Source organism: Micromonospora sp. NPDC005806, from assembly GCF_042871425.1.
Taxonomy (GTDB): Bacteria; Actinomycetota; Actinomycetes; order Mycobacteriales; family Micromonosporaceae; genus Micromonospora.
Genome location: NZ_JBIAIL010000014.1, coordinates 53,819 through 110,629, shown reverse-complemented (window position 1 = coordinate 110,629; position 56,811 = coordinate 53,819). Strand labels below are relative to the sequence as shown.

Sequence of the window (56,811 nt, the reverse complement as noted above, 5' to 3'; positions counted from 1 at the left end):
GTCGGTGGTGAAGCGGTGTCCCGGGCCGAGCAGTTTCATCGCCGCCGTCGAGGTGAGCAGCTTGGTGTTCGAGGCAGGGATCAGCCGCCGGTCCCCGTTGCGGTCGTAGAGGGTCTGCCCGGTGGCGGTGTCGACGACGACCACGCCCGCCTGCGCCCCGGCCAGCCGGGAGTCGGCGAGGACCGCGTCGATCGTCGCGTGCAGCCGTGTCTGCGCGGGGGTGGGAGCTTCGGCCGTGGCGGTGGGGGCGCCGGCGGTGGCCGCGGTGGCGACCAGCGCCAGCACCGCGAGCGCCCGGGGAAAGAGACGACGATGCATGCGTCGATGCTGCCATGGAGCTTTCTTCCAGAGAAGACTCCATGACGAAAACTATTTCCGAAGCATCCCTGGTTACCCCGGATCAGATGCGGGAAACCGCAGGTCATCCGTTCGGGACTGGGTTCGTCGGCTCCGGTGTCGACTGACTCGGCTCTATTTGACGGATGCCCGGCCACGGGGCACCGTTGGCCGTGAGGGCGTGCTACCTGCCCTGGTTTGCACGGCGAATCCCGATTCGCCTTCCTGGGTGCGTACCCGGCCGCGTGCGCCGCGTCGACCCACCGCGATCCCGAACCAGCCACGAGGAGTTCCGCCATGCTGACCATGACCGACAACGCCGTCCTGGTGATCCGCGACCTCGCCACGCAGCAGGACGTCGGCGACGCCGGCGGGCTGCGCATCGCCGCCGACACCCAGGCCGGCTCGCTCTCCATCGAGCTGGTCCCGCAGCCCGCTCAGGGCGACCAGGTGGTCGACAACGAGGGCGCCCGGATCTTCCTCGACGCCGACGCTGCCGAACTGCTCAACGACACCTCCGTCGACGCGGTCGTCGACGACGAGGGGATCGTCCAGTTCGGCTTCACCGAGAAGGAGTGACTCAGCCGGCGCGGCGGGACTCCCCGCCACGCTGCGGTCGGCCGGCGCGCCGTTCGGACCCGTCCTGACCGGCGCGCCACGGCCCGCCGCGCTGCTCCCGCTCGGGTGGGCGCAGCGCGGTCAGCACGTGCGCCAGGTGGTGCGACGTGCTCCAGGCGATCCAGTTCGCCGGTGAGCCGGCGCCGGCGGCGCGCCGCGCCCGGCGCAGGATCTCGTGGTCGCCCCAGGAGAAGCCGGCTCCGGGGGCCGGCCACCATGGCGCCGACACCAGCGTCCGGCACAGATCGGCGAAACGCTCGTCGCCCCGGCCGCCGCGGCGCGACCAGCGGTAGATCCACCATGCCCCGTCCGTGGTGTACCGCAGCGTGGGCAGCCGATCGCCCGGCGGGTCCGCGCCGGGCGCGGCGGAGTCGACGCCGTAGTCGCCGTAGTCCACGTCGAGGTCGGCCAGGCGTTGCCAGAGCTGCCAGTCGAAGCGGTCGAGGCGGGCCGGCTCGTCGGTGGGCACGCGGGCCAGCGTCGGCGGCATTCCGCCGGCCGCCACGGTGACCGAACGCCAGGCGTGCCGCCGGGCCCAGTCGACCAGCCGCCGGACCCGGGGCTCGGCCAGCCGGACGTCGGCCGGGCAGCACACGTCCCCCGCGTCGATGAGCAGGTCGCACTGCTCGGGCACCAGGTGGGTGAGCCGCCACACCCGCTCGACCGCGCCGGTCGTCGCGTCCGGGCCGGCCCGGTCCTGACTGGTCCGCAGCCGCACCACCGCCCGTCGGGCGTACGCCCGCGCGGCCACCCCGTGCGCCACCAGCCGCCGGTTGCTCTCCGCGAGCCCGATCACCGGCACCAGCGGTACGCCCCAGCGGGCCGGCTCGCTCTCCGGAGTCTCCGCCAGGGCCGAGACATCCACGGCAGGAAGCAGCCCGGCCGGCAGCCGACGGAGCAGGTCCACGGTGCACGCGTCGACAGTGTGGACGTCGATGACCGGAGCGAGCAGCGGAGCGGTGGCGCCGTCGAGATGGGCCAGTGCCTCCAGCTCACCCCGGCGACCGACCAGCACAGGGCGGTAGACCGGCTCGGCTGCCCGACCCCCGAGGGCGGGCACCATACTTCAATGTAGCCGCAGCTTCACGTTCTGCACACGTCCGGCGGCCGGAACACCGCGTACGCCGGCCCCTGCCTATGCTTGCCCACCATGGCCGCCCCCGACGCCACCACGCAGCCCGTCCGGATCGAATACACCGTCACCGCCCACGACCTGCTCGACGGGCTGACCGAAGCGCACCGGGTGGTCCGGCGTCCGTGGTACCTGCGCCGCCCCTTCCTGTACGCGCTCGGTGTCGTCATCGGCGTCGGGATCGCGGCCGCTGGTGACCCGCCCTCGTCCGACTCCTGGCTGGCGCTCGTCGGCCTCGCCGCCGTCGTCCTGGTGGCCGTCGGCGTGGCCCACCTGCTGCTCCGCCTGATGAATCCGGTCAAGCTCACCTACCGCTGGTCGGCCCGCCAACTCGTCCGCGGCAACCCCATGCTGGCGCAACCCCTGTCCGCGGCGGTTGGCGACGACGGCATCCAGCTCGCCTCGGCGACGGGCGAGTCCGCCGTGCGCTGGACGCAGTACCCGTTCCACAGCGAGACGCCGAAGTCCTTCGTGTTGCTCGCCTCCAACCGGATCGGGGCCACCGTGCTGGTGCTGCCCAAGCGGGCGATGGGGGAGAGCGACGTGGCGGGGCTGCAGGCGCTGCTCGCCGCGCACACCCGGCGGCTCGGCTGACCAAGGCGCGGGAGGACTGGTGGTGACCGGCGACAACCAGGCGCCCGGCCGGAGCTGCACCGCGCAGCCGACGGCACCGGGCCCGGACGGATCCGCCCGGGCCCGGCGCTGACCGGCCACTCAGTCGTCGCTGCCGTGGCGGTCGCCGTGGTCGTCGTACCGGTCGTGGTCGTCGGCCCGCTTCCGTTCGACCTCGACCACCGTGCCGTCGCCCCGGTCGACCTTGACCTCGTAGGTGACGCCGGCACGGGCGACCTTGACGCTCCACACCGGACGCGCGTGTTCGGTCTCGGCCTCGATCTCCACGATCCGGCCGCCGCCGGTGCGGGCGAGCGGGTCCGTCGCCTGACCTGCGCGGGGCGGCGGTCGAGGCGGGCCTGTGGCAGCACCGCGCGGTGCGTCCCCACCGCCTGCTCGCCGCGCTCGCGGGCCTGCTCGCCGTCGCCCACCTGGTCGGGCGGGCGTACGACTCGCCGCTCCTGCCCGCTGCGGACGCCCTGGCCTGGTTCGCCGCCGCCGGGTACGCCCTGACCGCCCCCGCCCCGACCCCGCGCACCCGGTACGGGCTGACCCTCGCCGCAGTCGCCCTCGGCGTGGTGGCGTTGCCCGCCGGCGGGGAGCCGCAGTTCGGCTGGACGGCGGCGGGCCAACCGGCGCCGGACCCCGGTGACCTGCTCCGAAGCTGGTCCGGGCTGTTGGTGGCCGGGATCGGCCTCGCGGTCGCCGTGCTCGCCCTGCCGAAGCGGGCGGTGGACCGTCGCCGCACGGCCGTGGCCGTCGCGCTGGCCGGGCTCGTCGTGCTGGCCGGCGCGCTCGCCCTGGCCCACGGCGGCACCCGGGCGCTGCCGGCGTACGCGCTGCCGACCGGCCTGGCCGCGGTGGTCCTGCACCGGTCCGGGGCGGTGCCCGTGGTGCTCGGCCTGGTCCTGGCGGGGGTCGCCGCGCTCGACCCGTCGACGGTTTGGCTGTGGCTGTCGGGCCCGCCCGAGCCGGAGCCGGGGTTGGCCTTCCTGAGCGTGGGGGTGCGCTACGCGGCCCCCGCCGAGCGCGGCAGTCTCGAGATGGACGTGCTGTGGGGTGTCGCCGCGGTGCTGGTGCTGGCCGGGTGCCGGTGGGCGGAAGGGGTGCCCAGACGAGCGCACGGCGCCGCCCGACCTGGGTCGTAACGTCGCCGCGCTCGGCCGTCTCCCACCATCGCAGCCGTACGGCGGTACGACAGCGGGGACTTGGCTCGACCGGCCCGGCCTGCACCGGTCTTGGGGCAGCAGATGCCCGTCCGGAGGGGATCCAAACCCGGGGCGGGTGGCGAATTCCACCATCTGCGAGAGTCCCGGCGTGACCCGAGGTCGCACCGGGTATGTGCGCGCCATGGAGCATTTCACGATCGCGACGGTCGCCGAGAGGAGCCCGGACTTCCGCCGGGTGCTCTGGACCGGGCGGCACACCCAGTTGGTGATCATGACGATCCCGCCGGGCGGGGAGATCGGCGAGGAGGTCCACGAGGACATCGACCAGATCCTCACCTTCGTCAGCGGCACCGGTGAGGCCCGGGTGGCCGGTGAGAAGAAGGAGGTCGTCTCCGGCGACCTGGTGGTGGTACCGGCGGGCACGAAGCACAACTTCGTCAACACCGGCCCCAACCCGCTGGTCCTCTACACCGTCTACGGGCCGCCGGACCACGCGGACGGGGCCGTGCACCGGACCAAGGAGGAGGCCGACGCGGCGGAGGCGGCCGGTCAGGACGAGCCGCCCACCGCCTGAGCGGCGCGGTCTGAACGCGACGGGTCCGGGTACCCGGGGCCGGTGCACCAGCCGCCGATCTCCGACTACGGATTTCTCTCCGACTGCCGCTCCGGTGCCCTGGTCGGGCGGGACGGGTCGGTTGACTGGTGGTGCCCGGACCGGTTCGACGCCCCGTCGGTCTTCGCCCGCCTGCTCGACCCGGCCGGCGGGCACTGGCGGATCGCCCCCCTCGCCGAGAGCCGGGTGGAGCGGGCGTACCGGCCGGACACGCTGGTGCTGCGGACCGTCCACCACACCCCGGAGGGGAGCGTCGCGGTCACCGACGCGCTCGCCGCCGAGCTGGGCGCCCGGGGCCACGAGCTGGGGGTGAACTCGCCCGCCGTCCTGGTGCGGGTGGTCGAGGGGCTCTCCGGGCGGGTCCGGATGCGGCTCGACTTCGCCCCGCGACCCGAGTACGCGCTGCTCACCCCGTACCTGCACGGGCAACCGGAGGGCGCGGTGCTGGCCACCGCCGGGCCGGTGGCGCTGGTGCTGCGTGGGACCGGCCAGGCGCTCCACCCCGACCGGGACCGGGTCGCGCACGACTTCGAGGTCGCCGCCGGCCAGACGGTCGCCTTCGACCTCGCGTACGCCGCGGTTTACGGAGACCCGCCGGCCCGGCTGGACCCGCTCGTCGCGTTGGCCGAGACGGTGCAGGCGTGGGAGGCGTACCGGAAGATCCACCGCTACCCCGGCTGCTATCCGACGCAGGTCCGCAACAGCGCGACGGTGCTGACCGGCCTGACGTACGCCCGCAGCGGCGCGGTGGCCGCGGCCCTGACCACCTCCCTGCCCGAGCAGATCGGCGGCGACCGCAACTACGACTACCGCTACTCCTGGCTGCGCGACTTCTCGATGACCCTGCGCGCCCTCTGGGTGGCGGCCTGCCCGGACGAGGCGTCCCGCCTGTTCGCCTGGGCGGCCCGGTCCATCGGGCGGATCGGCGACCAGCCGGTGCCGGTGCTGTTCGGGCTGGAGGGGGAGCGCGACCTCTCCGAGCACCACTGCGACCACCTGCGCGGGTACGCCGACAGCCGGCCGGTGCGGATCGGCAACGACGCCTGGCGGCAGCGGCAGCTCGACCTGCCCGGCGAGGTGATCGACGCGGTCTGGCGGCTGCACGACTACCTCGGCGAGACCTTCGAGGAGGAGCTGCGGGAAATGGTGGTCGGGCTGGCCGAACAGGTCGCGTCGACCTGGCACCTACCCGACCGCGGCATGTGGGAGACCCGGGACGCCGAGCAGCACTACCTGTCCTCCAAGGTGATCTGCTGGCTGGCCCTGGACAAGGCGGTGGCGCTGGCGCCGCGCCTCGGGGAGCGGGCCGACCCGCGCCGCTGGGCGGCCATCCGCGACGAGGTCCGCTCGACCGTCCTGCGCGAGGGATGGCACGACCGGATCGGCGCGTACACCGGCGCGTTCGGCTCGGCGGAGCTGGACGCCTCCGCGCTGTTCCTGCCGGTGGTGGGCTTCCTGCCCGCCACCGACCCGCGGATGCGGTCCACCATCGAGGTGGTCGAGCGCGAGCTGGGCACCGACGACGGCCTGGTGCGGCGCTGGAGCACCGACCCGGCGGGCTTCGTGCTCTGCTCGTTCTGGCTGGTGGAGTGCCTGGTCATGGCGGGGGAGGCGGACCGGGCCCGGGTGCTGTTCGAGAGGGTCCTCGGGCACGCCAACGACCTGGGCCTGTTCGCCGAGCAGATCGACCTGGACAGTGGCGCGCAGCTCGGCAACATGCCGCAGGCGCTGTCGCACATCGGCCTGATCAACGCGGCCTGGCGGATGACCGACCCGACCACGGACTGAGCGGCAGAGCCCTCGGGGACCGCGTCACACCGTCGGAACGTCGGAGACGTCCACCGTCTCCGGGTACTTGAGGCCCGCGCCGGTGTTCAGCACCACCACCCGTTCGCCGGCCCGGATCCACCCCCCGGCGCGCAGCTGCCGGGCGGCGGTCAGGCAGGCCGCCCCCTCCGGGCAGAGCAGCAACCCCTCCCGGGCGGCGAAGTCCCGCAGGTCGGTCAGGATCTCCGCGTCGTCGACCGCGATCGCTGTGCCGCCGCTCTCCCGCAGCGCGGTCAGGATCAACTCATCGCCGAGCGGGGCCGGCACGGTGATCCCGAACGCCACGGTGTGCGCGTCCGGCCACGGGGTGACCCGCGACTCCCCGGCGCCGAACGCCCGCACGACCGGGGCGCAGCCGGTGGACTGCACCGCCACCAGCCTCGGCAGCCGGTCCTCCACCCAGCCCAGCTCGCGCAGCTCGTGCAGGGCCTTGTGGATGCCGATCAGCCCGACCCCACCGCCGGTCGGATAGATGATCACGTCGGGCACCTGCCAGCCGAGCTGCTCGACGATCTCGTACCCCATGGTCTTCTTGCCTTCCAGGCGGTACGGCTCGCGCAGCGTGCCGGCGTCGAAGATCCGCCCGCCCGACTCGGCGACCAGCCGGGCCACCCAGCGGCCGGCGTCGCTGATCAATCCGTCCACCAGCCGCAGGTCGGCCCCGGCCGCCACGCACTCGCGCCGGCAGATGGTCGGCGCGTCGAGCGGCATGGCGATGGTCGCGCCCATCCCGGCCCGGGCCGCGTACGTCGCCCAGGCCGCCCCGGCGTTGCCGTTGGTCGGCATGGCGATCCGCTCGACGCCCAGCTCCCGGGCCCGGCTCACCCCTACGGCCGCGCCCCGGGCCTTGAACGACCCGGTCGGGGTCAGGCCCTCGTCCTTCACGATCAGGTCGGGGATCCCGATCTCGTGCCCGTACGCGGGGGCGCGCAGCAGCGGCGTCCAGCCCTCGCCCAGCGTGGTCACGAAGCGGGGATCGGCCACCGGCAGCAGCTCCCGGTAGCGCCACAGGTCGGCCGGGCGAAGGCCGAACTGCTCGGGGGCCACCGACGCGGCCACCGCGGCCAGGTCGTAGCGGGCCAGCAGCGGCGAGCCGCACTCGCAGAGGTTCTGCAGCTTGTCCGCCGAATGCTCCCGGCCGCAGCGCGGGCATTCCAGGTGCGTCAGGTGCACGATGTTCCTCAGCTCGTGTCGATGCTCAACCAGTGCCGGCTGCGCCGACCCGGCTCGTACGGGGAGTCGAGGCGCTTGGCCACCACTCCCGGGAGCCCCTGTTCACGGGCGGTCCGCAGGGCGTCCGCGCCGACGCCCGGGAACCACGGCGGAGTCTGCCAGTGCGTGCCGCTCAGCGCCAGACTGTCGAGCAGTTCCCGGCGCTGCGCGTACGGCACGTCGAGGCTGATCACGCCCTCCAGCCAGAGCAGGTCCACGGCGAGGAACTGGCCGTCCCGCTTGGTGGGCGGCTTGACCCGCCCGGCGGAGTCGATCCGGACCAGCACCCCGTCCAGCACCGTCTCGGTGGGGGCCAGCTCCTCGGCCATCGCGCGCAGCCACGGGTACGCCCCGGTGATCTCCTCGTCCGACTCGTCGAGCAGCCGCAGCCGGCCGCCCGAGACGTACGCCATCGCCCGTACCCCGTCCCAGCGCAGCTCGTACCCCCAGGCGGCCTCGTCCTTCGGCAGTCGCTCGCCGGGCGTCGGGTGCATCGGGCGGACCAGCTCCGGCATCGGCGTCCAACCCCCCGGGGCGGGGTCGGTGCGGCGGACCATCCAGTTCCGGCCCCGGCCGCCGGTGGCGAAGAGCACGTACCGGCCCTTGGTCCGCTTCCCGTCGAGCACCACGATCACCTCGTCGTCGCGCCACTTCTCCGCGCGGTAGGTCCCGGTGTCGTGGACGGTCATCTTCCCGCCGCCGTACTCGCCGGCCGGGATCTCGCCGTGGAAGGTGAGGTACTCCATCGGGTGGTCCTCGGTGTGCACGGCGAGGTGGTTGCGCCCGGGGTCGCGGGGCAGGCCACGCGGCACCGCCCACGAGGCCAGCACGCCGTCGTGCTCCAGCCGCAGGTCCCAGTGCAGGCTGCGGGCGTGGTGCTGCTGGATGACGAAGCGGGGCTTGCGCCGGCTGGTCCGCTTGCGCTCCGGGGCCCGCTCCGGCACCGGCTCGGGGGTACGCGCCGCGTCCCGCTTCCGCCGGTACTCCTCCAGCCGGTCAGCCACCCCCGCATTCTCCGGTACGCCCCGACCGATCGCCCGGTTCCCGACACTTCTGTCCGTTTCGCCGTACTCCGGCGAGTCGTCGGCATGGGTACCCCGATCACGGGTAGAAGCGTTGGTATGGACCTCGACCAGCCCACCGTCCTGCTTCCCGGCGAAGTCCGGATGCCGCTGCTCGGCTTCGGCACCTGGCAGGCCACCGGCGGGGCCGGGTACGACGCCGTGCTCGCCGCCCTGGACGCCGGCTACCGCCACATCGACACCGCCACGATGTACGGCAATGAGAAGGAGGTCGGCCGGGCGGTCGACGAGAGCGGCCTGCGGCGCGAGGACCTCTTCATCACCACGAAGCTGCCACCCGAACGGGTGGGCCGGGAGCGGGAGACCATCGAGGCGAGCCTGGCCGCCCTGGACACCGACTACGTCGACCTCTGGCTGATCCACTGGCCACCGTCGTCGCCGGCCGACAGCCTCCCGGTCTGGCGGGAACTGCTCGCTGCCCGTGACGAGAACATGACCCGGGCCGTCGGGGTGAGCAACTACTCGATCGACCAGATCGACGAGCTGATCCAGGCGACCGAGGAGACCCCGGCGGTCAACCAGATCCGCTGGGGTCCCGCCCTGTACGACCGGCAGGTGCACGCCGCCCACCGGGACCGGGGTGTGGTGCTGGAGGGATACAGCCCGTTCAAGACCACCGACCTGTCGCATCCGGTGCTGGCCCGGATCGCCCAGGCGCACGACGTCTCCCCGGCGCAGGTGGTGCTCCGCTGGCACATCGACCACGAGATCGTGGCGATTCCCAAGTCGGTCACCCCGGACCGGATCCGGGCCAACGCCGACGTCTTCGGCTTCTCGCTCACCGCCGAGGAGATGCGCGACATCGACGCCCTGGGCAGCTGAGGTGACCTGGACCGCGTCCGGTGAGCCGGTCCGCGAGGTCTGGACCGACGAGCACGGCGTGCAGCACGTGACCAGGCGGGTCGAGGCGGCGGTGTCCGGCACCGGCTTCGGCCTGACGTCCGGCGGTGAGTCGAGCTTCGGCCAGGTGGCCCGAACCCGGACGGTCGACGCGGCCTGATCCCGCCGGCGAACGGCAACGAGGGAGACCCTTACGGCGGGTCGGGCGCTGCCCGACCCGCCGTTCGGCGTCCCCCGGCCGGTGCGGGACTCCGGCCTGTGGGATCGGCTCGGCACACCGAGGGACTGCCGCGCCAGGGCCGATGGGGTCTACCGTGCGCCGATTGCGGCGAGTAACGTCTTGCCTCCAACGCGTTCCGAACCCCTCCGGAGGCGTACACCACGATGGGTGGCTCCCCCCTGCGCATCCTCGTCGTCGGCGCGGGCATCGCCGGTCTTGCCGTGGCCCGGGCGCTGCGCCTGGCGGGGTTCCGGCCCGACGTCACCGAGAAGCTGCCCCCCGACGAGCGCGCCGACATCGGCCTCTACCTCCCGGGCAACGCCGCGCGCGCGCTGCGCCGGCTCGACCTGGACGGCCCGTTGCGCCCGCTCGGCGAGGTCATCCACCGGCAGCGCTTCCTCGACGCGGCCGGCGCACCGCTCTGCGAGGTCGACCTCGACGCGCTCTGGGCCGGGGTGGGCGAATGCCGGGCGCTGCCCCGCGCCGAACTGCACCGGGTGCTGCTCACCGGGGCCGGCGGCGCCGTCCGGCACGGCGCCGAGGTCAGCACCGTCGAACCGCTGTCCGGCGGCGTCGCCGTCGGCTTCACCGACGGCACCTGCGCGGAGTACGACCTGGTCATCGGCGCCGACGGGCCGCGCTCCGGGGTGCGTACCCTGGCCGCGCTCGGCGGGCCGCCCCGCCCCGCCGGCCAGGTGGTCTACCGGACCGTGGTCCGGGACGGACCCCCGGTCGCCGACTGGACGGCGCTGCTCGGCCAGCGCGCCGCCTTCCTGGTCGTGCCGATCGGCGCCGGGCGGCTGCACTGCTACGCCGACGAGGCCGGCACCGAAGTCCCGGCCGACCCGCTCGCCCGGCTGCACGAGCTGTTCGGCGGCTACGGCGGCCCGGTCCCCGAGGTGCTGGCCGCGCTGGAGCACGTGCACGCCGAGATCACCGAGGAGGTCGAGCTGGGGCGCTGGTTCCACGGCCGGGTGCTGCTCGTCGGAGACGCGGCGCACGCCACCGCGCCGACCCTCTCCCAGGGCGCCGCGATGGCGCTGGAGGACGCCGTGGTGCTCGCCGAGTCGCTCAAGGCCGCCAACAGCGTGGACGCCGCGCTGATCGCGTACGAGAGCCGTCGTCGACCGCGTACCCGCTGGGTGCGGGACCGGACCCGGGACCGCAACCGGACCCGCGACGTGCCGCCGGCGCTGCGCGACCCGCTGCTGCGCGGACGCGGCGGACGGATCTTCCAGGAGCACTACCGGTTGCTGGTCGGCCCGCTCTGAGCACCCGGCGGAGGGCGGAAGATCGTAGCCGCCCACCCCACGCGGCACCCCCACCTGCCGGGGACTATCCTCCTTGCGGATGACGGCTGCGCAGATAATCAGCGCGTGCCGAGCGGGACAACCGAGAACCGGAGGCCACTCGTGACCACCGTCGCACCCAAGCCGGTCGTGACCCGGCCCTGGCCGGTCCGCGAGCCGGTCAAGGGGTCGGCCATCGCGCGGCTGCTGCGCACCACGGACGCGAAGCAGATCGGGATCATGTACATGGTCACCGCGTTCGCGTTCTTCATGATCGGCGGCCTGATGGCCCTGATCATGCGCGCCGAGCTGGCGCAGCCGGGGCTGCAGTTCCTGTCGCCCGAGCAGTACAACCAGCTCTTCACCATGCACGGCACGATCATGCTGCTGTTCTTCGCGACGCCGATCGTGTTCGCCTTCGCGAACTACGTGGTGCCGCTGCAGATCGGCGCGCCGGACGTGTCGTTCCCCCGACTGAACGCCTTCGCCTACTGGCTGTACCTGTTCGGCGGAACGATGGCCGTGGCGGGCTTCGTCAGTCCCGGTGGTGCCGCCGACTTCGGCTGGACGGCGTACACCCCGCTGAGCACGGCCGAGCACTCGCCGGGCGTCGGCGCGAACATGTGGGTGGTCGGCCTGGCCATCTCCGGTCTGGGCACCATCCTCGGCGCGGTCAACCTGATCACCACGATCCTGACCCTGCGCGCCCCCGGCATGACCATGTTCCGGATGCCGATCTTCACCTGGAACATGCTGGTCACCAGCCTGCTGGCGATCCTGGTCTTCCCGCTGCTGGCCGCCGCACTCTTCGCGCTCGCCGCGGACCGCTTGATCGGCGCCCACGTGTACGACCCGGCGACCGGTGGGCCGATGCTTTGGCAGCACCTGTTCTGGTTCTTCGGGCACCCCGAGGTCTACATCGTGGCGCTGCCGTTCTTCGGCATCATCAGCGAGATCATCCCGGTCTTCTCCCGGAAGCCGATCTTCGGTTACAAGGGCCTCGTCGCCGCGACCATCTCCATCGCCGCCCTGTCGATGAGCGTCTGGGCGCACCACATGTTCGCCACCGGCCAGGTGCTGCTGCCGTTCTTCAGCTTCCTCAGCTACCTGATCGCCGTGCCGACCGGTATGAAGTTCTTCAACTGGATCGGCACCATGTGGCGCGGCCAGATCACCTTCGAGACGCCGATGCTCTGGGCGGTCGGCTTCCTGGTGACCTTCCTCTTCGGTGGTCTGACCGGTGTGATCCTGGCCAGCCCGCCGCTCGACTTCCACATCACCGACTCGTACTTCGTGGTGGCGCACTTCCACTACGTGCTCTTCGGCACGATCGTGTTCGCCGTGTTCGCCGGCATCTACTTCTGGTTCCCGAAGATGTTCGGCCGGATGCTCGACGAGCGGCTCGGCAAGATCCACTTCTGGCTGACCATGATCGGCTTCCACACCACCTTCCTGGTGCAGCACTGGCTCGGCGCCGAGGGCATGCCCCGCCGGTACGCCGACTACCTGCCCAGCGACGGCTTCACCTTCCTGAACACGGTTTCCACGATCGGCGCGTTCATCACCGGTATCTCGACCCTGCCGTTCATCTGGAACTGCTGGAAGTCGTACAAGGCCGGTCCGGTGGTCGAGGTCGACGACCCGTGGGGTCACGGCAACTCGCTGGAGTGGGCCACCAGCAGCCCGCCGCCGCTGCGGAACTTCGACCGGATGCCGCGGATCCGCTCCGAGCGGCCGGCGTTCGACCTCAAGTTCCCGGAGCTGGCCGCCGGCCAGACCCTGGCCGGCCCGCCGGAGGGTGGCGCCAGGCCGCTCACCAGCGAGGCCAACGGTGGCGCCAGCTACCAGGAGGACACCGCCGGCAACCTCGACCGGCGCTGACGCCGGACGGACCCACGACGGGCGCCGCACCCACCCGGGTGCGGCGCCCGTCGCCATTTCCAGCTGACCCCACCCCGGGACCCCACCCCGGGACCGCTTCCCGGGACCCCACCCCGGGACCCCACCCCGGGACCGCTCCCGCGGCGCGGCAACTTCGGGGAAGTTGCTGCGTCAGCCGGTGTGGAGGCAGCAACTTCCCCGAAGTTGTGGATCCCCAGCCGATCCCTGGGGGCGCGGGATCAGAGAGTGGCGGGGGCCAGTTCGGGGTCCGGGGTGGGGGCGGCCGGCTGGCGGCGGTGGCGGAGCTCGACGGGGAGCACCGCCAGGGCCACCAGCACGCCGATCGCGCCGGTTACCGCGAATCCCCAGAGCGGGGCCGACGCGTCGATCACCGCGCCGGCGAGCGGCGCGCCGAGGGCGATACCGACGGTGACGGCGGAGCCGTGCAGGCCCATCGCCTCACCGCGGACGCTGGCCGGGGCGAGTCGGCTCACCGCGTCCGAGGTCGAGGCGATGGTGGGCGCGCAGAGCGCGCCGGCCGGCACGAGCGCCAGGCAGAGCAGCCACCAGTGCGCCCCGCCCAGCCCGACCGGGATCGTGGTGAGGCTGAGCGTCGCCATCAGCACCAGCGGGGACAGGGAGCGGGTGACCGCCCCGTACGCGAAGCCACCCACCAGCGAGGCCACCGCCCAGGCGGTCAGCACGGCGCCGGTCCAGCCGACCTCACCGCCGGCCCGCAGCACGGCGACCACCGCCACGTCGGTGCCGCCGAGCACCAAGGTGGCGGCCAGGCTCACCGCCAGCACGGCGAGCAGCCGGGGCGTGAGCCACTCCCGGCGGGGCACCTTCCGGTGCGGGCCGACCGGCTCGTCGGCGCTGCGGGTGGGCGGGTCGAGCAGCCAGAACCCGATCCCGGAGGCGACGATCCCGCCCCCGACCGCCCACATGGTGAAGCGCGGGGAGACGGTGGTCGCCAGGGCCACGGCCAGCGCCGGGCCGACCATGAACGACAGCTCGACCGACATCGAGTCGAGCGCGTACGCCGGGCGGCGTCGCTCGGCCGGCACCAGCGCGGCCACCGACTGGCGGACCACCGAGAAGACCGGCAGGGCGAGCAGCCCCGCCAGGAACGCCGCCGGCAGCAGCACCGGGTACGACAGGGTCGGCGCGCTGGCCCAGAAGACGCCCTCGGCGAGCGTGGTGAGCAGCAGCACCGGGCGCAGCCCACGCCGGTCGACCAGCCGGCCGAGCAGCGGGGAGCTGAGCGCGGCGCCGACGGTCGACGCGGCGCCGACCAGGCCGGCGGCGCCGTAGCCCCGGCCGAGGTCCAGCACGACGTGGAAGGTGAGCACCACCCCGGTCGCGGTCAGCGGTATGCGGGCCAGCACCGACACCAGCAGCAGCGACCGGAGACCGGGCAGGGCGAGCGCCTCCCGGTAAGGCTTCAAGTTCACGACGGTCCGTACCTCCGGCCGACATCCTCGACCGGGGGTCCGACAGCCGCAACCAATTACCTGGTCAAGCGGTCCTGATCACAGCCTCGCCCACCATGGCGACCCGGGCACCGTCCATCGCCCGCAGCGCCACGTCCAGCGTCTCCGGTGCCACCGCGGCGGTGTGGTCGAGCAGCACGGTGGTGACGAAGCCCTCCTTGGCGGCGTCCAGGGCGGTGGCCCGGACGCAGTGGTCGGTGGCGATCCCGACCACGTCGACCCGGTCGACGTCGTGCCGGCGCAGCCAGTCGGCCAGGCACTCGCCGTCGTCCGCGTGTCCCTCGAAACCGGAGTACGCGGCCGCGTACTCGCCCTTGTGGAAGATCGCCTCCACCCGCCCGGTCTCCAGGTCGGGGTGGAACTCGGACCCGGGAGTGCCCACCACGCAGTGCCGCGGCCAGCATTCGACGTAGTCCGGCGGATCGCCGAAGTGCGCGCCCGGGTCGATGTGGTAATCCTTCGTCGCCACCACGTGGTCCCAGCGGTCCGGCTCGGCGGCGAGCAGCCGGGAGATGCCGGCCGCCACGCCGGCCCCGCCGGACACGGCCAGGGAGCCGCCCTCGCAGAAGTCGTTCTGCACGTCCACGATGATCAGCGCGTTGCCCATGCCGGGGGTCCCTTCTCAGGTCGCGGGTACGACGGTCACCGGGATGGCCGGGTCGCCGCCGGAGAGCTTCAGGCCCTCCCAGGGGATGGAGATCAGGCACTGCCGCAGGTGCTCCCGCGACTCGTCGAGGGTGGGCAGCGGCACCGGCTCCCCCTCGACGACGAAGGAGTGCTGGAGCAACCGGTCGTTGGGCTGCCGGTCCGGCACGCCTTGCGGCACGATGACCTCCTCGGTGGCGGTGCCGGTCGGCTTGTGCCGGCGTACGGCCACCTTCCGGCCGCCGATGGTCGCCTTGTGCTCCGAGCGCTTGACCACCGGCCGCCCCTCGACCTCGACCAGCTTGTAGACCAGCCCGGCGGTGGGTGCGCCGGAGCCGGTCACCACGGCGGTGCCGGCGCCGTACATGTCGACGGGCTCGGCGGCGAGCGCGGCGATGGCGTACTCGTCGAGGTCGCCGGAGACGATGATCTTCGTCTCGGTGGCGCCGAGCGAGTCGAGCAGCTCCCGGCACTGCTGGGCGATCACCGCGAGGTCGCCCGAGTCGATCCGGACCGCCCGCAGCTCCGGCCCGGCGACCTCGATCGCGTTCCGGATGCCCTGGCTGATGTCGTACGTGTCGACCAGCAGCGTGGTGTTCTTGCCCAGCGTGGCGACCTGCGAGGCGAACGCCGCCTTCTCGTCGTCGTGCAGCAGGGTGAACGCGTGCGCCGCGGTGCCCGCCGTCGGGATGCCGTAGCGCTGGCCGGCCGCGAGGTTGGAGGTGAACCGGAACCCGGCCAGGTACGCGGCCCGCGCCGCGGCCACCGCCGCCCCCTCGTGCGCCCGGCGGGAGCCCATCTCGATCAGCGCCCGGCCGCGGGCGGCGGTGACCATCCGGGCGGCCGCCGCGGCGACCGCGCAGTCGTAGTTGAGCACCGACAGCACCAGCGTCTCCAGCACCACGCACTCGGCGAACGTGCCGGAGACGGTGAGGATCGGGGAGTTGGGGAAGAAGAGCTCGCCCTCGGCGTACCCGTCGATGTCACCCGTGAAGCGGTAGTTGGTCAGCCATTCGGCGCCCCGGTCGTCGACCACCCCGGTGCGCCGCAGGAAGTCGACCTCCTCGGCGTCGAACCGGAACTCCCGGATCAGCTCGGTCAGCCGCCCGGCCCCGGCGACCACCCCGTAGCGGCGGCCGGCCGGCAGGCGCCGGGTGAACACCTCGAAGACGCAGCGGCGGTCGGCTGTGCCGTCCCGCAGGGCGGCACTGACCATGGTCAGCTCGTAGTGGTCGGTCAGCAGCGCGGGGCGAAGGGTGCTCACCGCTCCACCCTAAGAGTTCAGGCCGGACCGATGCCGTCGTGGCCCGGCATCGACCGTAGGGCGGCCCGCAGCTCGGCTCGCCCGGCCACCCCGAGCTTGCTGTAGACCCGCTGGAGGTGGTTCTCCACGGTCCGGCTGGACAGGTAGAGCCGCTCGGCGATGGCCCGGCTGGTGGCGCCCGTGGCGGCCAGCCGGGCGACCTCCCACTCGCGCTCGCTGAGCGTCGGGCGGAGTTGCCGCAGGGCTGGGGTGGATACCCCGTCGCAGCGGCGGAGCAGGGTGGCAAGCCGGTCCCGGGCCGGGCCGGTCGCGGCGGCGCGGTCGCGCGTCGCCCCGTGCAGGGCCATCGCGGTGGCCTCGGCGGCGTACACGATCAGGTCCCGGTCGGCGAAGCCGTCGGCGACGGCGAGCAGTTCGCTGGGGGAGCCCTCGACCACGGCGCGGGCGTAGCGGGCGACCAGCGCCGGCAGCATCCCGTCGACCCGCTCGGAGAGCTCGGCCAGGCGCTGCGCCACCGTACGCCGGCCGCCGTCGGTGCCGGTCGGTCCGACCGGTGCGGTGGCCCGGCCCAGCCGGACCAGGTCGAGCAGGACCAGCAGTTCGTGGCCGGCAAGTCCGTCCTCGCGCAGCCGGTCGGCCAGCGCGCCGAGGTGCTTGGTGGCGGCCGGCAGGTCGCCGGCCACCGCGTGCACCGCGCCCCGGGCCTGCTCCAGCCACGGGTAGAGCACCGCCATGCCCGGCGCATGGGTGCGGTCCGCCTCCGCCATCGCCTCCGCCGCGTGCGCCGCGTCGCCGCGAAGCGCCGCCGCCTGGGCGCGTTCGGCGTGCGCCAGCCCGGCGTACACCCGGCTGGTGGCGAGCACCGCGCAGGCGCCGAGGCTGGTCTTGAGCGCCTCGTCGCTGCGTCCGCGCAGCCGGGCCGCGTACGCCTGGAGGATGGCCAGGTAGCCGGTGCCGAGCCGGAAATCCCCCGCGCCGGCCAGGTCGGCGAACTCGTCGGCGACGATCGCGTCGATGCCGGCCAGGTCGCCGGAGAGCGCCAGCCGGGTGCCCCGGGCCAGCTCCATGGCGAGCTGGAGGTAGGGCATGTCGCCCCGCCAGCGGGCCGCCTCGGCCTGCACGCGGACGATGGCGGTGGCGCTGCGCCGGTACTGCCCCTGGGCGGCGTGGAGGTGGGCGATCGTGCACCGGGCCAGCTCCCGCGCGGCCACCGGGGCGGCGGGCCGGTCGAGCACCGCCTGGGCGAGCCGGAGTGCCGCGGCGGTGTCCAGCCCGTGCAGCCGCATGATCGCCTCGAAGGCGCGGACCCGGGCTCGGTCGGCCGGGTCGGCCAGCTCGGCGCCGCCCGCCGCGATCTCCTCCACGGTGGACTCGCGGCTGAGTCCCCAGTAGCTGACCATGCCCCGCACCGTCAGCCAGCGGCTGCGCCGCCGGTCGTCGTGGATCTCTCCGGCGAGCGAGTCGAGCACGTGGATCGCCTCGTCCGGCCGGTCGGCGAACATGAGGATGGTGGCGAGCAGCTCGGCGGCGTGGAAACCGCCGTCGGCCTCCAGCGCGGCCCGGGCCAGCCGGGTCGCCAGTGGCACGTCGTACCGGCCGAAGGCCTGGGCGGCCGCGTCGAGCAGCAGCGCCCGATCCTGCGCCGTGCCCGAGTCGAGCCGCCACACCGCGACCCGGAGCAGGTCGTCCCGGCGGCGCTTGCCGACCTGTTCGAGCAGCTCGGCGAGGGTCGCCTGGAGCCGGCGGGTCCGGCTGACCGGGCACTGCCGGCGCATCACCTCGCCGTATAGCGGGTGGGCGAGCCGGACGTTCAGCCGCCGGTCGTCGTGGACCATGCTGATCAGGCCGCGCTCCTCGGCGGTCTCCACGTCGGCCGGGTCGGCCGCCCGCTGGAGCAGTTGCAGGCCGAGCGGTTCGCCGAACGCGACCAGCTCGATCACCGACCGCACGCCGGGGGTGAGCTGGCCGATCCGGGTGTCGATCAGGTCGGTGAGGCTGGGCGCCAGCTCCAGCCGGCCGGTCCACTTCCAGATCCCGTACGTCCGGCTCAGCTCGTCGCCACCCGAGGCGGCCAGCACCAGCTCGCGCAGAAGCAGCGGGTTGCCCGCGGAGAGCCGGAACAGCCGATCCGACGTGCCCGCGTCGACCGGGCCACCGAGGATCGCGGCGAGCAGCCCGGTGGTGTCGGCCGGGCCGAGCGGGCCCAGCTCGACCAGGTCGACCAGGTCGTCGGTCCACAGCGCGCGGATCGGCAGCGGGATCTGCTCGCCGTTGCGCAGCGTCCCGATCACGGTGGCGTTCTCCGCCCGGGCGATGAGGTGGACCAGCGCCGCCGAGGGCGGGTCGAGCAGGTGCGCGTCGTCGATCGCGAGCACGATGGGCCGGCCGGCGGCCTGCTCCTGGAGCACGTCCACCGCCCACCGCAGGACGCCGGCGGGGGAGAGCCCCTGCGGCTGCTCGGCCGGGAGCACCTGGACGAGGCCGCCGAAGGGCAGCGCGGCGGTGGTGGCACTGGCCGAGACGGACCAGACCGCGTACCGGTCGGTGGGGAGGGCGGCCACCCCCTCGCGCAGCAGCCGGCTCTTGCCGACCCCGGCAATCCCGCCGAAGAGCAGTCCGCGCCCCTCGAGGCCGCCGACCGCCGACAACAGACGGTTGAGCTCATCGGTTCGGCCGACGAAGTCCCACCGACTCATTGCTGCAGCATATCGACGGTGATCCGTGCGCGTGCATACCGTCACGCAGCGAGATTGAGTAATCTCTTGATTACTGGTGAGTATCCTGGGTGTTCCGGGTCGGTCTCCCGACACCCGTACCCTTCCGACATCCGGGGTGTCACCAGCGGATATCCCACGCGGCCGGACCGCAACCCGGTCGCCTTAGTGGAGGCACGCCTGATGAAGCCGGGTCCTGTTCCCTCGGTCGACACGCCCGATCCGGGCGGGCCGGCCGAGGCGCCGCGCTGCGCGCCACTGCCGGCCCGGCTCGGAGTGACCGAGCCGCGCCCCGAGGAGCCGCTGGCCGTCGTCGTGGCGGGTCCGGCCGGCGCCGGGCGGCGCGAGCTGCTCGCCGGCCTGCTCAACCTGGACCCCGCGATGCTGGCGGTGCCGGCGGGCAGTTACCTGCTGGTCAACCACGCCAGGGTGCCGACCCGCGCCGCGTACGTGCCGGGTTACCGCCAGCCGCACTCGTACGGCGCCGACCTTCGCGCGGCGGGTCCGGCCCTGGCCCGCCCGCCGCGCCGGGTGGAGCTGAGCCTGCCCGACCCGCTGCTGCGCCACTTCTCGACGCTCGACACGCCGGACACTGGCTCGCTCGGCGTCGCCGGCGGCCGGGTGCTGCTCGACGCGGTGGGCCGGGCCGGCGCGCTGCTCTTCGTGATCTCCGCCGACCAGACGTTCACCGCCGCCGAGCTGCACCTGCTGGCGGAGATCGCCCGCACCCGGGTCGAGGTGCTGTTCGCGGTCACCCCCGGGGTGGCCGGCTGGGCGTCCCCGGCGGACGGCCCGACGCCGACGGAGAGCGCGGGGGCGCCCGTCCCGTCGGCCGGCCGCCCGGGCTCGCCCGTGCCGCGCCCGGCCGGACGCCGGGTCGACTCGGCGGCGGTCTCGCTCGCGGCGCACCGCGCCGCCCTGCTGGCCGCGGTGCCCCGGCTGGCCGCCGCCCGGTGGTACGCGGTGCGGCAGGCCGACCACTCGGTCCTGCGCCGGGCGCTGGTCGGCTGGGCCGCGGAGGAGGGGCTGCGGCGGGCCAGCGGCCGGCCGCCGGAACCACCGGGCGCGCACGGCAAGGTGCCCGTCGTGCCCGGGCTCGACGGCGGCGAACTCGCCGAGCGGATGGACCGAATGACCCGCTCCTGCGCTCAGCGGATCCGCCAGCACCTCGCCCTGGAACTGGCCAACATCCACCTCCGGGTGGTGCAGGAGATCGTCTTCGGGGTCGGCTGCGCTGGCCTGCCGCAGCTGCTCGACGGGGAGATGGAGGCGCTGTCGCTGCTCGCCACCGCCCAGTGCGACGAGGCGGCCCGGAGCATTCTCGACGAGACGGCCGCCCGGGCCTTCGGCGCGCCGCTGGCGGAGGGGGTCCGCCGCCGGATCACGCACGCCGTGCGGTGGGGTCTCGCCGACCATCCCGCCGGCCGGGAGCTGGACAGGGTGCTCCTGGTCACCAGCACCGCCGGGGTGGCCGGGTTGACCGGCGGCGGCGCGTTCGAGGCGCTCGCCGGCTTCCCCGGCGCGGCGCGCGACGAGGTGCTGCCCCCGGTCGGGGTGGCGCTCTCCGGCGGCTGCTGGCAGCACTGGCGCGTACCCGGCAACGACGATCCGAACGGCGCTCGCTCGTGGGCGCAGCGGGCGCTGCGCGAGGTCGAGCTCGAACTGTCCCGCGACGTGTCCCGTCGCTTCGAGGTGATCCGTCTCTCGCTGGGCGCGGTGCTCACCGATGCTGTCGACCACGGCATCCTGCTCGCCTGAGCTGGCGCCGGCCGCGCGGTCGACCGGGTCGCCGTACGCGGCCCGGGAGGGTGATCCGGGCCGGGGCGGCGTTCCGGTTCATCGGTTCCCCGGATCCGGTGGCACGATGGGGGGCATGGCGGCTCCACAGGTTGCACCGGTCGAGACGCCGGACACTGACGAGGTGCCGGCGTCCGACCGGCCATGGGTGACGATCGTCTGGGACGATCCGGTCAACCTCATGACGTACGTGACCTGGGTGTTCCAGAAGCTCTTCGGGTACAGCCGGGAGAAGGCCGAGCAGCTCATGCTGGACGTGCACCACAAGGGCAAGGCCGTGGTGTCCAGCGGGGCCCGGGAGCGGATGGAGCACGACGCGTCGCAGCTGCACGCGTACGGGCTCTGGGCGACGGTGGACCGGTCGTGAGCGCGAGGAGTGAGCCGGTGTTGCGAGCCCCGCAGTCGCGAGCGGGGATGGCGTCGTGAGCATGTTCCGTCGCCACGGCGACCGCTACGTGGCCGTTTTCGCGGTGGACGAGGTCCGGGTGCTGCGCAAGGTCGCCTCCGAGGTGGTCGGCCTGCTCACCGACGGCTTCGACCACGACGACCCGGTGGTCGGCCGGCTCTTCCCCGAGGTCTACCCGGACGACGCGGCGAGCACCGCCGAGTTCCGCCGGTACACCGAGGGCGACCTCAAGACCGCCAAGATCGACCAGGCCGGGGCGATCCTCGCCGCGCTGCCCGACGGTGAGGCCGGCGGCGAGGTGCGCCTCGACGCGGAGGCGGCCGAGGCGTGGCTGCGCGCGCTCAACGACGCCCGGCTGGCGATGGGCGTCCGGCTGGAGATCAAGGACGGCACGGACCTGGGTGAGGAGCTCGACGACGCGGTCGCCGAGGACCCCACCTCCTCCCGGGTGTTCCAACTGTCGGTCTACGCGTATCTCGGCTACCTACAGGAATCCCTGCTCAACGCCCTGATCGACTGACTGGTGACGGTCGCCACCTCGCCGGGCCTGATCGCCAGGCGCTAGGCTGGTCGACGTGCTGAGCATCGACCGGTCGATCATCGACGCGATCGTGGCCCACGCGCGTCGGGACCACCCGGACGAGGCGTGCGGCGTGGTCGCCGGTCCCGCCGACAGCGGCACCCCGATCCGGCACATCCCGATGGAGAACGCCGCCCGCTCGATGACCTTCTACGAGTTCGACTCGATGGAGCAGCTGCGGGTGTGGCGGGAGATGGACGACCGCGACGAGGAGCCGGTCGTCATCTACCACTCGCACACCGCGACCGAGGCGTACCCGTCCCGCACGGACATCTCCTTCGCGGGTGAGCCGGGGGCGCACTACCTGCTCGTCTCGACCCGCGAGCCCGACGCGGAGGAGATCCGCTCCTTCCGCATCGTCGACGGCGTGGTCACCGAGGAGCCGGTCCGGATCGTGGATGCCGCCGTGGACCCGCACGCCGTCCAGTCCTACATGTTCGGGCAGAGCCCGGCGACGGTCGACTACGAGTGTTCCGGCCGCTGACCCCTCAGCGCCGGCACACCCTTCTTTCTCCCGTCACCTGGCACGACCCGAACAAGGAGCACGAGACATCATGGCCATCGAGGTCCGCATCCCCACCATCCTGCGCAGCTACACCGGCGGCGCGAAGGTCGTCGAGGGCACCGGCGACACGCTGAGCGACCTGCTCGCCGACCTGGACTCCCGGCACGCCGGCCTGAAGGCCCGGCTGGTCACCGACGCCGGGGCGCTGCACCGGTTCGTCAACGTCTACGTCAACGACGAGGACGTCCGTTTCCTCGGCGCGCTCGACGCCAAGCTCAACGACGGCGACAGCGTCACCATCCTGCCGGCCGTGGCCGGGGGCGCCTTCGGCTTCGCGGCGGCAGCGGCGATCGCGCAGCACAGTGCGGCGGCAGCGGCGGTCGCGCAGCACAGTGCGGCAGCCGCGATCGCGCAGCACAGCGCCGTGCGCGAAGCGCGCGTCGCCCGCTGAGAGCGGCCGTCATGGCGCGGTACGACAGCCTGCTCGACGCGTGCGGCGGCACGCCCCTGGTGGGGCTGCCCCGGCTCTCCCCGACGGTGTCCGAGGGGGCGCCGCCGGTGCGGCTCTGGGCGAAGCTGGAGGACCGGAACCCGACCGGCAGCATCAAGGACCGGGCGGCCCTGTTCATGGTCCGCGCGGCCGAGCAGGCCGGGCAGCTCCGTCCGGGTGACACCATCCTCGAACCGACCAGCGGCAACACCGGAATCTCGCTGGCCATGGTGGCCAAGCTGCGCGGCTACCGGCTGGTCTGCGTGATGCCGGAGAACGTCTCCACCGAGCGGGTCCAACTGCTCCGGATGTACGGCGCGGAGATCATCTTCTCGCCGGCCGCCGGCGGCTCGAACCAGGCTGTCGCCACCGCCAAGCAGGTCGCCGCCGAGCACCCCGACTGGGTGATGCTCTACCAGTACGGCAACGAGGCCAACGCCCGGGCCCACTACGAGACCACCGGGCCGGAGCTGCTGCACGACCTGCCCACGATCACCCACTTCGTGGCGGGCCTGGGCACCACCGGCACGCTGATGGGCACCGGGCGCTACCTGCGGGAGAAGGTCGAGGACATCCAGATCGTCGCCGCCGAGCCGCGGTACGGCGAGCTGGTCTACGGCCTGCGCAACATCGACGAGGGGTACGTCCCCGAGCTCTACGACGCCGGGGTGCTCTCTCGGCGCTTCTCGGTGGGCACCCGGGACGCGGTGCTGCGTACCCGGCAGCTCGTCGAGGTGGAGGGGATCTTCGCCGGCTTCTCCACCGGCGCGATCCTGCACGCCGCCCTCGCGGTGGCGCACGAGGCGGTCCGCGCCGGCCGCCGGGCCGACGTCGCGTTCGTGGTCGCCGACGGCGGTTGGAAGTACCTCTCCACCGGGGCGTACGGCGGCACCCTCGCGGACGCCGAGGACGCCCTGGAGGGGCAGCTCTGGGCGTGACGAGGCCCGTGGGTCGGGTCGGTCGGCGGCACCCGTCGACCGGCCCGACCGCCGGGTCCGACCCGGGGCGCGTTGGGGGTGTCACGTTGATGACAACTTCCAGTAGACGATTCTTGCCCGACCGGGCCGGCGCGTAGGCTGCGCAGCGTGGCGTACGCGTCGGTAGAGATCATCGGCGGAGCGACTGCCGGCGAATCGACTACCAAGCGTGATATCGAGGCGACCGGATGCGACTGACCGTCCTCGGCTGTGCGGGCAGCTTCCCCGGACCCGAGTCCCCCTGCTCCGCCTACCTGGTGGAGGCGGAGGGGTTCCGTCTCCTGGTCGACTTCGGTTCCGGAGCGCTCTCCACCCTCCAGCGCTACGTCGGGCTGCACGCCCCCGACGCCATCCTCCTCACCCACCTGCACTGCGACCACATGCTCGACGCGGTCAGCTACGTGGTGGTCCGGCGGTACGCCCCGGACGGCCCGTACCCGCCCCTGCCGGTGTACGCCCCCGCCGGCGCGCCGGACCGGATCGCCGCCGCCTACGGGCAGGAGGAGAGCACGGTCGAGGACGTCTACCAGTTCTACGCCCTCGAGCCGGGCACCTTCCCGATCGGCCCGTTCACCGTCACCGTCGACCGGATGAACCACCCGGTGGAGACGTACGGCGTGCGGCTGGAGCACGGCGGCAAGGTGCTCTGCTACTCGGCGGACACCGCGCCCTGCGACGCCCTGCTGCGCCTGGCCCAGGGCGCCGACCTCTTCCTCTGCGAGGCCAGCTACCTCGACGGGGCGGAGAACCCGCCGGACCTGCACCTCACCGGCCGGGAGGCCGGCGAGTACGCGACCAAGGCGGGGGTGGGCCGACTGCTGCTCACGCACCTGGTGCCGGCCTGGGGCAGCGAGGCGCACACCGTGGAGGCGGCGGCCGGGGCGTACACGGGGCCGCTGGACGTGGTGCGTCCCGGCGCCTGCTACGACGTCTGACTTCGACGGCGGCGCGCCGCGTTGCCGTAGTGTTCGCCGCCCGGTCAGCGGCCGGTCGCCTGGCCTACCCGTCCGGACCGCACCCTCGGGCCATGCGGATCGTCATCGTGACCGAGTCGTTCCCGCCGGACGTGAACGGCGTGGCGCACTCCGTGGTCCGGACCGCGGAACACCTGCTGGCCCGCGGGCACGACCCGCTGGTCATCGCGCCGTCCCCGGCCGGCGGCCGGCGTCGGGCCAGCGCGCGCCAGCCGTATCCCGTGGTCCGGATCCCGAGCGTGCCGCTCCCGCGCTACCAGGGCTTCCGGCTCGGCGTGGCGACCGCCGGGCTGGCCGGCGCGCTGCTCGGCCACCGGCCGGACGTCGTCCACCTGGCCAGCCCGTTCATTCTCGGCGCGGCCGGGGCCACCCTGGCCGCCCGGCACGGGCTGCCGGCCGTCGCGGTCTACCAGACCGACGTCGCCTCCTACGCCCGGGCGTACCGGGTGGGTTGGGGTGAGGCGGCCGCTTGGCGTCGACTGCGCGGGATCCACAACTCGGCGCAGCGCACCCTCGCGCCCTCGACCCGCGCCGCCGCCGACCTGATCGCCAACGGGATCCAGCGGATCTGGCTGTGGCGGCGCGGCGTCGACGCCGACCGCTTCCAGCCGGCTCGGCGCAGCGAGGAGCTCCGCCGCGCCCTGGTGCCCGGCGGCGAGCTGCTCGTCGGTTACGTGGGTCGCCTCGCTCCGGAGAAGCGGGTGGAGCTGCTGGCCGCCACCGCCCGGCTGCCCGGCGTACGGGTCGTGGTGGCCGGCGACGGCCCGGCCCGCCCGCCGCTCGAACGGGCCCTGCCCGCGGTGCGTTTCCTCGGCGTCCAGCAGGGCGAGGCGCTGGCCCGGCTCTACGCCAGCCTCGACGTCTTCGTCCACACCGGGCCGCACGAGACGTTCGGGCAGACGCTCCAGGAGGCCGCCGCCAGCGGCGTGCCGGTGGTGGCCCCGGCCAGCGGCGGTCCGGTCGACCTGGTCCAGAACGGCGTGACCGGCCTGCTGGTGCCGCCCGATGACGGGGATGCGCTCGCTGCCGCGGTGGCGGAGCTCGCCGCCGATCCCGCCCGCCGGGCCGCCTACGGCCTGGCCGCCCGGGCGGCGGTGAGCCGGCGCAGCTGGAGCGCGGTGGGGGACGAGCTGATCGGGCACTACGAGGCGGTGCTGGCCGGCACGGCCGCGGCCGGCCTGCCGGCGTGGCGATGAGCGCCGGCCTCCCCCGGGCACGGATCGTGCGGGTGGCGAACTTCGTGACCGGCCGCTCGGGCGGCCTCCGTACCGCCCTGCGGCACCTCGGCGAGGGCTACCTCGCCGCCGGCCACGAACCGGTCCTGGTCATCCCCGGCGCCCGTTATGGCGACACCCGGCGGCCGTGGGGCCGCGAGATCACGCTGCCCGGACCGGAGGTGCCCGGCACCGGCGGCTACCGGGTGCTGACCGACCGGCGCCGACTGGCCCGGGTCCTCGCCGACCTGGCGCCGGACCGGCTGGAGGTCTCCGACCGGAGCACCCTGCGCTGGACGGGCCGCTGGGCCCGGGAGCTCGGCGTGCCGTCGGTGATGGTCTCCCACGAGAGCCTGACCGGCCTGCTGAGCCAGTGGCGACTGCCCGCCGCCCTCGCCCGTCGGGTCGCCGACCGGCTCAACCGGGAGACCCTGCACCGATACGACCGGATCGTCTGCACCACCCGGTGGGCCGCCGAGGAGTTCGCCCGGCTCGACGCGCCGCCGGTCGACCTGGTGCCGCTCGGCGTTGACCTGACCACCTTCCACCCCCGGCGCGCCGACCCGGTGCTACGCGAGCGGTACGCCGACCACACCGAAGTGCTGCTGGTGCACTGCGCGCGGCTGTCGGTGGAGAAGCGTCCGGAGCTGGCGGTGGCCGCCCTCGCCCGGCTGCGCCGCGCCGGCGTACCGGCGGTGCTGGTGATGGTGGGCGACGGCCCGCTGCGGCCCGCGCTGGCCCGGCGGGCGGCCGGCCTGCCGGTGCACTTCACCGGCTTCCTGCCCGACCGGGCGGCGCTCGCCGCGCTGCTGGCCATCGCGGACGTGGTGCTCGCGCCCGGGCCGGTGGAGACCTTCGGCCTGGCCGGGCTGGAGGCGCTGGCCTGCGGCACCCCGGTGGTGGCCAATGCGGCCAGCGCCCTGCCCGAGGTGATCGGACCGGGCGGGGTCGCCGCCTACGGCACGCCCTCGGCGATCGCGGCGGCGGTGGTGCGGCTGCTGGAGCGCCCGGAGGCGGCCCGGCGCGCGGCGGCCCGCGGCCGCGCGGAGGAGTTCGGCTGGCCGGCTGCGGTCGCGGGCTTCCTCCGCGCGCACGGCATCGAGCCCGGACACCGGCCCTCCGACCTGCCGGCGGCTACCTGATCGGGCACGCGACGTGGCGCTGGGGTGCCGCTTCGCCGTTCTCGATGCGACCGGCACCACCCCCTCGACCGCCTTTGCTCTGCTGCAGCGGACGCAACACTGGGAGCGTTCCGCTGTCGCGTGGGCTGCAGCAGAGCAAAGGGCGACGCAGTGGTCCGGCCGTCCGGCGCCCTGCCCCCGGGATGCCCACCGCTCACCGCGCCACCGCAGCGCCGCTCACCGGCGAAGACGCCTTCCTCGGCACCCGGGGACGGTTCGATCACGGCACCGCATAAGGTGCAGGCATGGCGCGACCTGACGGGCGGCAGCCCGACCAACTCCGACCGGTGACCCTGACCCGGGGCTGGAGCACCCACCCGGAGGGCTCGGTGCTCGTCGAGTTCGGCGCGACCCGGGTGCTCTGCACGGCGAGCGTGACCGAGGGCGTCCCCCGCTGGCGCAAGGGCTCCGGCCTCGGCTGGGTGACCGCCGAGTACGCGATGCTGCCCCGGGCCACGAACACCCGCTCCGACCGGGAGAGCGTCAAGGGGAAGATCGGCGGGCGTACCCACGAGATCTCCCGGCTGATCGGTCGCAGCCTGCGGGCCTGCGTCGACCTGAAGGCGCTCGGCGAGAACTCGATCGTGCTCGACTGCGACGTGCTCCAGGCCGACGGCGGCACCCGCACCGCCGCCATCACCGGCGCCTACGTGGCGCTGCACGACGCGGTGACCTGGCTGGCCGAGCGGAAGGCCCTCTCCGGCAAGGTGGAGAAGGTGATGCACCGGTCGGTGGCGGCGGTCAGCGTCGGCATCATCGCCGGCGAGCCACGGCTGGACCTCTGCTACGAGGAGGACGTGACCGCCGAGGTCGACATGAACGTGGTCTGCACCGGGACCGGCGACTTCGTCGAGGTGCAGGGGACGGGCGAGGCCGGCATCTTCGCCCGTGAACAGCTCGACGCCCTGCTCGACCTCGGCGTGGCGGGCTGCCTGGAATTGGCCGACGCGCAGCGGAAGGCGCTCTCATGAACCAGGTGCTGCTCGCCACCCGGAACCGGAAGAAGCTCGTCGAGCTGCAGCGGATCCTCGACGGCGCGCTCGGCGCGCACCGGATCGCCCTGCTCGGCCTCGACGACGTCGAGGAGTACCCGGAGCTGCCGGAGACCGGCCTGACCTTCGGCGAGAACGCGCTGATCAAGGCACGGGAGGGTGCCCGGCGGACCAGTCTGCCCACCATCGCCGACGACTCCGGGCTGGCCGTGGACGCGCTCAACGGCATGCCGGGCGTGTTCAGCGCCCGCTGGTCCGGCCGGCACGGCGACGACCAGGCCAACTTCCAGCTGGTGCTGGACCAGATCGCCGACCTGCCGGACGAGCACCGGGACGCCTCCTTCGTCTGCACGGTGGCATTGGTCCTGCCCAACGGCAAGGAGCACCTGGTCGACGGCCGCCAGTCCGGCCGGCTCCTGCGCGCGCCGCGCGGCGAGGGCGGCTTCGGGTACGACCCGATCTTCCTCGGCGACGGCCAGGAGCGGACCAACGCGGAGCTGACCCCGGAGGAGAAGGACGCGGTCAGCCACCGTGGCAAGGCGCTGCGCGAACTGGCCAAGCTGGTGGCGAAGGTGCTCCCGCCGTCCTGAGCCCGCAGCCGCCCACGTCCGTCGGACCTGGGCGGCTGCCGATCACCAGGGCTTGGTCACCGTGTCGCCGAGTTCCAAGACGGCGACCCGGTCCTCGGTGGCCAGGATGGTGATCATCCGCTCCGCCTCGGCGAGGGTGACGTGCCGGCCGGTCACGGTGGCCGTCTCCGGGTGCGGTGTCTCCAGCCAGAGCCGGTCCGCCTCCCAGCCCATTTGCACCACGCCTCCTGAGCGGCCGAGGCAGGAGAGGAAGTCGCGGGTGTGCGGTTGCAGGCGGTGGGCGATCGCAACGGCCTCCTCCGCCTCGAGCGCCACCGCGTTGCCACGCCCGGTCGAGTATTCGTAGGTGGCGTCGAGGACGTCCACGGGGCCGGGTGCCGTCGTCCGCGGCCGGCCTAGCAGGACCATGCCGTCGTACCGGCCGACTGTGGCGGGGCGGCGGTCGTCGTACTCGCCGATCAGCGCGTCGCGCTCGCGGCGGACGGTGACGGTCAGCGAGTCGGCGGACAGCCGCACCCGGGCGTCCACGGGCATCCACGGCAGGTGCAGCGCGGCCAGCCGGGCCGCGGACTGAGCGCCGCCACGGGGCGCGTGCACCCCGGACCAGGCGGTGAGCAGCTCCAAGTCGACCTCGACGTCGTCGGCCGTGGTGGGCGGCACCGCGGCGAGGCGGCCGACCCGACGACGGCGCCAGACCATTGGCACCTGGATCCGGCTGCCGGTATCGCCGTTCCAGTGCACGGTCAGCCCTTCGGCCCGCAGCGCCGCCGCCACCTCCTCGCCGACCTGCACCGAGGGCGGCTGCTCGAAGAGCCCGTACGCGAGGAACACCGGCGACCCGTCCACCGCGTGCTCGGCGTCCTGCTGGTGGTAGAAGGCATAGCTGCGCGGGGTGACCTCGGGCGGCACCTCGGCCCCGATCTCGCCGAGCCCGCAGTTCTGGCAGCAGGTGAAGTTCTCCCGGGCCACGACGCCGGCGGCGGAGAGCGCCCGGAACGCGGCGGTGAGCCGGTCGCTGTCGGTCGGCGCCGACCAGCTCTCCTGCGCGGTCAGGTGCGCGGTCAGCTCCTCGGCCACCACCGGCCAGGTCAGCTCCGCGATCCGGTCCGCGTTGACATCCCCGGCCAGATATTCCTGCGTCGCGGTGACGATGGCCGCCGCCGGCAGTTCGGCGAGCGCGACCTGGCGGCGGACGAAGGCCCGAATCTCGCCGTCGTGCGTCCGTGCCTCCCCGTGTGGGGTGCGATCAGGGTTCGGGGCGTCAGCCGTCACGACGGCGTCGGGCTCGTGCACGGCCAGAACCTAGCAGCGGAGACCGACAGCTTCGCCCGGGCGGGGGTCACCGGGCCAGGAAATGCCAGCCGAGCCAGAGCCAGACACCGAACACCAGCGCCCGGCCGCCGGTGGTGCGCAGCGCGGCGGTCAGCGCCGCGCCGAGTGGCATCCTGGCCGGCCCGGGCCGGCGTCGCCCGAGCGCGTCGACGGCCACCATCAGCAGCAGGATCGCGGCGAAGCCGGCGGCGATCAGGGCTCGGGCGGTCACCGGGTCACCAGCCAGGCGCCGGTGCCGAGCCAGAGGAGATACCCGGCGACCCGTCCGGGCCAGGTGGCGAGCACCGGGTCGGTGAGGATGCTGAAGGTCGGGTGCGCCTCGTCGTTGCCGGCCAGGAACGCGCCCAGCTCCCACAGGCAGAAGAGCACCCCGAGGCCAAGCCAGGTGCCGGCGGCCCGCCGCCCGACCCGCCGTGGCCGGGTGGGCGCGCGGCGCAGCCCGGCGATCAGGAGGACGCCGCCGGGCATCAGCACGGCGACGGCCGCCGGCCCGGTCAGCGGCCGGGCGGCGGCCGCGACCAGGGCGTACCCGATGACGGCCGGCCAGACCAGCCGGCGCCACCGGGCCGGTGCGAGCGTGCCGGCGCCCGACTGCTCCATGTCTCCAGTGTGGAGCGGGACCGGACGGAATCCGGTCAGCCGAGCGGGCCGACCTCCCGCTCGATCGCCGCGCGCAGCTCGGGTCCGCCGAGCGCCTCCCGCGCGGCCTCCATCAGCGGGGCGAGGAACACGTCCGGCCCCGGCTCGCCCACCACGTCACCGAGCGCGGCCAGCGCGGCCCGGCCGGCCGGGGACGGGGTCAGCGGGGCGCGGAGCTGGAGCCCGCGTACGGCGGCCAGCAGCTCCACCGCGAGCAGGCTGGTCAGGTTGTCCAACACGGTCCGCAGCTTCTTGGCGGCCGCCCAGCCCATCGAGACGTGGTCCTCCTGCATGCCGCTGGTGGGCAGCGAGTCCACCGACGCGGGCGCGGCGAGCCGGCGGTTCTCCGCGACGATCCCGGCCGCGGTGTACTGGGCGATCATCAGCCCGGAGTTGACCCCGGCGTCGGGGGAGAGGAACGCCGGCAGGTCCCGGGAGCGGGTGACGTCGAGCAGCCGGTCCACCCGCCGCTCCGCGATGGCCCCCACCTCGGCGGCGGCGATGGCCAGGTAGTCGGCGGCGAAGCCGAGCGGCGCACCGTGGAAGTTGCCGGTCGACTCGACCCGCCCGTCCGGCAGCACCACCGGGTTGTCCACCACGGACAGCAGCTCCCGCCCGGCCACCACCTCGACGAAGTCGAGGGTGTCCCGGGCCGCCCCGGCCACCTGCGGCGCGCAGCGCATCGAGTACGCGTCCTGCACCGCGTGCGCCAGGTCGTCGCGGTGCGAGTCCATCACCGCCGAGTTCTGCAGCAGCCGGTGGATGTTCGCCGCGGACGCCGCCTGGCCGGGATGCGGCCGGATGGCGTGCAGCTCGGGCAGGAACGGCCGCTCCGAGCCGAGCATCGCCTCGATCGCCAGCGCGGCGGTGACGTCGGCCATGGCGAACAGGTGCCGGGCGTCGTGGATCGCCAGCAGCAGCATGCCGAGCATGCCGTCGGTGCCGTTGATCAGCGCCAGCCCCTCCTTGGCGGCCAGCTCGATCGGTTCCAGGCCGACCCGGCGCAGCGCCTCGTCGCCGGGGATCCGCTCGCCGGCCGGGCCGAGCACCCAGCCCTCGCCGAGCAGCACCAGCGCGCAGTGCGCCAGCGGGGCCAGGTCCCCGGAGGCGCCCAGCGAGCCGTGCTCGGGCACCCACGGGGTGACCTCGTGGTTGAGCAGGTCCACCAGGGCCTCGGCGACCAGCGGGCGGACCCCGGAGCGGCCGAGGGCGAGCGAGCGTACCCGCAGCAGCATCATCGCCCGTACGACCTCGCGGGGCATGGGCGCGCCGACGCCGGCCGCGTGCGAGCGGATCAGCGCGTGCTGGAGTTCGGCCCGCCGCTCCGGCGCGACGAAGGTGTTGGCGAGCGCCCCGAAGCCGGTGGAGACGCCGTACACGGGTCGGCCGGCGGCCTCGATGCCGTCCACGATGGACCGGCTGGTCGCCATCGCCTCCACCGTGGCGGGATCGAGGACGACCTTGGCGGTGCCGCGGGCCACGGCGAGCACGTCGGCGGGGGAGACCCCGGTGGGCAGAATGGTCACGGTCGACATTGCGGCACTCCGTTGCGCAGAACCTGGCGGATCAAGGGAACCCCCGGCCGGTAGGCCAGGTGCAGGTGGGACGGGGCGTCGAGGATCATCAGGTCGGCCCGCGCGCCCCGCGCGAGCCGTCCCACGTCGGCGCGGCGCAGCGCCGCCGCCCCGCCGGCGGTCGCGGCCCACACGGCCTCCGCCGGGGTCATCCGCATCTCGCGTACGGCGAGGGCGATGCAGAACGGCATCGACGAGGTGTACGACGAGCCGGGGTTGCAGTCGGTGGCCAGGGCCACCGTCACGCCCGCATCGAGCAGCCGGCGGGCGTCCGGGTACGGCGACCGGGTGGAGAACTCCGCCCCGGGCAGCAGGGTGGCGACGGTGGTCGTCCCCCCGTCCTCCGCGGCGGTCGACGCCAGCGCGTCGACGTCGGCGTCGGTCAGGTGGGTGCAGTGGTCCACGCTGGCCGCGCCCAGCTCCACTCCGAGCTGCACGCCGGGGCCGGGGCCGAGCTGGTTGGCGTGCAGCCGCACGCCCAGCCCGACCGCCTGTCCGCAGGCGAGGATCGCCCGGGCGTGGTCCACGTCGAAGGCGCCCCGCTCGCAGAACACGTCGATCCAGCGGGCGTACGGGGCGGCGGCGGCCAGCATCGGCCCGCAGACCATGCCCACGTAGTCGTCGGGGCGGTCGGCGTACTCGGCGGGGACGACGTGCGCGCCGAGGAAGGTGGTGTCCTCGGTGAACTCGGCGGCGATCCGCAGCGAGCGGGCCTCGTCGGCGACGGTGAGGCCGTACCCGCTCTTGATCTCGACCGTGGTGGTGCCCTGCCGCATCGCCTCGCCACGCAGCCGCCGTACGGTGGCGCGCAGCTCGTCGTCGGAGGCCGCGCGGGTCGCGCCGACGGTGGTGCGGATGCCGCCGCCGGTGTACGGCTCGCCGGCCATCCGGGCAGCGAACTCGACGGCCCGGTCCCCGGCGAAGACCAGGTGGGCGTGGCTGTCCACGAAGCCGGGCAGCACGGCCGCGCCGCCGGCGTCGATCCGCCGGTCGGCGGCCGGGGCGTCCCGGGTCGGCCCGATCCAGGCGACGAGCCCGTCCTCGACCAGCAGGGCGACGTGCCGGCGGAGGCCCAGCGGCCCGCCCCCGCCCGCACCGGGGGTGTTGGTGACCAGCTCCCCGATGTTGTCCACCAACAGGCTGCTCACTGGCCGGTCACCTCCTCGATGGCGTGCCGCAGCTCGGTCGGGACGTCGACGGTCAGGTGCCGGCCGTCTTCGACGACCGTCCGCCCGTCGACCACCACGTGCGTGACGTCGGCAGCGGTGGCCGCGAAGAACGCCCCGACCGGCGGCACTCCGGCGGTGCGGGCGCTGTCCAGCCGTACCGTGACCAGGTCGGCCCGGTCGCCGACCGACAGCCGCCCGGCGTCTCCCCAGCCCAGCGCGGCGTGCCCGCCGACGGTGGCGGCGGTGACCAGCTCGGCGGGGGTGAAGTGGCCCCGCTTGCGGGTGCGCAGCCGCTCGTCCAGCTCCACCGCGCGGGCCTCCTCGAAGAGGTCGACCACGGCGTGGCTGTCGCTGCCGAGGCTGAGCGGGCTGCCCGCCTCGGCCATCCGGTGGGCCGGCCCGATCCCGTCGGCGAGGTCCCGCTCGGTGGTGGGGCAGAGGCAGATCCCGGTCCGGTTCTCCCCGAGCAGGCTGATGTCGGCGCCGGTCGGGTGGGTGGCGTGCACGGCGGTGGTGTGCCGGCCGAGCACCCCGTGGTCGGCGAGCAGCCGGGTCGGGGTGCAGCCGTGCACGGCCCGGCAGGCGTCGTTCTCGGCCGGCTGCTCGGACAGGTGCACGTGGAGCGGTAGCCCCTGCCGGTCCGCCCAACCGGCCACGGTGGCGAGCTGCTCCGCCGGCACCGCGCGGACCGAGTGGATCGCCGCACCGACCCGGGCGTGCGCGTCCGCCGGCGTGAACCCGCTGACCCGTTCCGCCCAGCGCAGCGCGTCCCCGTCGCCGAACCGGCGCTGCGGCCCGGCCAGCGGCGCCCCGTCCACGCTCGCCGTGAGGTACGCGGTGTCCAGCAGGGTGAGCCGGATCCCGGCGTGCCCGGCGGCCTCGACCAGCGCCGCCGACATCGCGTTCGGGTCGGCGTACGGCTTCCCGTCCGGGCCGTGGTGCAGGTAGTGGAACTCGCCCACGCAGGTGATCCCGGCGAGCGCCATCTCGGCGTACGCGGCCCGGGCCAGGGCCAGGTACGAGTCGGGGTCGAGCCGAGAGGCGACGGAGTACATGACGTCCCGCCAGCTCCAGAAGTCGCCCCGTCCGCCGTGGGTGCGCCCGCGCAGCGCCCGGTGGAAGGCGTGCGAGTGGGCGTTGGCCAGGCCGGGCAGGGTCAGCCCGGGCAGCCGTACCGCGTCGACCAGCACCTCGATCCCGGCGGTCGGCGCGCCGCGGCCGACCAGCGGGGTGACGGCGGTGATCCGGCCGCCCTCGGCCTCGATCAGCACGTCGGGGGTGGGTTCGGCGTGCTCGGGCAGCCACGCGTACTCGGCCAGCCAGCGGGTCAGCGGCATGCCAGTACCTCCAGCACCCGGGCCAGGGCGGTCACCCCGGCCGCACAGTCGGCGTCGGTGGCGGACTCGGCGGGGGAGTGCGAGACCCCGGTCGGATTCCGTACGAACAGCATCGCGGTGGGCAGGTGCGCGGCGAGCACCCCGGCGTCGTGTCCCGCGCCGGTGGGCAGCACCGGTGCATCCAGCAGTCTTGCCAGCCGGTCGGCCAGCCCGCCGTCGAAGGACACCAGCGGGGTGGCCGACTCCTGCGTGCAGGTCAGCTCGGTGCCGTCCCGCTTCGCCCGCTCGGCGGCCTTGACGTGCACCGCCTCGACCAGGCCGTGCAGCGTCTCCGGTTCGGCCGCCCGGGCGTCCAGCCAGCCGGTCACCCGGGCCGGGATCGCGTTGGTGGCGTTCGGCTCGACCGCCACCCGGCCCACCGTGGCATGCGCGTCGCGCAGCCGGGCCTCCTTGTTCGCCGCGAGCACGGTGAACGCGTAGGTGAGCATCGGGTCGCGGCGGTCGGCCATCCGGGTCGTACCGGCGTGGTTGCCCTCGCCGTGGAAGTCGAAGCGCCAGCGGCCGTGCGGCCAGATCGCGCTGGCCACCGCGACCGGCGCGTCGAGGTCGACCAGCGCGCGGCCCTGCTCGACGTGCAGCTCGACAAAGGCCGCGAAGCGGCCGAGCAGCGCGGGGTCGGCGCCCGCCGGCCGGTCGCCCAGCGCCTCGGCGAAGCTCACCCCGGCCGCGTCGCACAGCCCGGCCGCGCGGTCCACCGCGATCTCGCCGGTGAGCAACCGCGACCCCAGGCACGGTACGCCGAACCGGGCCCCCTCCTCCTCCACGAACGCGGCCACCGCCACCGGCCGGACCGGGGCCACCCCGGCGGCCCGCAGCTCGTCCACGGCCAGGAACGCGCTGACCACGCCGAGTGGCCCGTCGTACGCCCCGCCGTGCGGCACCGAGTCGAAGTGGCTGCCGGTCAGCACCGCCTCGCCGGCCGCCGGGTCGCCCCACCAGGCGAACAGGTTGCCGTTCCCGTCCTCGTGCACCGGCATGCCCCGCTGCTCGGCCTGTTCCCGGAACCAGGTCCGCAGCGTGAGCTCCGGCTCGGTCAGCGCGTACCGCAGGTAGCCGCCGCTGCCCGCGTCCCGCCCGACCGGGCCGATCTCGTCCCAGAGCTTCCGGAACCGGGCGGCCAGGTCCGTCACGCCGCACCCCTGTTGTTCGCGACTGCGGGGCTCCGCTGCGCTGCACTCCTCGCGCTCACGCCGTACCCCTGTTGTTCGCGACTGCGGGGCTCCGCTGCGCTGCACTCCTCGCGCTCACGCCGGACCCTCTGCCATCGGCACCCGCACGCCGGTCCGCTCGGCGACCTCGCGGGCGGCGTCGTAGCCGGCGTCGACGTGCCGGATCACGCCCATGGCCGGGTCGTTGGTCAGCACCCGCTCGATCTTCTGCCCGGCCAGGGCGCTGCCGTCGGCGACGCAGACCTGCCCGGCGTGGATGGACCGGCCGATGCCCACCCCACCGCCGTGGTGAATGGACACCCAGGACGCGCCGCTGGCCGTGTTGACCAGGGCGTTGAGCAGCGGCCAGTCGGCGATCGCGTCGGAGCCGTCGGCCATCGCCTCGGTCTCCCGGTAGGGGCTCGCCACGCTGCCGCAGTCCAGGTGGTCCCGGCCGATCACCACGGGCGCGCTCAGCTCACCGGAGGCGACCATCTCGTTGAACCGCACCCCGGCCTTGTCCCGCTCGCCGTAGCCCAGCCAGCAGATCCGCGCCGGCAGGCCCTGGAAGGCGACCCGCTCGCCGGCCATCCGCATCCACCGCGCGAGGGACTCGTTCTCCGGGAACAGGTCGAGGATGGCCCGGTCGGTGGCCGCGATGTCGGCCGGGTCGCCGGAGAGCGCCGCCCAGCGGAACGGGCCCTTGCCCTCGCAGAACAGCGGCCGGATGTAGGCCGGCACGAAGCCGGGGAAGTCGAAGGCCCGCTCGTACCCGCCGAGCTGCGCCTCGCCGCGGATCGAGTTGCCGTAGTCGAAGACCTCCGCGCCCGCGTCGAGGAAGCCGACCATCGCCGCCACGTGCCGGGCCATCGACGCCCGCGCCCGGTCGGTGAACTCCGCCGGCTTCGCCGCCGCGTAGTCCCGGGCGTCGGCCAGCTCCACGCCCACCGGCACGTACGACAGCGGATCGTGCGCACTGGTCTGGTCGGTGACGATGTCGATCTCGACGCCCCGGACCAGCAGCTCGGGGAAGACGACCGCCGCGTTGCCGACCACCCCGACGCTCAGCGCCCGCCGCTCCCGCTTCGCGGCGAGCACCCGCTCGACCGCTTCGTCCAGGTTGTCGGCGACCTCGTCCAGGTAGCGGTCGTGCCTCCGCCGCTCCAACCGGCTGCGGTCCACGTCCACGATCAGGCACGCCCCGCCGTTCATGGTGACCGCGAGGGGCTGCGCCCCGCCCATCCCGCCGCAGCCGGCCGTCAGCGTCAGCGTCCCGGCGAGCGAGCCGCCGAACCGCTTCGCGGCGACCGCGGCGAACGTCTCGTACGTGCCCTGCAGGATGCCCTGGGTGCCGATGTAGATCCAGGAGCCGGCGGTCATCTGGCCGTACATGGTCAGGCCGAGCTGTTCGAGGCGGCGGAACTCCGGCCAGGTGGCCCAGTCGCCGACCAGGTTGGAGTTGGCCAGCAGCACCCGCGGCGCCCACTCGTGGGTCCGCATGACGCCGACCGGGCGGCCGGACTGCACCAGCATCGTCTCGTCGTCGCGCAGCTCGGTGAGGGTCCGCACCAGCGCGTGGTACGACGGCCAGTCGCGGGCGGCCTTGCCGGTGCCGCCGTAGACCACCAGGTCCTCGGGGCGTTCGGCCACCTCCGGGTCGAGGTTGTTCATCAGCATCCGCAGCGCGGCTTCCTGCGGCCACCCCTGGGCGGTGCGTGCGGTGCCGCGGGCGGCGCGGACGGGCTGGTGCATCTCGTACTCCTCTCAGCTGAGGAACAACTGGCGGCGGGCGGCGGACGACTCGAACGCCTCGAGCCGGGCCTGGGTCTCGGCCGGGGCGGCGTCGCAGATTGCCTGCAGCACCACCATGGCGAGGGTCATCGGGGCGGTGTGCAGGTCGAAGACCAGATCGGTGCCGACGGCGGCGGGGAGCACCACCTCGGCGTGGTCGATCGCCGGGCTCACCGGGGAGTCGGTGATCGCCACGACGGTCAGCCCGGCGTCCCGGGCCTCGCGCAGCGAGTCCAGGGTCTCCCGGGGGTAACGGGGCAGCACGAAGGCGAGCAGCGCGGTCGCCCCGGCCGCGGCGGCCTGTTCGAGCCGGTCGGCGAGGAGGCTGCCGCCGTCGTCGAGCACCCGGACGTCCGGATGCACCTTCGCCGCGAAGTACGCGAAGTACGCGGCCAGCGGCGCGGCGGCGCGCAGCCCGAGCACCGGCAGCGGCCGGCTCGCCGCGAGCAGTTTCCCCACCTCGGCGATCCGGTCGGCGTCGGCGAGCTCGCCGGCCAGCCGGTCGAGGTTGCCCATCTCGGCGTGGACCGCCCGTTGGAGCGGGTTGTTGCCGTCGGCTGGCCGGACCCCGCCGCCGACGCCCAGCTCCCGCAACCGGCGCCGCAGCGCGGGGTAGCCGTCGTGGCCGAGCGCCATCGCGAACCGGGTCACCGACGGCTGGCTGACCCCGGCCAGCTCGGCGACCTCCGCCGCCGACAGGTAGCCCGCCGCGCCCGCGTGCTGCACCAGGCAGTGCGCGATGCGGCGCTGGGTGGGGGTCAGCCGCACGCCGTGGAGGAGGTCGAGCAGGCGGTCGGTGGGGGCCGCACCGCTTTCATTCATGGGTGGACTCTATGCATGAAAACTTTCACAACGCAAGCACGCGACCGAGCGATGTTCCCCGGGCGGCCGGGGCTGGTCGGGCGTGATCTCGACCTCTGCCCGAGCGCCTACGCCGCCCGGTTACGCCTGGTAGGCGTGCTTTGGGGCGGCGACCGTAGGACGGTGCCGCAAGCGCTGCCTCTGTACTATCCGCACGGCGGATGAGCAGAGGAGTTGTCGCATGCAGCCGGTCGGTCCGTACAGGTTCACCGAGGCGCTCGGCGTCTGCCAGGTGGGCACGGCGTGGTGGGCCATCGACGGGCAGGACCGGCTGGTGACGGTGGCGGTGCTCGAGGGCGCCGCGGCGGCGGATCAGCCCTGGCGGGAGGCCTTCGCCAACGCGGCCAACGCCATGGCGCTGACCGCAGGCGAACAGCGCTACGTCAACGCCGACTTCGCCGCCGCGAAGCCCTGGGTCGCATACCCCTCCGAGGAGGGGATGGGGGCGCAGCGCCTCTTCCAGACCCTCGGGATGGACCTGCACCCGGCGGAGACCGAGGCGGAGGTCCTGGTCCCCGAGACCGGCACGGTCGCCGGGCCGCCGCAGCCGGTCTCCGGTGTGCCGACCTCCGGCCCGCCCAGCCCCACCTCCGGCGCGCCCCTGCCGTGGGCGATGCACGCCGCGGTACCCCAACAGATCTCGCCCGTGCCGCAGCAGGTGTCGCCCGCACCCCTGCAGGTGTCGCCCGCGCCGCTGCCGCAGCCGGTCAGCGTCCCACCGCAGGACCCGTTGACCGCGCCGGCCCGCCGGATCACACCCTCCGAGCCGCCCCGGCGTCGTGCCGGGCTGTGGGTCGGGATCGCCGCCCTCGTCCTGGTGCTGGTCGCCGGCATTGGTGGCGCGGTGGTCTGGGCAGGCTCCGACGACCCTGGCAAGCCGGAGATCACGGCCAGCACCAGCAGTGCCCCACCGTTGTTGCCGACGACGCCGCCCGAGTCGCCCGGGGTCGAGCCGCCGAAGCCCGGCGCGTGGCCGACCCAGTGGCCGAAGTTCAAGGAGCGCGACACCGTACGGACGCTGAACCTCGACGGCCTGGGCTTCCCGGTGAAGGTGCCCACGAACTGGCAGTGCACGCTCGCCGGTCGTGCCGAAGGGTTCGTCAAATACCAGTGTGGTACGGCCGCGACAGGCAACCAGGCGGTCGGTGGAGAGGTGATCGTGCGGAACTGCCCACAGCCGTGCACCGCACAGTGGCAGAACGCCATGCGCGGTGTCGAGGAGGCGTGGGGCGCGCAGTGGATCCGTAGTGGCGAGTACGCGAGCTATGCCGAGCACATCCTTGATGTCGACGGCAGGCAGCGGCACGGCTTGGTCGTCGTGGCCTACTTCCGCAGTGGAGAAGACGGAGCGATCGATCGGCAGCTGGTGATTCGGATGACCTCGCCCGTGCCGGAGGCCTACCAGCTGCGCCGCTTTGCCAACTACGTCCGCGACGTGGTCGTCTTCTGAGGACGGTGTCGGCAGCGGGCCGCACGTCGCCCGATGTCCCCTGCTAGGACCCGGAGGCCCGGAATGCGCATCGCCAAATCCAGGACGTGTTGCCTGGGGGAGCGTCGGTGAGCCTAGTCTCGTCCACGTCGGATGCCGCACTCCGCCCCCTCGCCGACCGCTCCGTCGCGCTGGTTCACGAGTGGTTCGGTGCCACCGGCGGTTCCGAGCAGGTCTTCCTGAGCATGGCTGAGGTCGTGCCGCACGCGGAGCGCTTCGTTCTCTGGAAGGACGACGACGCGACGGTGGATCGGGAGATCCACGAGTCCTGGATGGCGAAGACGCCGTTGCGGCGCAGCAAGGCTCTCGCGCTTCCGCTCATGCCGCTCACCTGGCGGACCCTGACCCGCCAGAAATACGACGTCGTCATCTCATCGAGTCACGCCTTCGCGCACACGGTGCGGATCGGGGATCCTGACCAGACCCGCCACCTGAGTTACGTGCACTCACCCGCCCGCTACGTCTGGAGCCCGGATCTCGACCAGCGGGGAGCGAACCCCATGCTCGCGCCGATGCGCGCCGTGCTGCAGGCGGGAGACAAACGGCTGAGCCGGCATGTCCACAGTTACGCGGCGAACTCGCGGGAGGTGCAGGCACGGATCCGCCGTTTCTGGGGACGCGACGCCAGGGTGATCAACCCGCCGGTGGAAGTGGACTACTTCGCGGCGGCCCCGCCGGAGGTGAGCGACCAGGACCGCCGTTACCTCCTGGGCGTCGGTCGCTGGATCCCGTACAAGAACTTCGACCTGATGATCGAGATCGCTGCGGCGGCTCGCCTGCCGCTGGTCATCGCCGGTGGAGGGCCTGAGGAGGAGAATCTGCGCCGACTCGCCGCCCGCGTCGACGTGCCGGTCGAATTCGAGATCAGGCCAACGAAGGAACGGCTCCGCGAACTGTACTGGGGCGCCGTGGCGCTGCTATATCCGGCGCTCGAGGATTTCGGGATGATCCCGGTGGAGGCGCAGGCCTGCGGTACCCCCGTCGTCGGGTGGGCCCGCGGCGGGCTGCTGGAGACCGTGGCGACGGGCGAGACGGGTTTTCTCCTCAACGCCACCGACCCGGCCGAATTTGTGGACCCGATCCGCCGGGCGTCGGACCTGTCCGCCCAGGCGGCGATGACCAATGCCCGACGGTTCACGCCGCAGGCCTTCCAGGCGAACGTAGCCGCGTGGCTGACCGAACAGGGGTAGCCGCCCACTCCCGTCCCCGGATCTAGTAGCGGTATTGGCCGGGAACGGGGCCTCGCATACTCTGGCCGGGCTCAGTGCACTCCGAGCGGGGGATTGATTCATGGGGACGGCGTCGCCCGTCGCGAACGTGCTGATGTTGGGTACCGCCGAGTGGGACTCCCCGATCGCGACCAACCAGCACTACGTCGCGCGCGAGCTCGCGCGCACCACCACGGTGACGTTCGTCGAGTCACTGGGGCTGCGTCGGCCCAGGCTCAACCGCAACGACGTGGTCCGGATGGCGGGGCGGGTCCGGAAGGCGATGGGCGACCGGGAAGCGCCGGCACACCGACCCCGGCCGTCGGGAGCGCAGATCGTGTCGCCGCTCGTGCTGCCCGTGCACCGGACGCCCACCCGCCCGCTCAACCGTGCCCTGCTCCGGCGCGCCACCGGCACCTGGCTCACCAGCTCACGTCCGCGCGTGCTCTGGACGTTCACGCCGGTCACGTACGGCCTGGAAGAGGCGGCAGACGTCGTCATCTATCACTGCGTGGACCTGCTGGCGACCTTCCCCGGGGTGGATGGCGTCGCCGTGGCTCGCGGGGAGAGGTCGTTGTCGTCGCGCACCGTCGTCGCCATCGCCACCAGCAAGGCGGTCCAGGAGCACCTGGTCACCGCCGGCTTCCCCCGGGTCGAGCTCCTGCCGAACGTCGCGGACGTGTCGGTCTTCACGGCGGCGAGCAGGCCGGCTACCGACCGCCGGCCCGTCGCCCTCTTCTCCGGGAATCTCACCGTTCACAAGCTCGACATGCGACTCCTCGAGTCGATCGCCACCGCCCTGCGCGGGCACGGTGAGCTGCTGCTGGCCGGTCCGCTCGCCGCCGGTGGGGGCAGTTTCGACGCGGAGCTGCGCCGTCTTGAAGAGCTTGGTGCCCGCCACGTCGGCGTCCTCACACCCGCCCAGCTCGCCGAGCTGGCTGGAACCTGCGCCGTCGGGCTCATCCCGTACGAGATCAACGATTACACCCGGGGGGTCAGTCCCCTGAAGTGCTTCGAATATCTCTCCTCCGGGCTGGCGGTGCTGAGCACCCGGTTGCCGGCGGTCACCGAGCTCGCGCGGACCAACTCCCACGTGACGGCGGCCGAGGCCGACGACTTCCCTGCCCGCCTGCGGGATCTGCTCCAGCAGGTCACCGACACCGTCGTGAACGACCGGATGGCGAGGGCGGCGGAACACGGCTGGGCAGGCCGTGGCGCGTTGCTGCGCGATCTGCTGGAGACCGAACTGGTCCGCGGGCGATGAAGCGGGTCCTCGTCGTCAGCGTCGAACCGCCCTGGCCGGCGCAGCACGGTGGTCGCATCCGTACCGCTCGGGTGGCCGAGGCGCTGAGCAGTCACCTGGACGTGCTGGTCACGTTTCCCGATCACGGCGAGCGGCAGGTGGACGCCCCGGTCGCGACCGCCCCGCTGCCGTGGTCGCCGCCGTCCGCACTCCGGACCCGGGCGTCGGGGCGCCCCCACCTGGGCGGGCACTACCTGGTGCCCATCGCCGACTCCGTCGGTGCGCTCTGCGTCGAGTTCCGGCCCGATGCGGTCTACTGGTCCCACTCCTACCTGGCCGCGTGGGCGCCTCCGTCGGCACGGCAGGCACCGCACGTGGTCGAATTCGCCAACATCGAAAGTCGCCGTCTGCAGACGCTGGTGACGTCGGCCCAGGGGTGGCAACGGATGGCGCGCCGGGCCGAGGCGACCAAGGCCGCCTTCTGGGAGCCTCGGCTGGCCGCCCGCGCCGCACTCTGCGTTGCGCTCTCCCAGCCGGACAGGGACGTGCTGCGCGGCTGGGCCCGGGATGTCGTCCTGGCGCCGAACGGGGTGGACATCTGGCCCTACACCCCCTCGCCGGCGGACGGGTACGTCCTTGCGCTGGCCTCGTACGACTACGAGCCGAACGTGCTGGCGCTGCGTACGTTCGTCCGAGACACCTGGCCCCTCGTCCGCGCCGCGCTTCCTACGGCTCCACTGGTGGTGGCGGGCCGGCGGAGCGAGGCGTTGCGCCAGGAGTTCGCCGGCACTCCCGGAGTGACCGTGCTCGGCACGCTCGATGAGGTGGCGGACGTCTACGCCGGCGCCGCGCTGACCGTCGCCCCCGCCACCACCGGCGGTGGATCGCAGCTCAAGCTGACCGAGTCGATGTCGCGTGGGCGTTCCGTGGTGATGAGCCCGTTCGCGGCGCAGGGCATGCCGAGCGCCATGCGCGGCACCGACGCCTACTGGGTGGCCGAGGAGCCGCAGTCCTTCGCCGACGCGGTGGCCGACGGGTTGCGGAACCTGCCCGCCCGGCACGCGCGGGAACAGGCGGCATGGCAGCGGTGCGAGGCGCTGGGCTGGCCGCAGGCGGTTCGGGAGCTGGTCACCTCCATCTCGACCCTCGCCGACCGCAAGGCGGCATCGTGATCCGGCGCGTTCACCTGATCGAGTCTGGTGGCCGGGGTGGCGTCTTCAACCACTCCGTCGAGGTGGCCGCCGGTCTGACGGAACTCGGCGTGGAGGTGGTCGTCCACACCGCCGACGACTGCGATGAGGCGCCTGCCTCGGTGGCCCTGTGTCGATGCATCACCTGGCATCGGGCGTCGCCCAACCGGGTCGTCCGCCAGGCCCGGACGTCCGCGCGCTATCTCCTTCGCACCCTGCCGCACCTGCGCCGGGTGATCGGCCCGGAGGACATCGTCCACATCCAGGGCATGTTCGCGCTCACCCCGGAACTCGTCTCGGTCGCCCGGCGCCGTAACGCGACCGTCGTCACCAGCCCACACAACACCTTCGTCCGGTCCAACGCCCCCGGGGGCGACCGGGCGCTGCGCAGTGCGCTCCACGATTCCGACCGGGTCCTCGTCTACTCGGACGCCGACCGGCAGAGCCTCCTCGCCCGGGGAGTGGCCAACGTCGTCCGAGTCCCCCTGGTCCAGTGGACTCCGCCCGTGAAGCCGGCACTGGTCGATCGCTGGCGCACCGAGCTGAAGCCGGACGGCGGCAAGCTCGCCCTGCTGCCGGGCCAGGTCCGGGCGGACAAGAACCCGGAGCTGTTCGTCCAGGCCATGGCGCAGCTGCCCGACTGGCGGGGAGCGGTGGTCGGCGACGATCTCGGACCGGGCCGCCAGGTGGACGCGCTGATCGAACAGACCGGGGCGGCCGTGACGACCGCCTACCGCTATCTGGACGTCGACGAGTTCACCGCCCTGGTGGCGACCGCCGATGTCGTCGTCGCGCCGTACGAGGTCGCCAGTCAGTCCGGCGTCCTCGCGGTGGCGGCCAGGCTGGGCGTGCCGACCGCGGTGGCCCCGTGCGGCGGTCTGGGCGAGCTCGCCACCGCCGTCGCCCAGGACACCAGCGTCGCGGCGCTACGCGACGCCATCGTCGCCGCGCACCAACTCGGCGCGGAGCCGGTCGGCACGGCGGACGCCGCCAACCGTTTCCTTCACGAGTACACCGCTACCCACCAGAGCCGCACCAACGGCCGGACCCGCGGCCGCTGAGGAGAGGACCGTATTGTCCAGGTTGACCGTCACGATGGTCTCTGTCTCGGACACCGCCGGCGGTGCCGAGGCGCACACCGTCGCGCTCGGCCGAGGAATGCGGGATCGCGGCCATGACATCCTCCTGTACGGCCGGTGCCCGGGATGGGAGGAGCGCGGCCTCAGCCGTCGTGAGATCGGGCTCGGGCCGAAATGGTCGCGCAGGACGATGGCCGCCGGGCTCCTGCGGGTGCCCCTCGAGCGGCATCGGACGCAGATCATCGCCGACTCCTCGATCTACTACCTGCAGTTCAAGCGGGAGCAGATCGCCCTGACCGCGCCCCTGTCCCGCCGTGCGCCGGTGGTCTGGACGGAGCACGGGCGGTGGATGGGCGGCGCGGCCGGCCGGCTGCTGCTCGCGGGGTACGCGCGCGCCGCCGAGCACGTCTCCCGGGTGGTCTGTGTCAGTGCGGCCGTGGCAGCTGACCTCGAACCCGTGGTCGGCCGGGACAAGCTCGTCGTAATCCCCAATTCGATCGACACCGGGCGCTACGCCGCCCCGTCGGCCGAGACGCGGGCAGCGTTGCGCCGACAGCTGTTGCCGAGCCGCTTCCACGACCGCCGGGTCGCCGTCCTCGCCGCACGGCTGCATGGCGCCAAGCGCCATCATCGGGCCGTCGCGGCGGCACTGGCCAGCGGCAGCGCGCTGCTCGTCGTCGGCGACGGGCCCGACCGTGAGCGGCTGGAGCGGCTCAGCGCCGGCAACCCCGACGTGCACTTCACGGGCCACCGGGAGGACGTGCCCGCCCTCCTCGCGGCCAGCGACTTCTACCTCTACTGCGGGGCGGAGACCGACGGCACGCCGACCTGCGTACTCGAGGCGGCCGCCGCCGGGCTGCCGGTCGTGGCGTTCGATGGAGATCCCGGGACGGAGTTGGTCTCCCGCTGCGGTGGCCTCGTGATCGGGGATCCGTCGGAACTGACGGCCGAGCGGGCAGCGGCGATCCTGGAGCTGCGCGGCAGCGGCGTCGCCTACGTCGAGCAGCAGCATGGCCGCGAGAACTGGCTCGCCGCGTACGAACGCACCTTCGGGGAGTGCCTCCGGTGACCTCGCCAGGACAGACGACGAACAAGCCGGGAGACGTCGGTGCGGGCACCGTACCGGCGGATCTCGCAGCGACCGGACCAGCCGACCGCTCGCGGTCGGCACGCGGGCTCAGCATGGCCACGGCCGTCTCCCTCGGCCTCCGGTTGCTGGGCATGGTCGTGGGCATGGCGACCAATGCCGTCCTCGCTCGCTACCTGAACCCGGACGGGTTCGGCGTCTTTGCCCTCGCGCTCACCCTCGGCACGGCGGCGGCACAGGTCGCCGACATGGGCACCACGATCACGGTAAGTTCCCGGATCGCGCGGGAACGGGCGTCCGCCGGCCGAATCCTGACCACCGGCCTGGTTATCCGGACGTCGGTGGCGCTGCTCGCGACCGTCGTCCTGCTCATCGCCGCCGCCCGCGGGCTCTTCGGCGAATCCAGCTCGGTGGTCGGCGTCGTCGCCGTCGCGACGCCACTGTCCGCAGCGTCGATCCTGACTGCCGGCGCGACGGCCCGCTTCCGTCCCGAGGTGTCGTCCGTCCTCGCCCTCATTCAGGGCGTTCTCTGGCTGATCGCGGTGGTGACCATCGCGCGCACCGGCGGCGACGTCGTGCTGCTCGCCTGGTTCTTCGTCGCCGTCGTCGCGCTGCAGACCGGCGTCGGCGTGGTGATCAACCGGAGGCTGGTGCCCCTCGGCCGGCCGTCGTGGGCGGAGGCCGGCCGGATCTTCGCGCTGAGCTGGCCGCTGGCGATCAGCTCGCTGGCGGTCATGGCCTACTACCGCCTCGGCTCGGTGATCCTGTTTCACCTCCAGGGCGCTGCCGAGGTGGGCTACTACTCGGCCGCCTACAAGTTCCTCGACGTCGCTCAGCTCGGCCCGGCCATGTTGGTGGCCCCGCTGCTCCCGATCGTCGCGACCAGTCTGTCCATGGACGCCCACCGGCGGAATGTGATCTTCAGTCTGGCGACGCGCACCGGCGTCGTGATCGGCGCGGGTACGGCCGTCATGCTGATCGCGCTCGCTCCCACGCTCGTCGCCTATCTCTACGGGGACGACTTCGGCCCGGCGGTCACGCCCCTGATCCTGCTCGCCGTGGCCTTCGTCGGCGTCACCCTCGGCTATGTCGGCACGACCATCTGTTCCGCGCTGGGCGTCGTACGGCCGATCGCCGTCTTGACCGTCTCGGTGGCGGTGGTGAACCTCGCGGCACAGTTCTGGGCCTGTGCCCGCTGGGGAGCCACGGGCGCCGCGGCGGTCGCGGCCGCGACGGAGTTCGTCATCGGCGTCACGACCTGCCTGCTGGCCGCGCGGGCGATGACGTCGCGACTGCCGGTGCGGGCGATGGCGAGCGTCCTCGTCCTCGGCGGCGTCACGATTCTCGTGTTGTGGCTGGTCCGGCTTCCCTGGCCGATCGAGGCGGCGCTGGCTGCCGGCATGTTCGGTGCGGCGGTGCTGGCCTCGCGGGCGATCACCCCAATGGACCTCAAGCGCGTGCTGTCGCGCAAGGCCCTGTGAGTACGCCAGGCCGCACCGGTCAGTAGGTGGCGCCGGTCCGGAGATGCTGCCAGGTCAGCCCGGTGCACATCACCGGCCCAGTCCCGCACGGTAGGCGCGGATTGGTGTTCGTGGCCCGGCTGCCGTCCACCCGGACGAGCTTGCTGACGTCGACCGCCAGTTCCGGCGCGTACGAGACCACCGAACCGCCGGCGGCGATCGCCACTCCCCGCGAACCGGGGGTCGACCGCAGCCCGTCGCCGCGGACCACCACCGCGCCTGACCTGCGTACCTTCGCGACCCCGCCGATGCTCTGGTCGATGCTCACGTTGGACAGCAGCAGCTCGGTGTCGGTGTTGAGGTCGACCAGCCAGGGCGTCCCGGCGGTCTGCACGTCGCCGAGGGCCAGCCGCAGCAGGGTGTGGGTGGCCGCCTTGGCGGTGACCAGGCCGCCGTTGCCGATGACCCGGACCCCGGACAGGTCCGCCTGGCGCACCGCGGCGTTCTCCGCCCATTCGGACAGTTCGAGCAGGTGACTGTCGCCGCTCGCCGTCATGCTGGCCGTCCGGACGGTCAGCTCGTCCACCGCGCCGGCGATCCGGATGACCTTGGCGCCGGCCGACGCGCCGCCAACGGTCAACCGGTCCACCTGCAGCCGTCGGATCCTCGCCTTCGCGTCCACGGCCAGCAGGGGCAGGGCTCCGAGCTGTGCGACCTCGACATCCTCGACCGTGAGCGCACCCAGGGTCGCGGGAGCCAGCGGCGAGAACCGCACCAGTGGCAGTGCCACGTCGGGGCCGTCGGCCTTCAGCCCGCGGAGCCGGACGTGCCCCACGGCCGAGCCGTTGATGTGCACCACACCGCCCCGGCCGGGCAGGGTGGCTGCGGCCACCTGCTCCACCACCAGGTCGTCGACCCGGCCGCCGGTGGTGCGCCACTCGGCGGTGTCGTCCCCGACCCAGACGACGTTGTTGCCGGCAACGCCCGCAACGCCCCGGACCGTGGTGCGCAACGCCGCGGTCTCCGGTGACCCGCCGAGCACCTTGACCAGCGCCGCGAGGGAGGCCACATTGACGTCCTCGATGACGGTGTCGGTCACCGGGCCCGAGACGTCGTCGTAGGCCTGCCAGTCGCGAGGGGTGATGGCGACGGTGTCGTCGCCCGTGGACCCCCGGATCCCGGAGATTCTGGTCCGCGCGGCCGGCCCTTGGATGTGCACTCCGTCCGAGTAGACGGCGAACGTGATCCGGGTGACGGTGGTGTCGGTGACGTCGCCGAGGGAGATGGCGTACTTGTCGCCCGCGGTCTCCACCGCCAGCCCCTTCAACGTCAGGCCGTCCACATGTCGCCAGCGCAGGGTGTGCAGGTCGGGACCGATGCCACCGACCCCCTCCGCGCGCACCCAGGTGCCGCCGACGACGGCGATGTCCCGGTCCCGGCCGCCACCGGTGACCGCGCTGTTGGTGAGTAGGTTGCAGGCGCTACCCGCGGTCAGGGTCACCGTGCATCCCGACATGACCAGCGTCGTTCCGCTGTGCACCACGAGCGGTGCGCTGACCTGGTAGTGCGCGCCCTGGTGCCCCTGAACCGGGCCGCCCGCCCCGGCGCGGAGAGCGGCGTTGAGCGCGGTGGTGTCGTCGCGCCCGGACTGGGGTGGCAACAGCACAGTGCGTGCCGGGCGCGGGGTGTCGCCCGCGAGGACCAGGTCCCCGGCGACGACCACGCCGCAGGCGGCGGCGAGGAGAGTGCGGCGGCTGGCGATCCGCGGAGGTCGATCCCCGATGACGGTACGAGGTGGCGACCATCGACCGCGAGCGCGCACAGTTGCCACCATTCGAGCCATCCGACCGAAACCACGAACATCGTAGTGAGCTTCCGGTGGGCCCGTCCGGCCCGCTCCCGGTCCACCCCGTCCGGATGACCTGTTCGCGTCGACGCTCGCGTTCACCTTTCCTGCTACTGTGTGCCGCGACGGCCGCTGCCGTGATGTTCGTCCTACCACATTGCACGGCCGCCCTGGTCACAGGGCTGCTTCGGCAGTGGTCGTCCCGCGACTGTCACGGCAACCGGTTCGGCGTTGTGGTCAGCAGGGTTCTGTGTCAGCGAAGGCCGACCGGGATCCGATCTCGGGGCAAAGGCAGCGATGGGTTCCAGAGGGACTTTGACTGATTCGAGCACGGACGACGCGGCCATCAATCCCCCCCAACAGCCTCTCGGCGGCCCTGACGGCCGCAGTGAGGCGGGCCGCGGGTCAGCTCTGAGGTGCCTCCCGGGCTGGGCGTACGGCATCATTTCTCCGTTCGCCGCCATCGGACGGCGGCCGCTCGGCTGGGCGTCCTGGGCGCTCGCGGCGTTCAGCGCCGCGTACATCGTCTGGACCCTGCCGTCCCCGGTCGGCGTCGTCTTCGCGATCGCGTTGCCGCTGCTCGTGCTCCGTCTTCCGGTGACCGGCACCGTGCTCGTGGCCGCGCTCGCCCAGGAGATCAAGCCGAACGGGCGTTTCGGCGTGTTGACCACGCTGGGCCACCAGCTGTACTTCGGCACCGGGAAGATTCCGATCCTGCTGGCGCTCGCGTTGACGGCCGCGTTCGCTGCCGCCGCCCGCTGGTGGCCACCGCAGCGCCTCCGCCTCCGTTCGTTCGGCGGCACGCTGCTCGGGTTGGCTGCCGCACTCGTCGTCCTGGCCAGCGGCAGCGGCCTGCTGCACGGGCAGTCGGTCTTCTCCGCCGTCAACCAGAACGCCCGCCCCTTCATCCTGCTGGTCCTCGGCCTCGTCGTCGGCCTGAGCCTGCGCCGGCTCCGGGACGACCAGAGGTCGCTCCGGACGGCGGTCGCGGTGGCGCTGGCCGGCCTGCTCGTCGCGGCAGCCATCGCCATCCCGCTCGGCGAGATCGCCGACGACCGGCTCAGCGACTACTTCGTCTACTACGACTCGGCGTTCGCCGCGATCGCGGCGGCGGTGTTCATCGGGATGCTCGGGGATGGCGGGTGGCGCTGGGACTGGCGGCACATGGGCGTGCTCGTCGCCGCGCCGCTCCTGGTCCTGATCAGCTTCCGGCGCAGCGTGTGGCTCGCGGCGCTGGCCGCCCTCGTCGTCGTCTTCGTGCTCACCTGGCCACGGTGGAAGCGGATGGTCCGACAGGTCGCGTTCGCGGTCCTCGTGGTGGCGGCGGTCGTGTTCGCCGCGCCGGGTTTCGCGGCGGATCTCGGCCTGCGCAGCGCGGGCAGCTTCGAGGTCGCGAGCAGTGGACCGAGCCCGACCAACGCGCCAACCACGAGTCGGGCGCCGAGCCCGAGCAGTGTGCCGAGTGCGAGCAGTGTGCCGAGTGCTAACGGCGCGCCGGCCGCGAGCCAGGCATCGAGCCCGAGCAGTGCCCCCAGCGCGAGTCGGACCCCGAACGCACAGGGCACGCCGAGCAAGAGCGGCACGCCGAGCAAGAGCGGCACGCCGAGCAAGAGCGGTGCACCGAGCAACACGGGGGCACCGAGTCCGAGTGGCACGGTGAAGGCGACCAGCCCGCCGGGCGCCAGCGGGGGATCGGCCGGGCCGGCCGCCGTGCCGGCCGCCACCCGACCTGCACCGCCGCCGAACCAGGAGAGCAGCGTCCACCAGACGGCGTCCACGGGCGGGCACCTCAGCGATCTTCGGCTCGGGTGGGAGCACGTACGGGCGAATTTCTGGACCGGGGTGGGCCCCCTCGCGCCCCAGATTGACGGCTTCGCCGCCCACGAGGCCACGCGCGTCTACGTGCACAACGAGCTGCTGCAGGACTGGCTGCGGTACGGCCCGGCGGCACCACTGCTCGTCATCCTCTTCCTCGTCGTCGCCGGCCTGGCGGCGCTGAGGGCCCTGCGAGCGCCAGACAGCGACGGCATCGTCCGAGCCGCCGCCGCGTTCTGCCTGATCGCACCGCTGTGTCTGATGACCGCGCCGTTCCTGTCCGAGACGAGCCGGTGGCCGCTGGTGATGGGCATCGCGGTCGGCATCGTCGCCGGATCGGTGGGGGCCAGCACAAAGTCCGGCAGAGCCTGATGTGGAGGTCACGGTGACTGGCACGCCGCTGCGTGAGCGCGAGGCGGATCGCTCGGGTGCGGCCATCGTCTCCGTGGTCGTTCCCACTCGAAACAGAAGCCGACTGGCCTGTGCGAGGGCGAAATGGGCGCTGGCGCAACCGGCCGTGCGGGAGGTGATCTTCGTTGTCGATGGGAGCTCGGACGACACCGCCGCCCAGCTGCGGAGCCTCGCTGATCGGGACTCCCGGCTCCACCTCATCGTCAACGAGCGCAGCGTCGGCCCCCCGAAAGCCAAGAACGCGGGGATTCGTGCCACGACCTCGGAGTGGGTGCTCGTCATCGACGACGACGACGTTCCCAGCGATGATCTCATCGCCGAGCTTCTCGGGGTCGCCCGCGAGGCAGGCGCGGACATCGTCGGTGTGCCCTGGTTCAACCTGGGCGACGCGGAGACCGTCGAAGATCTGATCGCGCGGGCACCCAGAACGCCGGGCGGCCCGGAGCTGGACCGGCCCGGGCTCTTCCCGCAGACGGCCTGGGCGCCATGTGTCTGGATGCCCGCCAACGCACTGTTCCGACGTTCAGTCTTCGACGTGGTCACCTACGACGAGTCCTACACCGGCAACTACTACCGTGAGGAAACGGACCTGTACGTGTCGGCTGCGCGGGCGGGCCACCGGACCTTCGTGACGGATCGCGGTTACACGTACATCCGGACCCGGCAGGGCGGCGGGATCGATCGGCAGTCGAAGCTCCGGTACGAGTACTCGGTGCTCCGCAACAACTGGCACTTCCTGCGCAAACACGGTGTCTGGTTGCGCGAGCGAGGCCTCATCCGCCGACCACTGCACGAGCAGGCGTCGCTGGCTGCTCGGCGATTGCAACCGCTCGTACGCGCCGCCGGACGGCGCCTCACCCGGTGGGCGCGGCGATGAGGGTCGCCATCGTCAGCCCGAACCCGGCCAACAACTCGGGCGGGGTTGAGCGCTTCTGTCACACGCTCGGCGAGGTGATCGGACGGCTCGGCGGTGTGTCCAGTGTGGTCGGCGTCGCCGACCTCGACAAGGTCCCCCATGATCTGGCGATCACGAACGGCATGGTCAGCCGCCGCACCACCTCGCCGCGGATCCACGTCTACCACGGATGCTGGGTGGACCACGTCCGGTTGGGGTCACGTACCAACGCGTACTCCCTGCCCTGGAAGACGCAGTTCCTGCTCAAGGGTGCGGCGAAGGAGATCTGGGCGGGTGCCCACGCCTACCGGGTGGCGGTCTCGGCGCCCACGGCTGCGGAGGTGGAGCACTGGTACCGGCTCCGGGTCCATCGGGTGATACCGAACGGGATCGACACCGGGACTTTCGCGATCGGCGACCGAGACGTCGCCCGCAAACAGTTGCAGGTCTCCGCGGACGAACGGCTGGCCCTCTTCATCGGCCGTGCGGAGGCGCGCAAACGACCGGACATCGCGGCGGCTGCGGCGTCACGCGCCGGCTACCGGTTGTTGACCGCCGGCTCGGGCTCCGTCGCCGGAGCGACCAGTCTCGGTGTTCTCTCGCCGACGGAGTTGAGGACCTGGATCCAGGCAGCGGACTGCGTGCTCGCGCCCAGCGACTACGAGGCGTGTTCGCTGGCCATCCTGGAGGCGATGTCCACCGGGACAGCGGTCGTCACGACCCGGGTGGGCTACGTCCGCACGCTCGTCGACCAGATGCCGGGCTACCTCGATCTGACCGCGCCGGCTGGTGACCTGGACGAGTTCACCCGGGCCCTGACCCTGCTTCCCTCCCGGCAGGCGGCGGTCGCCGACGCCACCGCGTACGTACGGGCGGAGAACAACCTCGACCGCTTCGCCGCGCACTGGTCAGCGGCGATCGACGACGTGCTGGCGAGGACGAGAACGGTCAGCGGTTAGTCGAACCCGGCCAGCCGCCGACCTACCGTCCTCGCTCGTCCCACGCCTGGTCCGGTCAACGGCCGCCACCGCGGAACACCTCCGCGACCGTACGCAGCACCACCTTGATGTCCAGCCAGAGCGACCAGTTCTCGACGTAGTAGTTGTCGAACCGCGCCCGGTCGGAGATGGGAGTGTCACCCCGCAGGCCACTGACCTGCGCGAGCCCGGTCAGACCGACCGGCACCCGGTGACGCATCGCGTAGTTCGGGTACTCGGCGGAGAACTTCTCCACGAAGTACGGCCGCTCCGGCCGCGGCCCAACCACGCTCATCTCCCCGCGCAGGATGTTCCAGAGTTGGGGCAGCTCGTCCAGCGACGTACGACGCATGAACCGGCCGATCGGCCCGACCCGCCGGTCGTGCGCGATGGACCAGTTGGTCTGCGACTCGTGCTCGTCCACCGGCCGCATCGACCGGAACTTGATCACCTTGAACGGCGTGCCGTACCGGCCGATCCGCTCCTGGCGGAAGAAGACGCCCCGGCCGCCGTCGAGGAACGTCGCGATCACGCAGAGCAGCAGCAGCGGGCTCAGCACTATCAAGGCCAGCGCGGCGAGGACCACGTCGGAGGCGCGCTTGATGGCCCAGCGCGGTCCGGTCAGCGTGGTGTCCCCGATCTGGACGATCGGGATGGCCCCGACGTGGTCGGGGTAGCCGCCATGCGACCGGGAGCCCCAGAGGCGGGGAACCGCCCAGAGGTCGCAGCGCGAGCTAACCGGGCGGAGCAGGAACTCCATCAGCGTTGACTCTGGACAGTCCGGGTCGGCGATGACCAGGACGTCGCAGTCCAGCAGCCGGACGAGCTGCTCCAGGTCGTCGAGGGTGCCGATCAGCGGCAGCCCGCCGGGCTCCTGCCGGGACGCCACGTCGACGCAGCCGACGAACCGCAGCCCGTACTGGGGGTAGCGGCGGAGCAGCCGGGCCAGCTCGGCGCCGATCGGGCCGCCGCCGACGACGATGGCGTTGTGCTCCAGCCAGCGCCGACTACGCGCGAAGACGATGAGCCTCCGGGTGCACCCCCGGCCGATGATCACCAGCACCGCGGAGAGCGCGACGCCGTGCATGAACCCGCTGACGTACGGCACCGAGTCATGGCGGTAGGCAGCGATGATGGCCACCACCGCGCCGCAGGCCAGCAGCCGCCCGCCGAGGCTCGGCAGCTCGTCGAGGATGCTGAGGTGACGACGGGCCCGGTAGAGCCCGCCGGTGGCGAAGACGGCCACCGCGAGGGTGGCGTTGGCCAGGGTCCCGCGCCAGTAGTGCTGGGTCAGCAGCAGCGGCGTGAGTAGCGCCGCGACGTCGACCGGAACCGTCAGCATCCATGCCCGCAGCCAGCGCGTCCGCTTTGAGGCGCGGGAACTGGGGTACGGCAGCACCGCGGTCGTGTCGAGACCGGCCCGCGTCGTCGCCGGGGCCGTGGGCTCGCCCGGCCGCCGGACCGCGGGCATCACCGTGAGCAGTACCTCGTTGCCTGCCGGATGGGCCGGCATCACCGTCTGCCGCGATGCCTCATCGAGTTGTGCAGCGTCTCTGGTCGCCGATTGACCTGACATGTCGATCCTCCCCCGTGACAGTCCGGGGCCTGCATGAAGCAGGCCCCGGGCGATCGAAGGATACGAGCGGGTCGGCCGCGCCACCAGAACCGGCACGGCAGTGCGGGATCCTACTTTCCGGCGGAAAGGATTTCCTGGACCGAGTCACGGCGGACCGCGTCGAAGAGCCCCTTGGCCTTCGCCGTGTCCGCGAACACCACGCTCTCCGTGCCGACCCGGCCGGTCCCCTTCACGGGGCAGGTGTAGAACCCCAGGTTGCCGCTGCGCAGGTGGCGCAGCTCCATGGCCAGGTCCACGAGGGACATCGACTTGTCGACGGACACCGAGTTCGCCGTGGCCCGGACGAAGGCGTTCAGCTTGGTGGGGCTGCTAAGCGTGCCACCAGAGGCGGCCTTGTCGAGGATCGCCTTGATCACCTGCTGCTGGTGCTTGATCCGAGTGAAGTCGCCGTTGGCGAAGGCGTAGCGTTCCCGGGCGTAGTCCAGCGCGGCGGCCCCGTCCATGGTCTGCCGGCCCTTGACGAACTCCCGCCGGCCGTCCGGGTTGAGCGAGTGGGTCGAGGTGAAGCTCTGCTCGACGTCGATGTCGATGCCGCCGAGGGCGTCGACGATCTCCTTGAAGCCCGCGAAGTCGACCATCGTCACGTGGTCGATGCGGACCTTGGTGAACTGCTCCACCGTCTGCACCATCAGCGGCACGCCGCCCCAGGCGTACGCTGCGTTGATCTTCGCGTCCCGGCCGCCGTGCTGGCCGTTCTTGGAGCGCGGCACCGGCACCCAGGTATCGCGCGGGATCGAGATGAGCTGGGCGCTCGACCGGTCCTTGGGCAGGTGGGCCAGGATGATGGTGTCGCTCCGGGAGCCCCCAGTGTTCTCCGGGTCGCGCGAGTCGCTGCCCAGGATCATGATGTTCATCGCGCCCTTGGCCACGACCTGCGGCCGGGACTCCTCCGGCACGTCGTTGAAGGCGTCGACCCGCTCGATGGACTTGTTGACCGAGCGATAGTAGAGACCGGCTGCGAGGAACCCGCCGCCGGCGAGCAGCACCACCACCAGCAGTACGATCAGGGCAATACGCCGGCCGCGGCGTCGGCGCGGCGCCGGCTCGGACGTCTGCTCCGGGGCGTCGGGATCCACTTCGGAGGCGCCGTAGCGCGGCGGGGAGTCGGCGAGCTGCTGACGATCTGACATGGTCGCGATGCTACTGACTCAGGTTCGGTGCGGGGACCCTCGTCCGGCCGGTCAGCTCCGGCCACCCGGTCGGTACATCAAAACTTTTCTCGCCGCTGGCCACCCTGAGCTGGTACAACCGCACGGTGGACGCAACGAAGCTCCGGCGGGCCATCGCCCGCACCCCGCTCGCGCCGGTCGCCGCCTTCCCCAAGCGGCTGGCCCGGGTCGCCCGGCACGACGCCCGCGTGCTGCGCACCTCCGCCCGCTGGCTGCTCACCTCCCGGGAGCACCACAACTACACGTACGACCTGACCAAGCTCAGCCGGCACCACCTGGCCTGGTACGTCAGCGTGGTGTGCGACGTCCCGGTGAAGCAGGTGCGCGCCTGGTTCGCCGAGATCGAGGGCGACGAGAAGCTGCGCGGGCACATCGAGGCCGCCACCGCCGCCGCCTCCCGCCGTGGCCTGGCCGACCGGCAGGTCCGGTACGCCCGCCGGATCGGCTGGTACGCCATCGTCCGCGCCCGCAAACCCGGCCACGTGGTCGAGACCGGCGTGGACAAGGGGCTCGGCAGCTGCGTTCTGGCCGCCGCCCTGCTCCGCAACGCCGCCGAGGGCCACCCCGGCCGGCTCACCTCCCTCGACATCAACCCCGAGGCCGGCTACCTGGCCCGCGCCACCCCCTGGGCCGACGTGGTCGACCTGGTCATCGGCGACTCGGTCGCCTCGATCAACGCGCTGGACCGCCCGGTCGACCTCTTCCTGCACGACAGCGACCACAGCCGCGTGCACGAGCAGAG

52 protein-coding genes (2 of these 52 only partly in view) are annotated in these 56,811 nt (G+C 73.1%); 31 read left to right on the top strand and 21 right to left on the bottom strand.

Annotation, left to right across the window (positions count from 1 at the left end; all coding sequences use genetic code 11):
* On the bottom strand, window positions 1-318 hold the 5' end (the start) of the coding sequence (dacB, locus tag ACFYOS_RS17165; protein ID WP_387141854.1) for a D-alanyl-D-alanine carboxypeptidase/D-alanyl-D-alanine-endopeptidase. 1,266 nt of this gene lie to the left of the window's left edge; 318 of the gene's 1,584 nt are visible here — the first part of the coding sequence; its start codon is at window positions 316-318; its stop codon lies beyond the left edge, outside the window.
* A 315-nt stretch (window positions 319-633) separates the two neighbouring features.
* Between dacB and ACFYOS_RS17160 the strand changes: the two genes are divergently transcribed.
* Window positions 634-915, top strand: coding sequence for a HesB/IscA family protein (locus ACFYOS_RS17160; RefSeq protein WP_387141851.1), 282 nt, complete (start codon window positions 634-636; stop codon window positions 913-915).
* Between the two features lies 1 nt (window position 916).
* On the opposite strand, the gene ACFYOS_RS17155 is transcribed toward ACFYOS_RS17160, so the two are convergent.
* Window positions 917-2,017 (bottom strand): beta family protein, encoded by a 1,101-nt coding sequence (locus ACFYOS_RS17155; protein ID WP_387141848.1) that lies wholly within the window; start codon window positions 2,015-2,017, stop codon window positions 917-919.
* A gap of 87 nt (window positions 2,018-2,104) precedes the next feature.
* On the opposite strand from ACFYOS_RS17155, the gene ACFYOS_RS17150 reads away from it, so the two are divergent.
* Window positions 2,105-2,680: a YcxB family protein gene (locus ACFYOS_RS17150; protein WP_387141845.1), complete on the top strand. Its 576-nt coding sequence runs from the start codon at window positions 2,105-2,107 to the stop codon at window positions 2,678-2,680.
* Between the two features lie 120 nt (window positions 2,681-2,800).
* Here the strand turns inward: ACFYOS_RS17150 and ACFYOS_RS17145 are convergent, their stop codons facing one another.
* Window positions 2,801-2,986 (bottom strand): hypothetical protein, encoded by a 186-nt coding sequence (locus tag ACFYOS_RS17145; RefSeq protein ID WP_387141842.1) that lies wholly within the window; start codon window positions 2,984-2,986, stop codon window positions 2,801-2,803.
* A gap of 89 nt (window positions 2,987-3,075) precedes the next feature.
* On the opposite strand from ACFYOS_RS17145, the gene ACFYOS_RS17140 reads away from it, so the two are divergent.
* From ACFYOS_RS17140 to ACFYOS_RS17130, 3 genes are all read left to right on the top strand, one after another.
* Window positions 3,076-3,846: a hypothetical protein gene (locus tag ACFYOS_RS17140; protein ID WP_387141839.1), complete on the top strand. Its 771-nt coding sequence runs from the start codon at window positions 3,076-3,078 to the stop codon at window positions 3,844-3,846.
* 202 nt (window positions 3,847-4,048) lie between these two features.
* Window positions 4,049-4,441, top strand: a complete 393-nt coding sequence (locus tag ACFYOS_RS17135) for a cupin domain-containing protein (protein ID WP_387142038.1) — start codon at window positions 4,049-4,051, stop codon at window positions 4,439-4,441.
* Between the two features lie 42 nt (window positions 4,442-4,483).
* Entirely contained in the window at window positions 4,484-6,268 is a 1,785-nt protein-coding gene (locus ACFYOS_RS17130; RefSeq protein ID WP_387141836.1) for a glycoside hydrolase family 15 protein, read from the top strand.
* Window positions 6,269-6,292: 24 nt separating this feature from the next.
* Here ACFYOS_RS17130 and ACFYOS_RS17125 read toward each other — a convergent pair whose 3' ends face one another.
* Complete coding sequence (locus tag ACFYOS_RS17125; protein ID WP_387141833.1) at window positions 6,293-7,480, bottom strand: threonine synthase; 1,188 nt, start codon at window positions 7,478-7,480, stop codon at window positions 6,293-6,295.
* 8 nt (window positions 7,481-7,488) lie between these two features.
* Window positions 7,489-8,523: a DNA polymerase ligase N-terminal domain-containing protein gene (locus ACFYOS_RS17120; RefSeq protein ID WP_387141830.1), complete on the bottom strand. Its 1,035-nt coding sequence runs from the start codon at window positions 8,521-8,523 to the stop codon at window positions 7,489-7,491.
* Between the two features lie 117 nt (window positions 8,524-8,640).
* Between ACFYOS_RS17120 and ACFYOS_RS17115 the strand changes: the two genes are divergently transcribed.
* The 4 genes from ACFYOS_RS17115 to ctaD all read left to right on the top strand — a co-directional run bounded on the left by ACFYOS_RS17115 (window position 8,641) and on the right by ctaD (window position 12,831).
* Complete coding sequence (locus ACFYOS_RS17115) at window positions 8,641-9,423, top strand: aldo/keto reductase (RefSeq protein ID WP_387141827.1); 783 nt, start codon at window positions 8,641-8,643, stop codon at window positions 9,421-9,423.
* 1 nt (window position 9,424) lies between these two features.
* Window positions 9,425-9,601, top strand: coding sequence for a hypothetical protein (locus ACFYOS_RS17110; protein ID WP_387141824.1), 177 nt, complete (start codon window positions 9,425-9,427; stop codon window positions 9,599-9,601).
* 224 nt (window positions 9,602-9,825) lie between these two features.
* Complete coding sequence (locus ACFYOS_RS17105; RefSeq protein WP_387141821.1) at window positions 9,826-10,932, top strand: FAD-dependent monooxygenase; 1,107 nt, start codon at window positions 9,826-9,828, stop codon at window positions 10,930-10,932.
* 141 nt (window positions 10,933-11,073) lie between these two features.
* Window positions 11,074-12,831 carry a cytochrome c oxidase subunit I gene (gene ctaD, locus ACFYOS_RS17100; RefSeq protein ID WP_387141818.1) on the top strand — a complete coding sequence of 586 codons (1,758 nt, stop codon included), beginning with the start codon at window positions 11,074-11,076 and terminating at the stop codon, window positions 12,829-12,831.
* Between the two features lie 239 nt (window positions 12,832-13,070).
* Here the strand turns inward: ctaD and ACFYOS_RS17095 are convergent, their stop codons facing one another.
* The 4 genes from ACFYOS_RS17095 to ACFYOS_RS17080 form a co-directional block, all read right to left on the bottom strand.
* Window positions 13,071-14,285, bottom strand: coding sequence for an MFS transporter (locus ACFYOS_RS17095; protein ID WP_387141815.1), 1,215 nt, complete (start codon window positions 14,283-14,285; stop codon window positions 13,071-13,073).
* Between the two features lie 64 nt (window positions 14,286-14,349).
* Window positions 14,350-14,931, bottom strand: a complete 582-nt coding sequence (locus ACFYOS_RS17090) for an isochorismatase family protein (RefSeq protein ID WP_387141812.1) — start codon at window positions 14,929-14,931, stop codon at window positions 14,350-14,352.
* 15 nt (window positions 14,932-14,946) lie between these two features.
* The gene (locus ACFYOS_RS17085) at window positions 14,947-16,233 is read right to left on the bottom strand and encodes a nicotinate phosphoribosyltransferase (protein WP_387141809.1); all 1,287 of its coding nucleotides are present in this window, start codon (window positions 16,231-16,233) and stop codon (window positions 14,947-14,949) included.
* A gap of 17 nt (window positions 16,234-16,250) precedes the next feature.
* Window positions 16,251-18,929: a LuxR C-terminal-related transcriptional regulator gene (locus ACFYOS_RS17080; RefSeq protein ID WP_387141806.1), complete on the bottom strand. Its 2,679-nt coding sequence runs from the start codon at window positions 18,927-18,929 to the stop codon at window positions 16,251-16,253.
* 201 nt (window positions 18,930-19,130) lie between these two features.
* Here ACFYOS_RS17080 and ACFYOS_RS17075 point away from each other — a divergent pair, with 201 nt between their 5' ends.
* The 11 genes from ACFYOS_RS17075 to rdgB all read left to right on the top strand — a co-directional run bounded on the left by ACFYOS_RS17075 (window position 19,131) and on the right by rdgB (window position 28,653).
* Window positions 19,131-20,705: a hypothetical protein gene (locus ACFYOS_RS17075; protein WP_387141803.1), complete on the top strand. Its 1,575-nt coding sequence runs from the start codon at window positions 19,131-19,133 to the stop codon at window positions 20,703-20,705.
* 115 nt (window positions 20,706-20,820) lie between these two features.
* A complete protein-coding gene (clpS, locus tag ACFYOS_RS17070) occupies window positions 20,821-21,111 on the top strand; it encodes an ATP-dependent Clp protease adapter ClpS (protein ID WP_111242404.1) in 291 nt (96 codons plus the stop codon).
* Window positions 21,112-21,172: 61 nt separating this feature from the next.
* A complete protein-coding gene (locus ACFYOS_RS17065; RefSeq protein ID WP_387142035.1) occupies window positions 21,173-21,670 on the top strand; it encodes a DUF2017 domain-containing protein in 498 nt (165 codons plus the stop codon).
* A 55-nt stretch (window positions 21,671-21,725) separates the two neighbouring features.
* A complete protein-coding gene (locus tag ACFYOS_RS17060; RefSeq protein WP_387141799.1) occupies window positions 21,726-22,214 on the top strand; it encodes a Mov34/MPN/PAD-1 family protein in 489 nt (162 codons plus the stop codon).
* Between the two features lie 70 nt (window positions 22,215-22,284).
* Window positions 22,285-22,686, top strand: a complete 402-nt coding sequence (locus ACFYOS_RS17055; protein ID WP_387141797.1) for a MoaD family protein — start codon at window positions 22,285-22,287, stop codon at window positions 22,684-22,686.
* 11 nt (window positions 22,687-22,697) lie between these two features.
* Entirely contained in the window at window positions 22,698-23,663 is a 966-nt protein-coding gene (locus ACFYOS_RS17050) for a PLP-dependent cysteine synthase family protein (protein ID WP_387141794.1), read from the top strand.
* Window positions 23,664-23,890: 227 nt separating this feature from the next.
* Complete coding sequence (locus tag ACFYOS_RS17045; RefSeq protein WP_387141791.1) at window positions 23,891-24,637, top strand: MBL fold metallo-hydrolase; 747 nt, start codon at window positions 23,891-23,893, stop codon at window positions 24,635-24,637.
* 92 nt (window positions 24,638-24,729) lie between these two features.
* Window positions 24,730-25,872, top strand: a complete 1,143-nt coding sequence (locus ACFYOS_RS17040; protein ID WP_387141788.1) for a glycosyltransferase family 4 protein — start codon at window positions 24,730-24,732, stop codon at window positions 25,870-25,872.
* Window positions 25,869-27,032, top strand: coding sequence for a glycosyltransferase (locus tag ACFYOS_RS17035; protein WP_387141785.1), 1,164 nt, complete (start codon window positions 25,869-25,871; stop codon window positions 27,030-27,032). The genes ACFYOS_RS17040 and ACFYOS_RS17035 overlap by 4 nt, the downstream gene beginning before the upstream one ends.
* Before the next feature lie 284 nt (window positions 27,033-27,316).
* The gene (rph, locus tag ACFYOS_RS17030) at window positions 27,317-28,042 is read left to right on the top strand and encodes a ribonuclease PH (protein ID WP_387141782.1); all 726 of its coding nucleotides are present in this window, start codon (window positions 27,317-27,319) and stop codon (window positions 28,040-28,042) included.
* The gene (gene rdgB / locus ACFYOS_RS17025) at window positions 28,039-28,653 is read left to right on the top strand and encodes an RdgB/HAM1 family non-canonical purine NTP pyrophosphatase (RefSeq protein ID WP_387141779.1); all 615 of its coding nucleotides are present in this window, start codon (window positions 28,039-28,041) and stop codon (window positions 28,651-28,653) included. Before rph ends, rdgB begins: the two co-directional genes overlap by 4 nt.
* A 42-nt stretch (window positions 28,654-28,695) precedes the next feature.
* Here rdgB and ACFYOS_RS17020 read toward each other — a convergent pair whose 3' ends face one another.
* From ACFYOS_RS17020 to ACFYOS_RS16980, 9 genes are all read right to left on the bottom strand, one after another.
* Window positions 28,696-29,946 carry a DUF6891 domain-containing protein gene (locus ACFYOS_RS17020; protein ID WP_387141776.1) on the bottom strand — a complete coding sequence of 417 codons (1,251 nt, stop codon included), beginning with the start codon at window positions 29,944-29,946 and terminating at the stop codon, window positions 28,696-28,698.
* A 46-nt stretch (window positions 29,947-29,992) separates the two neighbouring features.
* Complete coding sequence (locus ACFYOS_RS17015) at window positions 29,993-30,196, bottom strand: DUF6186 family protein (RefSeq protein WP_387141773.1); 204 nt, start codon at window positions 30,194-30,196, stop codon at window positions 29,993-29,995.
* Window positions 30,193-30,585, bottom strand: a complete 393-nt coding sequence (locus tag ACFYOS_RS17010) for a hypothetical protein (RefSeq protein ID WP_387141770.1) — start codon at window positions 30,583-30,585, stop codon at window positions 30,193-30,195. The genes ACFYOS_RS17015 and ACFYOS_RS17010 overlap by 4 nt, the downstream gene beginning before the upstream one ends.
* Window positions 30,586-30,620: 35 nt before the next feature.
* The gene (hutH, locus tag ACFYOS_RS17005) at window positions 30,621-32,159 is read right to left on the bottom strand and encodes a histidine ammonia-lyase (protein WP_387141767.1); all 1,539 of its coding nucleotides are present in this window, start codon (window positions 32,157-32,159) and stop codon (window positions 30,621-30,623) included.
* A complete protein-coding gene (gene hutI / locus ACFYOS_RS17000; protein WP_387141764.1) occupies window positions 32,147-33,346 on the bottom strand; it encodes an imidazolonepropionase in 1,200 nt (399 codons plus the stop codon). Before hutI ends, hutH begins: the two co-directional genes overlap by 13 nt.
* Window positions 33,343-34,698, bottom strand: coding sequence for a formimidoylglutamate deiminase (locus ACFYOS_RS16995; protein ID WP_387142032.1), 1,356 nt, complete (start codon window positions 34,696-34,698; stop codon window positions 33,343-33,345). The genes hutI and ACFYOS_RS16995 overlap by 4 nt, the downstream gene beginning before the upstream one ends.
* A complete protein-coding gene (locus ACFYOS_RS16990; protein WP_387141761.1) occupies window positions 34,695-35,894 on the bottom strand; it encodes an allantoate amidohydrolase in 1,200 nt (399 codons plus the stop codon). The genes ACFYOS_RS16995 and ACFYOS_RS16990 overlap by 4 nt, the downstream gene beginning before the upstream one ends.
* 114 nt (window positions 35,895-36,008) lie before the next feature.
* A complete protein-coding gene (gene hutU, locus ACFYOS_RS16985; protein WP_387141758.1) occupies window positions 36,009-37,664 on the bottom strand; it encodes a urocanate hydratase in 1,656 nt (551 codons plus the stop codon).
* 12 nt (window positions 37,665-37,676) lie between these two features.
* Window positions 37,677-38,525 (bottom strand): MurR/RpiR family transcriptional regulator, encoded by an 849-nt coding sequence (locus ACFYOS_RS16980; RefSeq protein ID WP_387141755.1) that lies wholly within the window; start codon window positions 38,523-38,525, stop codon window positions 37,677-37,679.
* A gap of 220 nt (window positions 38,526-38,745) precedes the next feature.
* Here ACFYOS_RS16980 and ACFYOS_RS16975 point away from each other — a divergent pair, with 220 nt between their 5' ends.
* The 7 genes from ACFYOS_RS16975 to ACFYOS_RS16945 all read left to right on the top strand — a co-directional run bounded on the left by ACFYOS_RS16975 (window position 38,746) and on the right by ACFYOS_RS16945 (window position 47,341).
* Entirely contained in the window at window positions 38,746-40,014 is a 1,269-nt protein-coding gene (locus tag ACFYOS_RS16975) for a hypothetical protein (protein WP_387141752.1), read from the top strand.
* 107 nt (window positions 40,015-40,121) lie between these two features.
* Window positions 40,122-41,243 (top strand): glycosyltransferase, encoded by a 1,122-nt coding sequence (locus ACFYOS_RS16970; protein ID WP_387141750.1) that lies wholly within the window; start codon window positions 40,122-40,124, stop codon window positions 41,241-41,243.
* Window positions 41,244-41,343: 100 nt separating this feature from the next.
* Complete coding sequence (locus ACFYOS_RS16965; RefSeq protein ID WP_387141748.1) at window positions 41,344-42,525, top strand: glycosyltransferase; 1,182 nt, start codon at window positions 41,344-41,346, stop codon at window positions 42,523-42,525.
* Entirely contained in the window at window positions 42,522-43,676 is a 1,155-nt protein-coding gene (locus ACFYOS_RS16960; RefSeq protein WP_387141745.1) for a glycosyltransferase, read from the top strand. The genes ACFYOS_RS16965 and ACFYOS_RS16960 overlap by 4 nt, the downstream gene beginning before the upstream one ends.
* Entirely contained in the window at window positions 43,673-44,755 is a 1,083-nt protein-coding gene (locus ACFYOS_RS16955; RefSeq protein WP_387141742.1) for a glycosyltransferase family 4 protein, read from the top strand. Before ACFYOS_RS16960 ends, ACFYOS_RS16955 begins: the two co-directional genes overlap by 4 nt.
* A 34-nt stretch (window positions 44,756-44,789) precedes the next feature.
* Window positions 44,790-45,842 (top strand): glycosyltransferase family 4 protein, encoded by a 1,053-nt coding sequence (locus ACFYOS_RS16950; protein ID WP_387141739.1) that lies wholly within the window; start codon window positions 44,790-44,792, stop codon window positions 45,840-45,842.
* A gap of 113 nt (window positions 45,843-45,955) precedes the next feature.
* Window positions 45,956-47,341 (top strand): oligosaccharide flippase family protein, encoded by a 1,386-nt coding sequence (locus ACFYOS_RS16945; RefSeq protein ID WP_387141736.1) that lies wholly within the window; start codon window positions 45,956-45,958, stop codon window positions 47,339-47,341.
* A 19-nt stretch (window positions 47,342-47,360) separates the two neighbouring features.
* On the opposite strand, the gene ACFYOS_RS16940 is transcribed toward ACFYOS_RS16945, so the two are convergent.
* Window positions 47,361-49,142, bottom strand: coding sequence for a hypothetical protein (locus tag ACFYOS_RS16940; protein WP_387141733.1), 1,782 nt, complete (start codon window positions 49,140-49,142; stop codon window positions 47,361-47,363).
* A gap of 339 nt (window positions 49,143-49,481) precedes the next feature.
* On the opposite strand from ACFYOS_RS16940, the gene ACFYOS_RS16935 reads away from it, so the two are divergent.
* Genes ACFYOS_RS16935 through ACFYOS_RS16925 form a run of 3 tightly spaced genes read left to right on the top strand, consistent with a single transcriptional unit; the run spans window position 49,482 to window position 53,246 of the window.
* Entirely contained in the window at window positions 49,482-51,353 is a 1,872-nt protein-coding gene (locus ACFYOS_RS16935; protein ID WP_387141730.1) for a hypothetical protein, read from the top strand.
* Between the two features lies 1 nt (window position 51,354).
* Complete coding sequence (locus ACFYOS_RS16930; RefSeq protein ID WP_387141727.1) at window positions 51,355-52,269, top strand: glycosyltransferase family 2 protein; 915 nt, start codon at window positions 51,355-51,357, stop codon at window positions 52,267-52,269.
* A complete protein-coding gene (locus tag ACFYOS_RS16925; protein ID WP_387141724.1) occupies window positions 52,266-53,246 on the top strand; it encodes a glycosyltransferase family 4 protein in 981 nt (326 codons plus the stop codon). The genes ACFYOS_RS16930 and ACFYOS_RS16925 overlap by 4 nt, the downstream gene beginning before the upstream one ends.
* 55 nt (window positions 53,247-53,301) lie before the next feature.
* Here the strand turns inward: ACFYOS_RS16925 and ACFYOS_RS16920 are convergent, their stop codons facing one another.
* Both ACFYOS_RS16920 and ACFYOS_RS16915 read right to left on the bottom strand, forming a co-directional pair.
* Complete coding sequence (locus ACFYOS_RS16920; RefSeq protein ID WP_387142029.1) at window positions 53,302-54,735, bottom strand: sugar transferase; 1,434 nt, start codon at window positions 54,733-54,735, stop codon at window positions 53,302-53,304.
* Window positions 54,736-54,950: 215 nt separating this feature from the next.
* Window positions 54,951-56,030, bottom strand: coding sequence for an LCP family protein (locus tag ACFYOS_RS16915; protein ID WP_387141721.1), 1,080 nt, complete (start codon window positions 56,028-56,030; stop codon window positions 54,951-54,953).
* A 125-nt stretch (window positions 56,031-56,155) separates the two neighbouring features.
* Here ACFYOS_RS16915 and ACFYOS_RS16910 point away from each other — a divergent pair, with 125 nt between their 5' ends.
* Window positions 56,156-56,811: the 5' portion of a class I SAM-dependent methyltransferase gene (locus tag ACFYOS_RS16910; RefSeq protein WP_387141718.1), read on the top strand. It continues 178 nt past the right edge of the window; 656 of the gene's 834 nt are visible here — the first part of the coding sequence; the start codon lies at window positions 56,156-56,158; the stop codon falls past the right edge of the window.

Coding starts and splice junctions, on each gene's coding strand:
- rdgB (WP_387141779.1), top strand. CDS start 28,039: ATGAACCAGGTGCTGCTCGCCACCCGGAACCGGAAGAAGCTCGTCGAG.
- ACFYOS_RS17155 (WP_387141848.1), bottom strand. CDS start 2,017: ATGGTGCCCGCCCTCGGGGGTCGGGCAGCCGAGCCGGTCTACCGCCCT.
- ACFYOS_RS16915 (WP_387141721.1), bottom strand. CDS start 56,030: ATGTCAGATCGTCAGCAGCTCGCCGACTCCCCGCCGCGCTACGGCGCC.
- ACFYOS_RS16975 (WP_387141752.1), top strand. CDS start 38,746: ATGCAGCCGGTCGGTCCGTACAGGTTCACCGAGGCGCTCGGCGTCTGC.
- ACFYOS_RS17115 (WP_387141827.1), top strand. CDS start 8,641: ATGGACCTCGACCAGCCCACCGTCCTGCTTCCCGGCGAAGTCCGGATG.
- ACFYOS_RS17160 (WP_387141851.1), top strand. CDS start 634: ATGCTGACCATGACCGACAACGCCGTCCTGGTGATCCGCGACCTCGCC.
- ACFYOS_RS17080 (WP_387141806.1), bottom strand. CDS start 18,929: ATGAGTCGGTGGGACTTCGTCGGCCGAACCGATGAGCTCAACCGTCTG.
- hutU (WP_387141758.1), bottom strand. CDS start 37,664: ATGCACCAGCCCGTCCGCGCCGCCCGCGGCACCGCACGCACCGCCCAG.
- ACFYOS_RS16950 (WP_387141739.1), top strand. CDS start 44,790: ATGGTCTCTGTCTCGGACACCGCCGGCGGTGCCGAGGCGCACACCGTC.
- ACFYOS_RS16980 (WP_387141755.1), bottom strand. CDS start 38,525: ATGAATGAAAGCGGTGCGGCCCCCACCGACCGCCTGCTCGACCTCCTC.
- ACFYOS_RS17090 (WP_387141812.1), bottom strand. CDS start 14,931: ATGGGCAACGCGCTGATCATCGTGGACGTGCAGAACGACTTCTGCGAG.
- ACFYOS_RS16925 (WP_387141724.1), top strand. CDS start 52,266: ATGAGGGTCGCCATCGTCAGCCCGAACCCGGCCAACAACTCGGGCGGG.
- ACFYOS_RS16965 (WP_387141748.1), top strand. CDS start 41,344: ATGGGGACGGCGTCGCCCGTCGCGAACGTGCTGATGTTGGGTACCGCC.
- ACFYOS_RS17105 (WP_387141821.1), top strand. CDS start 9,826: ATGGGTGGCTCCCCCCTGCGCATCCTCGTCGTCGGCGCGGGCATCGCC.
- ACFYOS_RS17035 (WP_387141785.1), top strand. CDS start 25,869: ATGAGCGCCGGCCTCCCCCGGGCACGGATCGTGCGGGTGGCGAACTTC.
- clpS (WP_111242404.1), top strand. CDS start 20,821: ATGGCGGCTCCACAGGTTGCACCGGTCGAGACGCCGGACACTGACGAG.
- ACFYOS_RS17135 (WP_387142038.1), top strand. CDS start 4,049: ATGGAGCATTTCACGATCGCGACGGTCGCCGAGAGGAGCCCGGACTTC.
- ACFYOS_RS17040 (WP_387141788.1), top strand. CDS start 24,730: ATGCGGATCGTCATCGTGACCGAGTCGTTCCCGCCGGACGTGAACGGC.
- ACFYOS_RS17045 (WP_387141791.1), top strand. CDS start 23,891: ATGCGACTGACCGTCCTCGGCTGTGCGGGCAGCTTCCCCGGACCCGAG.
- ACFYOS_RS17055 (WP_387141797.1), top strand. CDS start 22,285: ATGGCCATCGAGGTCCGCATCCCCACCATCCTGCGCAGCTACACCGGC.
- ACFYOS_RS17150 (WP_387141845.1), top strand. CDS start 2,105: ATGGCCGCCCCCGACGCCACCACGCAGCCCGTCCGGATCGAATACACC.
- ACFYOS_RS17050 (WP_387141794.1), top strand. CDS start 22,698: ATGGCGCGGTACGACAGCCTGCTCGACGCGTGCGGCGGCACGCCCCTG.
- ACFYOS_RS17010 (WP_387141770.1), bottom strand. CDS start 30,585: ATGGAGCAGTCGGGCGCCGGCACGCTCGCACCGGCCCGGTGGCGCCGG.
- ACFYOS_RS16945 (WP_387141736.1), top strand. CDS start 45,956: ATGGCCACGGCCGTCTCCCTCGGCCTCCGGTTGCTGGGCATGGTCGTG.
- hutH (WP_387141767.1), bottom strand. CDS start 32,159: ATGTCGACCGTGACCATTCTGCCCACCGGGGTCTCCCCCGCCGACGTG.
- ACFYOS_RS17065 (WP_387142035.1), top strand. CDS start 21,173: ATGTTCCGTCGCCACGGCGACCGCTACGTGGCCGTTTTCGCGGTGGAC.
- ACFYOS_RS16920 (WP_387142029.1), bottom strand. CDS start 54,735: ATGCCCGCGGTCCGGCGGCCGGGCGAGCCCACGGCCCCGGCGACGACG.
- ACFYOS_RS16960 (WP_387141745.1), top strand. CDS start 42,522: ATGAAGCGGGTCCTCGTCGTCAGCGTCGAACCGCCCTGGCCGGCGCAG.
- rph (WP_387141782.1), top strand. CDS start 27,317: ATGGCGCGACCTGACGGGCGGCAGCCCGACCAACTCCGACCGGTGACC.
- ACFYOS_RS17075 (WP_387141803.1), top strand. CDS start 19,131: ATGAAGCCGGGTCCTGTTCCCTCGGTCGACACGCCCGATCCGGGCGGG.